Annotated in this window: 72 protein-coding genes and 1 tRNA gene (1 of these 73 cut by a window edge); 59 read left to right on the top strand and 14 right to left on the bottom strand. The window is 59.2% G+C overall.

Annotated elements, in window-relative coordinates; translation table 11 throughout:
* The 14 genes from EB231_RS34555 to EB231_RS34490 form a co-directional block, all read left to right on the top strand.
* Positions 1–733: the 3' portion of a phage portal protein gene (locus EB231_RS34555; protein WP_172352695.1), read on the top strand. The gene continues 533 nt to the left of window position 1, outside the view; 733 of the gene's 1,266 nt are visible here — the last part of the coding sequence; its start codon lies off the left edge, out of view; the stop codon is at positions 731–733.
* 9 nt (positions 734–742) lie between these two features.
* Entirely contained in the window at positions 743–1,855 is a 1,113-nt protein-coding gene (locus EB231_RS34550; RefSeq protein WP_172352694.1) for a S49 family peptidase, read from the top strand.
* A gap of 9 nt (positions 1,856–1,864) precedes the next feature.
* A complete protein-coding gene (locus EB231_RS34545; protein WP_172352693.1) occupies positions 1,865–3,085 on the top strand; it encodes a phage major capsid protein in 1,221 nt (406 codons plus the stop codon).
* 50 nt (positions 3,086–3,135) lie between these two features.
* Entirely contained in the window at positions 3,136–3,462 is a 327-nt protein-coding gene (locus tag EB231_RS34540; protein ID WP_172352692.1) for a hypothetical protein, read from the top strand.
* A 161-nt stretch (positions 3,463–3,623) separates the two neighbouring features.
* Positions 3,624–3,986 (top strand): hypothetical protein, encoded by a 363-nt coding sequence (locus EB231_RS35475; protein WP_246740846.1) that lies wholly within the window; start codon positions 3,624–3,626, stop codon positions 3,984–3,986.
* A complete protein-coding gene (locus EB231_RS34530; RefSeq protein ID WP_172352691.1) occupies positions 3,973–4,314 on the top strand; it encodes a head-tail connector protein in 342 nt (113 codons plus the stop codon). The genes EB231_RS35475 and EB231_RS34530 overlap by 14 nt, the downstream gene beginning before the upstream one ends.
* Positions 4,314–5,249 (top strand): hypothetical protein, encoded by a 936-nt coding sequence (locus EB231_RS34525; protein ID WP_172352690.1) that lies wholly within the window; start codon positions 4,314–4,316, stop codon positions 5,247–5,249. The genes EB231_RS34530 and EB231_RS34525 overlap by 1 nt, the downstream gene beginning before the upstream one ends.
* Positions 5,185–5,808 (top strand): class I SAM-dependent methyltransferase, encoded by a 624-nt coding sequence (locus EB231_RS34520; RefSeq protein ID WP_172352689.1) that lies wholly within the window; start codon positions 5,185–5,187, stop codon positions 5,806–5,808. Before EB231_RS34525 ends, EB231_RS34520 begins: the two co-directional genes overlap by 65 nt.
* Positions 5,809–5,974: 166 nt before the next feature.
* Positions 5,975–6,367, top strand: a complete 393-nt coding sequence (locus EB231_RS34515; RefSeq protein WP_172352688.1) for a head-tail adaptor protein — start codon at positions 5,975–5,977, stop codon at positions 6,365–6,367.
* Positions 6,364–6,831: an HK97-gp10 family putative phage morphogenesis protein gene (locus EB231_RS34510; protein WP_172352687.1), complete on the top strand. Its 468-nt coding sequence runs from the start codon at positions 6,364–6,366 to the stop codon at positions 6,829–6,831. The genes EB231_RS34515 and EB231_RS34510 overlap by 4 nt, the downstream gene beginning before the upstream one ends.
* Positions 6,812–7,207: a DUF3168 domain-containing protein gene (locus tag EB231_RS34505; RefSeq protein ID WP_172352686.1), complete on the top strand. Its 396-nt coding sequence runs from the start codon at positions 6,812–6,814 to the stop codon at positions 7,205–7,207. The genes EB231_RS34510 and EB231_RS34505 overlap by 20 nt, the downstream gene beginning before the upstream one ends.
* A 79-nt stretch (positions 7,208–7,286) precedes the next feature.
* Complete coding sequence (locus EB231_RS34500) at positions 7,287–7,724, top strand: phage tail protein (protein WP_172352685.1); 438 nt, start codon at positions 7,287–7,289, stop codon at positions 7,722–7,724.
* Positions 7,724–8,107 carry a gene transfer agent family protein gene (locus EB231_RS34495; protein WP_172352684.1) on the top strand — a complete coding sequence of 128 codons (384 nt, stop codon included), beginning with the start codon at positions 7,724–7,726 and terminating at the stop codon, positions 8,105–8,107. The genes EB231_RS34500 and EB231_RS34495 overlap by 1 nt, the downstream gene beginning before the upstream one ends.
* The gene (locus tag EB231_RS34490; RefSeq protein WP_172347048.1) at positions 8,104–8,286 is read left to right on the top strand and encodes a hypothetical protein; all 183 of its coding nucleotides are present in this window, start codon (positions 8,104–8,106) and stop codon (positions 8,284–8,286) included. The genes EB231_RS34495 and EB231_RS34490 overlap by 4 nt, the downstream gene beginning before the upstream one ends.
* Here EB231_RS34490 and EB231_RS34485 read toward each other — a convergent pair.
* Positions 8,276–8,539, bottom strand: coding sequence for a hypothetical protein (locus EB231_RS34485; RefSeq protein WP_172352683.1), 264 nt, complete (start codon positions 8,537–8,539; stop codon positions 8,276–8,278). The two genes, EB231_RS34490 and EB231_RS34485, sit on opposite strands and share 11 nt — an antisense overlap.
* Positions 8,540–8,588: 49 nt before the next feature.
* On the opposite strand from EB231_RS34485, the gene EB231_RS34480 reads away from it, so the two are divergent.
* The 30 genes from EB231_RS34480 (at position 8,589) to EB231_RS34335 (ending at position 29,201) form a co-directional block, all read left to right on the top strand.
* The gene (locus EB231_RS34480; protein WP_172352682.1) at positions 8,589–10,784 is read left to right on the top strand and encodes a tape measure protein; all 2,196 of its coding nucleotides are present in this window, start codon (positions 8,589–8,591) and stop codon (positions 10,782–10,784) included.
* Positions 10,784–11,389: a hypothetical protein gene (locus EB231_RS34475; RefSeq protein WP_172352681.1), complete on the top strand. Its 606-nt coding sequence runs from the start codon at positions 10,784–10,786 to the stop codon at positions 11,387–11,389. Before EB231_RS34480 ends, EB231_RS34475 begins: the two co-directional genes overlap by 1 nt.
* Before the next feature lie 28 nt (positions 11,390–11,417).
* Positions 11,418–11,984 carry a hypothetical protein gene (locus tag EB231_RS34470; RefSeq protein ID WP_172352680.1) on the top strand — a complete coding sequence of 189 codons (567 nt, stop codon included), beginning with the start codon at positions 11,418–11,420 and terminating at the stop codon, positions 11,982–11,984.
* A gap of 156 nt (positions 11,985–12,140) precedes the next feature.
* Positions 12,141–12,560 carry a DUF6950 family protein gene (locus EB231_RS34465; protein ID WP_172352679.1) on the top strand — a complete coding sequence of 140 codons (420 nt, stop codon included), beginning with the start codon at positions 12,141–12,143 and terminating at the stop codon, positions 12,558–12,560.
* A gap of 27 nt (positions 12,561–12,587) precedes the next feature.
* Positions 12,588–15,299: a phage tail protein gene (locus EB231_RS34460; RefSeq protein ID WP_172352678.1), complete on the top strand. Its 2,712-nt coding sequence runs from the start codon at positions 12,588–12,590 to the stop codon at positions 15,297–15,299.
* A 16-nt stretch (positions 15,300–15,315) separates the two neighbouring features.
* Positions 15,316–16,908, top strand: coding sequence for a hypothetical protein (locus tag EB231_RS34455; protein ID WP_172352677.1), 1,593 nt, complete (start codon positions 15,316–15,318; stop codon positions 16,906–16,908).
* A gap of 11 nt (positions 16,909–16,919) precedes the next feature.
* Positions 16,920–18,446: a hypothetical protein gene (locus tag EB231_RS34450; RefSeq protein WP_172352676.1), complete on the top strand. Its 1,527-nt coding sequence runs from the start codon at positions 16,920–16,922 to the stop codon at positions 18,444–18,446.
* A gap of 2 nt (positions 18,447–18,448) precedes the next feature.
* A complete protein-coding gene (locus EB231_RS34445; protein WP_172352675.1) occupies positions 18,449–18,802 on the top strand; it encodes a hypothetical protein in 354 nt (117 codons plus the stop codon).
* 449 nt (positions 18,803–19,251) lie between these two features.
* Positions 19,252–19,470 (top strand): DUF7940 domain-containing protein, encoded by a 219-nt coding sequence (locus EB231_RS34440; protein WP_172352674.1) that lies wholly within the window; start codon positions 19,252–19,254, stop codon positions 19,468–19,470.
* Positions 19,463–19,939 (top strand): lysozyme, encoded by a 477-nt coding sequence (locus EB231_RS34435; protein WP_172352673.1) that lies wholly within the window; start codon positions 19,463–19,465, stop codon positions 19,937–19,939. The genes EB231_RS34440 and EB231_RS34435 overlap by 8 nt, the downstream gene beginning before the upstream one ends.
* Positions 19,936–20,310 carry a hypothetical protein gene (locus tag EB231_RS34430; protein WP_172352672.1) on the top strand — a complete coding sequence of 125 codons (375 nt, stop codon included), beginning with the start codon at positions 19,936–19,938 and terminating at the stop codon, positions 20,308–20,310. The genes EB231_RS34435 and EB231_RS34430 overlap by 4 nt, the downstream gene beginning before the upstream one ends.
* Positions 20,231–20,536: a dehydrogenase gene (locus EB231_RS34425; protein WP_172352671.1), complete on the top strand. Its 306-nt coding sequence runs from the start codon at positions 20,231–20,233 to the stop codon at positions 20,534–20,536. Before EB231_RS34430 ends, EB231_RS34425 begins: the two co-directional genes overlap by 80 nt.
* A complete protein-coding gene (locus EB231_RS34420) occupies positions 20,533–20,925 on the top strand; it encodes a hypothetical protein (protein ID WP_172352670.1) in 393 nt (130 codons plus the stop codon). Before EB231_RS34425 ends, EB231_RS34420 begins: the two co-directional genes overlap by 4 nt.
* Positions 20,926–21,075: 150 nt before the next feature.
* A complete protein-coding gene (locus EB231_RS34415) occupies positions 21,076–21,459 on the top strand; it encodes a DUF7448 domain-containing protein (RefSeq protein ID WP_172352669.1) in 384 nt (127 codons plus the stop codon).
* Positions 21,460–21,503: 44 nt separating this feature from the next.
* Positions 21,504–22,181, top strand: a complete 678-nt coding sequence (locus tag EB231_RS34410; RefSeq protein ID WP_172352668.1) for a S1 family peptidase — start codon at positions 21,504–21,506, stop codon at positions 22,179–22,181.
* The gene (locus tag EB231_RS34405; protein ID WP_172352667.1) at positions 22,181–22,381 is read left to right on the top strand and encodes a hypothetical protein; all 201 of its coding nucleotides are present in this window, start codon (positions 22,181–22,183) and stop codon (positions 22,379–22,381) included. Before EB231_RS34410 ends, EB231_RS34405 begins: the two co-directional genes overlap by 1 nt.
* Complete coding sequence (locus EB231_RS34400) at positions 22,378–22,887, top strand: hypothetical protein (protein ID WP_172352666.1); 510 nt, start codon at positions 22,378–22,380, stop codon at positions 22,885–22,887. Before EB231_RS34405 ends, EB231_RS34400 begins: the two co-directional genes overlap by 4 nt.
* The gene (locus tag EB231_RS34395; RefSeq protein ID WP_172352665.1) at positions 22,884–23,459 is read left to right on the top strand and encodes a hypothetical protein; all 576 of its coding nucleotides are present in this window, start codon (positions 22,884–22,886) and stop codon (positions 23,457–23,459) included. The genes EB231_RS34400 and EB231_RS34395 overlap by 4 nt, the downstream gene beginning before the upstream one ends.
* Positions 23,456–23,695 (top strand): hypothetical protein, encoded by a 240-nt coding sequence (locus tag EB231_RS34390; RefSeq protein ID WP_172352664.1) that lies wholly within the window; start codon positions 23,456–23,458, stop codon positions 23,693–23,695. The genes EB231_RS34395 and EB231_RS34390 overlap by 4 nt, the downstream gene beginning before the upstream one ends.
* A gap of 288 nt (positions 23,696–23,983) precedes the next feature.
* Positions 23,984–24,457 (top strand): hypothetical protein, encoded by a 474-nt coding sequence (locus EB231_RS34385; RefSeq protein ID WP_172352663.1) that lies wholly within the window; start codon positions 23,984–23,986, stop codon positions 24,455–24,457.
* 2 nt (positions 24,458–24,459) lie between these two features.
* The gene (locus EB231_RS34380) at positions 24,460–24,837 is read left to right on the top strand and encodes a hypothetical protein (RefSeq protein WP_172352662.1); all 378 of its coding nucleotides are present in this window, start codon (positions 24,460–24,462) and stop codon (positions 24,835–24,837) included.
* 147 nt (positions 24,838–24,984) lie between these two features.
* On the top strand, positions 24,985–25,188 hold the full coding sequence (locus EB231_RS34375) for a hypothetical protein (protein WP_172352661.1): 204 nt from the start codon (positions 24,985–24,987) through the stop codon (positions 25,186–25,188).
* Positions 25,185–26,447 (top strand): oxidoreductase, encoded by a 1,263-nt coding sequence (locus EB231_RS34370; protein ID WP_172352660.1) that lies wholly within the window; start codon positions 25,185–25,187, stop codon positions 26,445–26,447. Before EB231_RS34375 ends, EB231_RS34370 begins: the two co-directional genes overlap by 4 nt.
* Positions 26,444–26,656: a hypothetical protein gene (locus EB231_RS34365; protein WP_172352659.1), complete on the top strand. Its 213-nt coding sequence runs from the start codon at positions 26,444–26,446 to the stop codon at positions 26,654–26,656. Before EB231_RS34370 ends, EB231_RS34365 begins: the two co-directional genes overlap by 4 nt.
* On the top strand, positions 26,656–27,453 hold the full coding sequence (locus EB231_RS34360) for a hypothetical protein (RefSeq protein ID WP_206681888.1): 798 nt from the start codon (positions 26,656–26,658) through the stop codon (positions 27,451–27,453). The genes EB231_RS34365 and EB231_RS34360 overlap by 1 nt, the downstream gene beginning before the upstream one ends.
* Positions 27,450–27,650: a hypothetical protein gene (locus EB231_RS34355; RefSeq protein WP_172352658.1), complete on the top strand. Its 201-nt coding sequence runs from the start codon at positions 27,450–27,452 to the stop codon at positions 27,648–27,650. Before EB231_RS34360 ends, EB231_RS34355 begins: the two co-directional genes overlap by 4 nt.
* Entirely contained in the window at positions 27,647–28,048 is a 402-nt protein-coding gene (locus EB231_RS34350; protein WP_206681887.1) for a CAP-Gly domain protein, read from the top strand. The genes EB231_RS34355 and EB231_RS34350 overlap by 4 nt, the downstream gene beginning before the upstream one ends.
* On the top strand, positions 28,048–28,488 hold the full coding sequence (locus tag EB231_RS34345; protein WP_172352657.1) for a GTP pyrophosphokinase: 441 nt from the start codon (positions 28,048–28,050) through the stop codon (positions 28,486–28,488). Before EB231_RS34350 ends, EB231_RS34345 begins: the two co-directional genes overlap by 1 nt.
* Positions 28,485–29,114 (top strand): deoxynucleotide monophosphate kinase family protein, encoded by a 630-nt coding sequence (locus tag EB231_RS34340; RefSeq protein ID WP_172352656.1) that lies wholly within the window; start codon positions 28,485–28,487, stop codon positions 29,112–29,114. Before EB231_RS34345 ends, EB231_RS34340 begins: the two co-directional genes overlap by 4 nt.
* Positions 29,115–29,124: 10 nt before the next feature.
* Positions 29,125–29,201, top strand: a tRNA-Arg gene (locus EB231_RS34335).
* A 41-nt stretch (positions 29,202–29,242) separates the two neighbouring features.
* Here EB231_RS34335 and EB231_RS34330 read toward each other — a convergent pair.
* The 9 genes from EB231_RS34330 to EB231_RS34290 form a co-directional block, all read right to left on the bottom strand.
* Entirely contained in the window at positions 29,243–29,650 is a 408-nt protein-coding gene (locus EB231_RS34330; protein WP_172352655.1) for a hypothetical protein, read from the bottom strand.
* Between the two features lie 776 nt (positions 29,651–30,426).
* Positions 30,427–30,666, bottom strand: a complete 240-nt coding sequence (locus EB231_RS34325) for a hypothetical protein (RefSeq protein ID WP_172352654.1) — start codon at positions 30,664–30,666, stop codon at positions 30,427–30,429.
* A gap of 72 nt (positions 30,667–30,738) precedes the next feature.
* Positions 30,739–30,918: a hypothetical protein gene (locus tag EB231_RS34320; RefSeq protein ID WP_172352653.1), complete on the bottom strand. Its 180-nt coding sequence runs from the start codon at positions 30,916–30,918 to the stop codon at positions 30,739–30,741.
* A gap of 106 nt (positions 30,919–31,024) precedes the next feature.
* Entirely contained in the window at positions 31,025–31,228 is a 204-nt protein-coding gene (locus tag EB231_RS34315) for a hypothetical protein (protein ID WP_172352652.1), read from the bottom strand.
* 54 nt (positions 31,229–31,282) lie between these two features.
* Positions 31,283–31,516: a hypothetical protein gene (locus EB231_RS34310; RefSeq protein WP_172352651.1), complete on the bottom strand. Its 234-nt coding sequence runs from the start codon at positions 31,514–31,516 to the stop codon at positions 31,283–31,285.
* A complete protein-coding gene (locus EB231_RS34305) occupies positions 31,497–31,724 on the bottom strand; it encodes a helix-turn-helix domain-containing protein (RefSeq protein WP_172352650.1) in 228 nt (75 codons plus the stop codon). The genes EB231_RS34310 and EB231_RS34305 overlap by 20 nt, the downstream gene beginning before the upstream one ends.
* Positions 31,721–32,197, bottom strand: a complete 477-nt coding sequence (locus EB231_RS34300) for a hypothetical protein (protein WP_172352649.1) — start codon at positions 32,195–32,197, stop codon at positions 31,721–31,723. Before EB231_RS34300 ends, EB231_RS34305 begins: the two co-directional genes overlap by 4 nt.
* Positions 32,198–32,237: 40 nt before the next feature.
* Positions 32,238–32,417, bottom strand: coding sequence for a hypothetical protein (locus EB231_RS34295; RefSeq protein WP_172352648.1), 180 nt, complete (start codon positions 32,415–32,417; stop codon positions 32,238–32,240).
* Positions 32,418–32,507: 90 nt separating this feature from the next.
* Positions 32,508–33,353, bottom strand: a complete 846-nt coding sequence (locus EB231_RS34290) for a DNA-methyltransferase (RefSeq protein ID WP_172352647.1) — start codon at positions 33,351–33,353, stop codon at positions 32,508–32,510.
* A gap of 340 nt (positions 33,354–33,693) precedes the next feature.
* Between EB231_RS34290 and EB231_RS34285 the strand changes: the two genes are divergently transcribed.
* The 8 genes from EB231_RS34285 (at position 33,694) to EB231_RS34250 (ending at position 43,183) form a co-directional block, all read left to right on the top strand.
* The gene (locus EB231_RS34285) at positions 33,694–34,155 is read left to right on the top strand and encodes a MerR family transcriptional regulator (protein WP_172353149.1); all 462 of its coding nucleotides are present in this window, start codon (positions 33,694–33,696) and stop codon (positions 34,153–34,155) included.
* Between the two features lie 300 nt (positions 34,156–34,455).
* Positions 34,456–36,246 carry an acyl-CoA dehydrogenase gene (locus tag EB231_RS34280; protein ID WP_172352646.1) on the top strand — a complete coding sequence of 597 codons (1,791 nt, stop codon included), beginning with the start codon at positions 34,456–34,458 and terminating at the stop codon, positions 36,244–36,246.
* A gap of 102 nt (positions 36,247–36,348) precedes the next feature.
* Positions 36,349–37,518, top strand: a complete 1,170-nt coding sequence (locus tag EB231_RS34275) for an acyl-CoA dehydrogenase family protein (RefSeq protein ID WP_172353148.1) — start codon at positions 36,349–36,351, stop codon at positions 37,516–37,518.
* A gap of 33 nt (positions 37,519–37,551) precedes the next feature.
* On the top strand, positions 37,552–38,760 hold the full coding sequence (locus EB231_RS34270) for an acetyl-CoA C-acetyltransferase (RefSeq protein ID WP_172352645.1): 1,209 nt from the start codon (positions 37,552–37,554) through the stop codon (positions 38,758–38,760).
* Positions 38,761–38,773: 13 nt separating this feature from the next.
* Positions 38,774–40,993: a 3-hydroxyacyl-CoA dehydrogenase NAD-binding domain-containing protein gene (locus EB231_RS34265; RefSeq protein WP_172352644.1), complete on the top strand. Its 2,220-nt coding sequence runs from the start codon at positions 38,774–38,776 to the stop codon at positions 40,991–40,993.
* 9 nt (positions 40,994–41,002) lie between these two features.
* Positions 41,003–41,548, top strand: coding sequence for a thioesterase family protein (locus tag EB231_RS34260; protein ID WP_172352643.1), 546 nt, complete (start codon positions 41,003–41,005; stop codon positions 41,546–41,548).
* Positions 41,549–41,673: 125 nt separating this feature from the next.
* Positions 41,674–42,312: a S24 family peptidase gene (locus EB231_RS34255; protein WP_172352642.1), complete on the top strand. Its 639-nt coding sequence runs from the start codon at positions 41,674–41,676 to the stop codon at positions 42,310–42,312.
* A 10-nt stretch (positions 42,313–42,322) separates the two neighbouring features.
* On the top strand, positions 42,323–43,183 hold the full coding sequence (locus tag EB231_RS34250; RefSeq protein WP_445299340.1) for a thermonuclease family protein: 861 nt from the start codon (positions 42,323–42,325) through the stop codon (positions 43,181–43,183).
* Here EB231_RS34250 and EB231_RS34245 read toward each other — a convergent pair.
* The gene (locus EB231_RS34245; RefSeq protein WP_172352641.1) at positions 43,149–44,795 is read right to left on the bottom strand and encodes a lysine--tRNA ligase; all 1,647 of its coding nucleotides are present in this window, start codon (positions 44,793–44,795) and stop codon (positions 43,149–43,151) included. The two genes, EB231_RS34250 and EB231_RS34245, sit on opposite strands and share 35 nt — an antisense overlap.
* Before the next feature lie 169 nt (positions 44,796–44,964).
* Between EB231_RS34245 and EB231_RS34240 the strand changes: the two genes are divergently transcribed.
* A complete protein-coding gene (locus tag EB231_RS34240; protein ID WP_172352640.1) occupies positions 44,965–45,378 on the top strand; it encodes a tellurite resistance TerB family protein in 414 nt (137 codons plus the stop codon).
* A 40-nt stretch (positions 45,379–45,418) separates the two neighbouring features.
* Here the strand turns inward: EB231_RS34240 and EB231_RS34235 are convergent, their stop codons facing one another.
* The gene (locus EB231_RS34235; protein WP_172352639.1) at positions 45,419–46,270 is read right to left on the bottom strand and encodes a transporter substrate-binding domain-containing protein; all 852 of its coding nucleotides are present in this window, start codon (positions 46,268–46,270) and stop codon (positions 45,419–45,421) included.
* A gap of 260 nt (positions 46,271–46,530) precedes the next feature.
* Between EB231_RS34235 and EB231_RS34230 the strand changes: the two genes are divergently transcribed.
* The 3 genes from EB231_RS34230 (at position 46,531) to EB231_RS34220 (ending at position 48,754) form a co-directional block, all read left to right on the top strand.
* Positions 46,531–47,262, top strand: coding sequence for a helix-turn-helix transcriptional regulator (locus tag EB231_RS34230; RefSeq protein WP_172352638.1), 732 nt, complete (start codon positions 46,531–46,533; stop codon positions 47,260–47,262).
* 98 nt (positions 47,263–47,360) lie between these two features.
* Complete coding sequence (locus EB231_RS34225; protein WP_056570040.1) at positions 47,361–47,999, top strand: acyl-homoserine-lactone synthase; 639 nt, start codon at positions 47,361–47,363, stop codon at positions 47,997–47,999.
* An 8-nt stretch (positions 48,000–48,007) separates the two neighbouring features.
* Positions 48,008–48,754 (top strand): enoyl-CoA hydratase-related protein, encoded by a 747-nt coding sequence (locus EB231_RS34220; RefSeq protein WP_172353146.1) that lies wholly within the window; start codon positions 48,008–48,010, stop codon positions 48,752–48,754.
* A 49-nt stretch (positions 48,755–48,803) separates the two neighbouring features.
* On the opposite strand, the gene ppk2 is transcribed toward EB231_RS34220, so the two are convergent.
* Positions 48,804–49,712: a polyphosphate kinase 2 gene (ppk2, locus tag EB231_RS34215; protein ID WP_172352637.1), complete on the bottom strand. Its 909-nt coding sequence runs from the start codon at positions 49,710–49,712 to the stop codon at positions 48,804–48,806.
* A 222-nt stretch (positions 49,713–49,934) separates the two neighbouring features.
* On the opposite strand from ppk2, the gene EB231_RS34210 reads away from it, so the two are divergent.
* The 3 genes from EB231_RS34210 to EB231_RS34200 all read left to right on the top strand — a co-directional run bounded on the left by EB231_RS34210 (position 49,935) and on the right by EB231_RS34200 (position 53,145).
* The gene (locus tag EB231_RS34210) at positions 49,935–51,200 is read left to right on the top strand and encodes an ATP-binding protein (protein WP_172352636.1); all 1,266 of its coding nucleotides are present in this window, start codon (positions 49,935–49,937) and stop codon (positions 51,198–51,200) included.
* A 114-nt stretch (positions 51,201–51,314) separates the two neighbouring features.
* A complete protein-coding gene (gene phoU, locus EB231_RS34205; RefSeq protein ID WP_172352635.1) occupies positions 51,315–52,040 on the top strand; it encodes a phosphate signaling complex protein PhoU in 726 nt (241 codons plus the stop codon).
* A 97-nt stretch (positions 52,041–52,137) separates the two neighbouring features.
* Positions 52,138–53,145, top strand: a complete 1,008-nt coding sequence (locus tag EB231_RS34200) for a magnesium and cobalt transport protein CorA (RefSeq protein ID WP_140775442.1) — start codon at positions 52,138–52,140, stop codon at positions 53,143–53,145.
* Between the two features lie 82 nt (positions 53,146–53,227).
* Here the strand turns inward: EB231_RS34200 and EB231_RS34195 are convergent, their stop codons facing one another.
* Positions 53,228–53,746 carry a GcrA family cell cycle regulator gene (locus EB231_RS34195; RefSeq protein ID WP_172352634.1) on the bottom strand — a complete coding sequence of 173 codons (519 nt, stop codon included), beginning with the start codon at positions 53,744–53,746 and terminating at the stop codon, positions 53,228–53,230.
* Positions 53,747–53,969: the final 223 nt, after the last annotated feature.

Genomic DNA, 53,969 nt, shown 5'->3' with positions numbered 1-53,969 from the left:
CGACCGAGGGCTTTCTCCTATCGGGATGGAGCGGAACATCATCGGCAATGCGCTTGCTGGCGAGAAGTCTGGCGCAAAAATGTACAAGGGCGGGTTGATATCGACTACGTTCTTAATGTCAGACCAAGTACTAAAGGCCGAGCAGCGCAAACAGATTGGCGATACGCTTAAGGGCGTCGTTGGTTCTGAGAATGCGGGCGGCGTTGCCGTCCTTGAGGCTGGTCTTAAACCTTATGCGATGAGCATCAACCCGAAAGACGCGCAACTTCTAGAGGCCCGCCAATATAGCGTCGAGCAGATTGCACGCATCTTCGGTGTTCCGCCTGTCATGATCGGTCACGCTGCAAACGGAACCACGACGTGGGGCAGCGGTATTGAGCAACTTATCCTGCAATTTACCAAGACGTGCCTCACGCCATTGCTTCGATCCATTGAGTCCGCCGTTTACCGCGACCTTCTGGACGCCAAGACGCGCAAGACGACCGTGGTAAAGTTTACGCTCGAGGGACTGCTTCGGGGCGATAGCGCGGCCAGGGCAGACTTTCTGTCCAAGATGGTTGGTGCTGGCATCTACACGCCAGACGAGGCCCGCGCTTACGAAAACAAGGCCAAGATGGAAGGCGGTGACAAGCTTATTGTCAACGGCACCATGACGCGACTGGATAAACTGGGCGAAGAGCCTGTTGTTCCGCCTGCCGCTAACCAAAACGCACCCACAACGCGCGCTGCTTAAGGGAAAAAGATGAAATTCAACCACCTTTTGGCGGCGTTTTGCGCCGAGCCATGGGCGATTCAGCGCGAGAAATTGGGCGTTTTGGCCGACATTCTCGTTGCTCGCGCCGAAGGCGAGAAACTGTTCTCGACGGAGATGGCAACCGCCATTTCCGACGCGAGGGCCAAGGAAATCGCGGAAATTGACGGAAAAGTTGCCGTTATCCCGGTTTATGGCGTTCTGGCGCAAAAAATGGACATGATGTCCGCCATGTCGGGCGGCACGTCGTATGCTGGGCTTAAAAAGTCGCTGCATTCCGCTTTGTCGAACGAAGACGTCAAGGCTATTGTCCTTGATATCGACAGCCCTGGCGGATCGGTGCCAGGAACCGAAGAATTGGCGACCGAAATTCGCCGTATTCGCGGCGGCGACAAGCCCATTATTGCGCAGGTCAATAGCCTTGCGGCCAGTGCCGCATACTGGATTGCGTCCAGTGCTGACGAGATCGTTGTTACGCCATCCGGGCGGGCTGGATCCATCGGCGTTTATACGGCGCATGAGGATGTTTCGGCAGCGCTCGAGAAGCGCGGCATCAAGCGCACCTACATTTCGGCCGGCTCGCACAAGGTTGAAGGCAATGAGACCGAACCGCTTGGCAAGGACACGCTGGCGTTCATTCAGGATGGCGTCAATCGCTCATACGGGCGCTTTGTGGCGGCTGTGGCGGAGGGGCGCGGTACGACTGTCGGTAAGGTCGAGGATGGCTTTGGGCAGGGCCGTGTGTTCTACGCTGAGCAGTTGATGGATCGCGGCATGGTTGATGCCGTGGCGACGATGGACGAGACGCTGGAGCGCTTTGGCGCCGATACTCAGCCCTCCTATGTGCGGCGCATTAAGGCGTCTAACCAGGCACGCGCAGTCGCCGCCGAAGCGCTGGCTGCAAAAATGGCTATTGGCGAGAAGATTACAATTCGCGAATTCGAGCATGGCATCAGGGGACTGATTGGCCTTTCGAAGTCGGAAGCAGAGCACGCTGCAAAGCTCTACTTCAAGGATAGTCAGGGGGAACCTGACGCAGATGCGGCAACTCTTGCCGCGCTAGACCGCCTGTTGGCGGCTGCGCGTTCTCCTCTGTTTAAATAGGAGCCATTCATGGCTGATAATGCACTTGCCGATAAGATCGGTGAGCTTGGTACTTCGCTTGCTTCCATCAAGGAGCAGGTTGGTAATCTCGGTGCCGACTTCACCGCTAAGCTCGCCGCAACCGGCGAAACCTCGGCGGAACTGAAGACTAAGGTCGACAAGGCTCTGACCGAGCTTGGTGAAGCCACCACGCGCGTTAGCGAGCTTGAAAAGCGCGCTGCCCGTGAGCGTGACGTTGTTGAGTCCGAAGGCATGGACCTCGGCGACCATCTGGTTGCGTCCGAGTCGTTCAAGAGCACCGACAAGTCGGGCGGCTGGCGCGGTGCCATTCGTGTCGGCGTTGACCGTGCGGACATCACCTCCGGCAACACCACCGTTGGTGCCGGTCGCTCGGCTGGCACGTCGCTGGTTCCCGGCGCTCGCGTTCCCGGCATCGTTACGCCTCCGAACCGTCAGCTTACCATCCGCGATCTGATTGCCCCCGGCCAGACCGCATCAAGCTCGGTCGAATACGTGAAGGAAACGGGCTTCACCAACAATGCCCGTCCGGTGACTGAAGGCGCGACCAAGCCCAAGTCTGACCTTACCTTCAACCTGTTCACCACTCCGGTGCGCACGATTGCCCATATCTTCAAGGCTTCGCGCCAGATCATGGACGACGCTCCGGCGCTGGCCAGCTATATCAACGCGCGCGGCACATATGGTCTGAAGTACGTCGAAGAGACGCAGCTTCTGAACGGCAATGGCACTGGCCAGAACCTCAACGGCATTCTGCCGCAGGCTACCGCGTTCGCTCCGGCGTTCAACGCCACTGGTGAAACCGCCATCGACCGCGTGCGCCTCGCACTCCTCCAGGTTATCCTGGCCGAGTACCCGGCAAGCGGCATCGTTCTCAATCCGATCGATTGGGCGCGCATCGAACTGACCAAGGACAGCGAAGGCCGTTACATCGTCGGCAACGCGCAGTCCCCGATTGGTCCGACGCTGTGGGGTCTGCCGGTTGTGCAGACGCAGGCGATGGCTGCTGGCGAGTTCCTGACTGGCGCCTTCAATCTCGGCGCACAGATCTTCGATCGCATGGGCGTCGAGGTTCTTCTGTCGACCGAGAACTCGGACGATTTCGAGAAGAACATGATGACGCTCCGCATCGAAGAGCGTCTGGCCCTTGCCGTGTATCGCCCCGAAGCCTTCGTGACTGGCGATATCGACACTATCACGACTGCGGCTTAACGGCCAAAGGGGCGGCTTTCGGGCCGCCCCACCTCTTCTCCGGAGCTATAATGAGAATCCAAGCCCTAAAGACCCTGCTTGACGGCAACGTCACCACAAAGAAGGGTACGGTTTACGAAGAGGACGACCACAAGGCTCGCGATCTCATAAACATGGGCTATGCGGTGCATTTGCCAGAGCCTGAAGATTCCGCTGCGGCTCCGATCGTCTTTCTGGCCGCAAATGACAACGCGGAGGACGGTAAGCCCAACGACCCTTTTATGGTGCCGCAAGCTGGTGGCCACGTTGGCTTGGAGAAACCTGCATCATCGTCGCAGGAGGACCAAGCGCGGCCGAAGCGGACTTACACGAAGCGCGCGGCAAGCACAAAGTCATAGTCGTAAACAACGGCTATCGGCTAGCGCCGTGGGCTGACGTTCTTTATGCCTGTGACTACGACTGGTGGGCGCACAATCAGGGCCGCACAGATTTTGCCGGCCTACGAATTGGCGGCGATGTACGAGACGGCAAATGGGGCGTTCGCCCTATCAAGATAGACATGCGCCGCGATGAAATCCTTGTGCATAAATTTGGCACAATAGGCATAGGCGGCAATTCGGGATTCCAGGCTTTAAACCTCGCTGCGCAATTTGGCTGCCGGAACATAATTCTGGTTGGGTACGACATGCACGACCGTGCCGGCATCCACTGGCACGGCAAGCATGGTGGTGGGCTTAATAATCCGTCGCGCACGAGCTTGGCGCGTTGGCGCGGCGTGATTGACGGTCAGGCGCCCTTGCTGGAGCGCATGGGCGTGCGCGTAATTAATGCGAGTCCAGACAGTGCGCTTACGGCATACCCAAAGATGACATTTAGCGCCGCGCTTGCGGCATGTACGGAGCGCGCCAGTGTCGTTGCTTGATATTGACTTGGTGAAGAAACACCTCCGCCTAGATTTCTTGGATGATGACGACACGATTGCGGCCTACCAGGCTGCCGCCGAAACCATCGTGACCGAATATGTTGACCGCGAAGTCTACGCCGAAGGGGGTGAGCCGTCTGGTGATGACGGAACGGCTATCGAAGTTACGCCAGCCATTACGGCGGCGGTTTTGCTACTCGTCGGCGACCTTTACGAAAATCGTGAGGCGGATCCAGAAAGCAAGGGTGATGCCGTGCTGCCGCGAGCCGTAAGGGCACTTCTGGCACCTTACCGTGTGTGGCGCACCATTGATGTGGAATGCGCCTAATGCTTGCCACCGAAAAGCGTCCGCTGCTAATCCGCGGAATGCACGGCCTCGGCGATAATCTCCACCAGCGGGCCGTAATTCGCCAGTTGATGCCGCGCTTCGACGTCTATCTCGAAAGCTCTTGGATTGCGCCATATCATGATTTGATTGCCGAGGGGCTGAAGGTTCTTCACAAGCGAACCGTGCTGCGGACGCAGACGAAAAACGCCGATAGGGAGCGCGGCCTGTTCTGGCGCGGCAGTGTGCCGATCGCCAGGCAAATGCAGATTTCCTACACGCCCGACTTGGTGCGCGAGTGCGGTTCTGTCTTGGCCGCGATGTGCCGCACCGCCGATGTGGGCTACGGGAAGGCCGATTTCCGCCTGCCTATCCCGGATGAATGGGCCGCACGCGCCGACAGGCTAATTGAATTCTGGCAGCCAACCAAGCCGATACTTGTTTACAGGCCTCTTAACGAGCGCACTGAGTGGGGCGGCTGCCAGGCAAGAAATCCGGATTATGACGCTTATGCGTCGCTTTTGGGGTCGATACGCGACAACTATTTCGTCGTTTCAGTGGCGGACTTGGTGCCTGGCAAGGAATGGATGGTTGGCCATCCGATCAAGGCCGATGTCGAATGCCACTCTGGCGAACTTGACTTTGAGACGTTGGCTGCGTTGGTCTCGCGTGCGGCCATGGTCTACTCCTCGCCTGGCTTTGCTGTGATCCTAGCGCAGGCTGTGGGCACCCCGGTTACATGCATATTCGGTGGCTATGAGGACTCGACGTCATTCGCCGGGGGCGCTCGCTACAGTCCTTATCTGGGTATTGATCCAATCAAGCCGTGCAAGTGCTTCAGTCACACGCATGACTGCCAAAAGGAAATAGATATTGGCGCCGCAACCGAACTTCTACAATCCTTTGTCGCTGCAAATTCCGGCCGTGACGCAGGATAGTATTGGCTGCACGCCAATCGATAAAACCGGTCTTAACACGCGGTTCATGAATCCTGGCGAGTTGGAAGCCGTTGTTGCGCTAGCGCGCTTGGCCAAGCCGAAGGTCGTTGTTGAGTTTGGCGTCAACGAAGGGCGCACAGCCAAAGCGCTGATGCTAAACATTGACACCATTGAGCGCTACGTCGGCATTGATGTGCCGCAAGGCTATGTCACAGACAAGGCTGTTCAACGGCGCGAGGTGCCTCAACAGCCAGCGCACTTCGCACTGGACGATCCGCGCTTCCGACTGCTGATTGCGCGCCGTGGTTCGCATGATTTGGCCGCCGACGATTTGCCCAAGTGCGACTTCGTGTTTATCGATGGCGATCACGGACGCGCTGGCGTTGTCAAGGATACCCTCTTGGCCACGCGCATTGTGCGCCCTGGCGGCATCATTGCCTGGCACGACTACCATCACCTCGGCACCGTCGACGTGCGCGAAGTCCTAGAAGAATATTACGACGCCGGCCGCCCAATCCAGCATGTGGAGGGGACATGGCTGGCCTTCATGAGGGTGTAAGCGTGTGGGTTAGGTTTATTGAGCCATACGACTATCGCCTGCCGTCTTCGACGGTGGCGTACAAGCCAGGCGACTACAATGTCCCACAACGATGCGCCACGCTGGCCGTACTCGCAGGCAGGGCTGTACGGCTGCGCAAAGACAACAAGAATGAGGAGCCGCAGCCGTGGCAAGAACCCGCAGTGGCCAACTCAATTGTCGCGTGAAATTTCAAGCGCGTGGCGATTCAACTGATGAGTACGGGAATCCCATTCCCGGCGGCGGCCAATGGGGCGACCAGTATGAATGCGCAGCACGCCTCCAGCCAATCTACGGCAGTAGCCAGAACGTTGAGGGCGTGTTTGCTTCCCGTTTGTCGGCCAAGCAGCCATACAACCTTATCGTTCGCAACTGCGCCGCTACGCGGGCTGTCCGAACGGACTGGCGTGTTGTTGATGCTCGGCAGGCGCAGGATGCGAATGGGGCGTCGCCGCGGGTGTTCAATATAAAAACCATTGTTGATCCTGGTGAGGATCGGGCCTGGCTCGAGTTTTTGGTGGTTGAGGGCGAGGCGTCGTGACAATTCTCGGCCTTGCCAGCCTCAATAAAAAGCTTAAGGCTTTGCCAAAGGCCGCCGAAGTTGCCATTAGCGCGGCCATGGCCAAGGGCGCGGATGAGATGGTTGCGCTCATGAAGTCGCTGGTTCCCGTGGACAGTGGCGAGTTGCGGGACAGCATCGCGTGGACTTGGGGAAATGCGCCAAAAGGGGCGCTGGCGATCGGCACGGTTACGTCGACTGACGGCAAATTAACAATTACCATTTATGCCGGTGACAGTGAGGCATTCTACGCGCGCTGGGTCGAATTTGGGACTAAAGCGCATATTGCCGGTGGCAAGTTTGCGGGCGCGCAGATACCCGCTATCCCGGCACATCCATTTTTCTTCGTGTCGTTTCGCGCGCTCCGCAAGAGAACCAAGTCACGCATTACCCGTGCAATAAATAAGTCAGCAAAGCAGGTAGCCAATGGCGGATCCGGTCCTTGATCTTCAAGGCGCTATCATCGCGCGCCTGCGTGCGGATGCGACCGTTATCTCCCTGGTGGGCGCAAAGGTCTATGATGTGCCTCCTGCGGCGGCTGTGGAGCCGTATGTCAGCATGGGGCCGTCAAGTTACCAACCCGACTACACGGACTGCATCACTGGCGGCGAGGTAATTATCCAAATCGACGCATGGTCAATAGCGGCCAGCCAAGACGAGGTGCGCAAGATCGCCGATGCTGTTCGCAGGGCGATGCGCGCTGACTTTACCCTTCTGCATACCGCGCTTGTCTCATTGGAGCATTGGCGCACTGACTATCTTGTCGACGGCACGTCAAAGCATGCTTCGATTAGGTTTACGGCGTTTATCGAAGAATCGTAAGCGCACTTAAGGCACCAAAACAAACAACCTTACGGCCTGCCATTCGGCGGGCCTTTTTCTTATCAGGAAAGGCCACTAAATGGCACAGGCTTCTACCATCAAGGGCGGCAAAATCCGCATTATGTTGAGTGACGGCGCTTCGCCCGCAGTTTACACGGCGCCTTGCGGGCTTACGCAGCGCGGACTGACGCTCACCAAGGCGCTAAACGAAGTCACAATCCCCGACTGTGACGATCCGGACGCTGTGGCGTGGCTTGGCCGCGATGCAGCCTCGCTGTCTATGTCGATTAGCGGTCAGGGCGTGCTTGCTTCCGAGTCTATCGAGGCTTGGATGGATGCAGCCGAGAGCGTCGACTCCATTGACGCCAAGGTTGAGATTGAGTTCCCCGCGACGACGTACACCTACACCGGCAAAATGCACGTTGAATCGCTCGAGATTGGCGCGAACAACGGCGAGCGGGCGACCATCACTATTAGCATGCAGTCTGACGGAGAAATGGTCAGGACGTCTGCCTAATGTCGCGTGACGCTCGCGTTGAAATGGACTGGGCGGACGGCGCGTATGCCTTCCGCCTGGCGTGGGGGCAACTGGCCGAGCTGCAAGAGAAATGTAATGCTGGCCCTTACGTTGTTCTGAACAGACTCCATAGTGGACAGTGGCTAGTTGAGGATATCAGCAACGTAATTCGGTTAGGGCTAATCGGCGGTGGCATGCCCCCCGTTGACGCTCTGAAAAAGGTTCGCGCCTACGTTGAGGATCGTCCGCCACTAGAAAGCATCATCATTGCGCAGATTGCGCTTGGCGCCGCTCTAACCGGCGCACCGGAGGAGAGCGTGGGGGAAACAGAAGCGGCAAATCCAGCGGAGAGCGAATTGACGACCTCCCCAACGGAAAGTTGAGGTTTGCCGCCATTTACGGAACCGGTGCCGCTATCGGGTTCACGCCGCAGCAGGTCAATGAAATGTCTCCCTGGCAGTATCTTGCCGCCGTGGATGGCTACATTAAAGCCAACTCGTCAGATGACGGCGAACTTACCGCCAAGGAAATAGATGAATTGTGGGACTGGCTTAAGGCTTAGCTGCAAACTCGTCTGGTATGCAAGTCACGGATCCGCCAGACAGGACGCCGGCAGCCGCCTTTAGGCTGACCTTCATGGATTCGCATTCGTACTTGGGAAGTCCCTTCGCAGCGACGTTCTCCGCATTGCCAATAGCGTGGACAAGGCTAAAGCCCTCTATTTGAGCCTTGCTTGGCGTCGGCTTCAGTCCGCCCATCGAATGGACGGCAATGGCGACGACAGCCGCAGTCACAAACAAACCTTTGATACGCATATCCAAGCCCCTTGGTGTTGCCACCTCTATATATAACAGGCGGATATAAATGGCAACTGATTTAGAGCGCCTTGTCGTTCAGCTTTCCGCAGATGTTAAGCAGTACAATAACGCGCTGAACAAAGCGTTTAGCAACACAAACTCAACTGCGCGCAAAATCGAGTTGCGTTTTGCAGCGATGAACAAGAAATTGTCATCTCAGTTTGCGTCGCTAGGTGGGTTGCTTGGCAAGGGCTTAGCAATTGCTGGCGTAGGAGGTGGCATAAGCGGTGCTCAGGCGCTTATAGATAGCGCAATCAAAATTCAGAATGCGCTCAATGTCGCCGGCCTTTCGGGCCAAGATTTGACGAAAGTTTATGACGAACTTTTTGCCAGCGCACAAAAGAACGCCGCGCCTTTCGAGTCGTTGGTTACGCTTTACAGCCGCGTGTCCTCGGCCTCAAAGGAGTTGGGCGCAAACTCGAGCCAAGTAGCGACATTTACCGATAATGTAGCCAAGGCACTTCGCCTTACGGGCGGAAGCGCAGAGGAATCGCGTGGCGCTTTGCTGCAGCTCTCGCAAGCCATGGGCGGAAGCGTTATCCAGGCGCAAGAGTACAACTCTCTTATCGACGGTCTCCGGCCGCTGTTGCAGGCTGCTGCGTCGGGACTAAAGGAAGCGGGCGGGTCTGTCGGCGAACTAACGCAGTTGGTGAAATCTGGCAAGGTCTCCAATAAGGCGTTTTTCGACGCAATCGAGGCTGGCTCGTCTATATTGGATGACAAGCTTTCCGGGTCTGTTTTCACGATATCTCAGGGATTTGAAATTCTTCAAAACTCTCTCGTTAAGGCAGCTGGCAAATTCAACGATTCCACAGAGGCAAGTAAGCACTTCGGCAGCGCATTGCTTGCCATGGCGGACTTTATTGACCAGATTGATTTCGATGGATTCCTAAGCAAGCTTGACGAAATCGTAAACCGGCTTCAGCCTGTTGCCGATGTTCTAAATTACATTAACAGTTTCTCTGAGAAGCTTCGTGAGCACCCCCTTATCGATTTGAGCGGGTCGAACGTCGACACAGATCCTATAAAGACGAAGATTGCCGATCTTCAAAAGACCGTTAAAGCATTGCAGGAAGCTATCGCGTTCAACACGCAAATGGGCATCGACACCTCTGTGGTGGAGAAGCAGCTTGCGGGCGTGCTGGCGCAGATAAATGCCATAAGGGCCTCATCGCCAGGGGCAGTTCAGGATAGCTCACCGCGCGCTTATCAGATGGGCACACCGGGAGACCCTAACGCCCTTGCGCAGATACCCACTCCGGGCCAAGCGGCTATCAAGCAGGTATCCTTGGCAGACTATCCCATTAAGCCGACGAAGACACCTAAATCGCACGCCCCAAAGAAAACGGCCGACGACCGCTTCGCCGAGGACATTCAGAACATTAAGGACCGCACGGCTGCTCTAGCCGAAGAGCAGGCTGCGTTGGGCTTATCATTCTATGCCCAGCAAAAGCGCAAGGTATCGCTCGACCTAGAGCAAACCGCGCTCAAGCAGGTCCGCGAGGAAGCTAGAAAGAAGGGCGATAAGGACTGGCAGAACGCGCAACTGTCACCGGCTCAGGTAAAGGCCATTGACGATGTTTCGGATGCCTACGCACGGCAAGCCGACGAACTGCGCAAAGCGCAGGAGATGTACGACCTACAAAAGGACGTCATAAAAAGCGCGTTCGACGGTCTTAGGTCTGCTCTTGAGGATGGTAAACTATCGTGGGAAGACTTTGGCAATATTGCCAATAGCATTCTCGACAAGATCATCGACAAGATCGAGAATGATCTAGTCGACGCCATTCTGCAGGCAAGTTCGGCAGGCGGTGGCGGTGGCGGCATACTTGGCGGAGCGCTTAGTTGGCTTACGGGCAGTAGTGGTGGCGGCAGTGATCCAGGCATTATCGGTGCTTTGGGGTTGCGGGCCAATGGCGGCCCTGTCTCTGCCGGCCAGCCTTACATCGTCGGTGAGAAACGGCCAGAGTTGTTCGTACCCAATACGAGCGGGACGATTGTGCCGCGCGTGCCGTCTATTACGGGCGGTGGCGGTAATGCATTTGCGCCGGTAGTCACCTTCGCGCCCACCATCCAAGTTCAAGGCGGTCAGGGCGATGCCGGCGAGCAGGTTACGGCCGCGCTCAAGAAGTTTGACCGCGAATTTACGCCGAAAGTCGTCAAAGCGCTGCGGGAAGCAAAACAGCGAGGAATGGTTAGCTGATGAGCACAATCGCACTTCCCGCCGTCCCCTTCCAGGCCGCCTATCCGCAAATCGTCAGATCGGACTCGGTATCTCGCTCCGGCCAAAAGGTTATGGCCGTCATTGAGTATGCTGATCCGGTCTGGCAGATAAACATGAAGACAGTGCCTCTTAGGGCCTCGGAGCGCCTCTTGGTTGAGGCGTTCCGCGACGCTGCGCGGGGCGGCCTGCAAACCGTTCTATACACGCCTAAGCACATGTGCGTGCCGCAAGCTTATTGGGGTGATGCCGGCAACACGGCTCTGTCGAACAATGGCAACCTGGTTTCGATTACCGGCAATTCGCTGGTGATTAACAGCGTCGACAACGGCTTGACACTCGGTCCCGGCGATCTGATCTCGGCGACGACTGGCGAATATAATTCGCTGTTTCGTGTTCAGACGGGTGCGGTTGCTGCCAGCAACACGATGACGATTACCGTTGAGCCTACAGTGCCGTCATACATCACGGCAGGCGCCGTTGTCCGGTTCAAGAATCCGCTTGCCAATATGCGGTGCGTCTCGTTCGACATTACGGATGATTTGATGCCTACGGCTTCGTTCACTCTGGTTGAAATACCCAAATAGGCGCCAGCGGCAAGCCCAGGGACAACTAATGACCTTCCCAACTCGTCTACAGGACGTCCTTGAAGAAGGGCGGGCCATCATCCGATCGGGCGTCAAGATCGTCTGCACCACAGGAACCTACGGCTTCTGGAACGGCAAGGGCGACATAACGATTGGCGGCCAACTTTATTGGCCGAACTCGATAATTACCGTGTCCGAACCCGTATATGGCTTGGGCACGGCTGCATCGACGTTTACAGTCGAGCTAGTGGCGCAACGCGACAGTGGTCTAACGCCTGACAAGCTTCTGCTCATAGAGGATGAGGGCTACAAGGACGCGCCAACGACGGTCTATGATTTCTATTTCGATCCTGATGACCATTCGTTTCTGCATGCCGAGCCTGGGGCCTACGGCTTCATTGATACAGTCGACCACTCGCGCGATAGCGGTGAGCAGAAACTAATCGCAAACGTGCGCTCTGGAGCCATCGCCAACCATCGCGACGGCTACCGCACGGCAAGCCACGAAGATCAACAATTGGTTTTGGCTGGCGATATGTTTTTCCAGTACGCCTCGAAAGTCCAGCACGAGAGTTTCGACATCTCGTTCGACTAGGGGCCGCAGTGAAGAGGCCAACACCACTGCTCATTAAGCGGCTTGTCGGGCTCGCGCATATTAAACTTAAGCCTTGCCATGTGCCGCCGATACCCAACCAGGCTGTTGACGTCGGCGTCTCCGGTTCAACTAGCCACCCGTCACTAAGGACAACCCATGCTTACCCTAACCCGGTTGCCCGATTGGGACCGGCGCCTTGCGCGCGTGGTCAATGAGCACAGAAAGACTCCAGGCGAATGGGGCGTGTCCGATTGCCTGCTTACCGTGATGGACGCAGTTGTCGCCGTTACCGGCTTTGATCCCGCAGAGGATATCCGTGGCGGCAAATACAGCACCCCGGCAGGCGCCACTAAGATCCTGCTAAAGCGCGGTTTTGCCGATGTCGAGGCAGCTCTTGCAAGCCTATTCCAGCCCGTAGCAACGCTTATGGCGCAGCGCGGAGATGTTGGCGTTATCGAGCGCGATGGCGTGCTGTCCTGCGGATTTATCTGTGATCGCGGCTTTGCCGTGAAGGACGAACGCGGACTGTCGTTTGTGCCGCAAACCGAAATTAAGGCCGCCTTCAAGGTCGGCTGACCGCCACCCACATTGATTGGATAACCTATGGGCTTTCTTGTCCCGCTGTTCACTACTGTGTTCAGCGCGGTCGGGCTGGGTGGCGTCGCATCCTGGCTTGGCGGCTCCACCATCCTTGCCGGCCTTGCGCGCTTCGGTCTCGGCCTTGCCGCCAAGTATCTGATTGGCGCGCTTATCCCGCAGCCAAAGCCGCAAGCGCAGACGTCGCAGCTTGACACCGCCTATGGTGAGGATCTGTCGCGCTCCGTTGCGATGGGAAAGGTTGGAACGGCTGGCCACCTTGTTTACCGTAACGCTTTCGGCTCCGGCAATCGCAACATTCAAGACGTCTATATTCTTTCCAATTTCCTTGTCACAGGCATTACGCGCGTTCGTTACAAGGGTGCATGGTGTCTGCTTGGCGGCACCGAGGATACCACTCGCGGATTCAGGATTCAGGGCATCGATTCCGAAATATGGGTCAAGCTCTACAAAGGCACAATGACGCAAACGGCCGATGCAGGTCTGATTGCGAGATCCAATCCATCAGGCCGCTGGACGTCCGCGCACAAGGGCGCGGGCATAGCTTACGCTATTGTCACGCAGTATCTCAATCGCGAGCATTTGCAGCAGCCGTGGGATGCGTTCTTTGAGGTTCAGGGAGCACCTCTTTACGACTGGCGCAAGGACACGACCGTTGGCGGTTCCGGCTCGCACCGTTGGTCCGATCAAAGCACGTGGGAGTTTTCCGAAAACCCGGTGCTAATGGCATATGCGCTCGAGCGCGGCATCTTCAACGGTACGGAGATGATGGTTGGCAAGGGCGTCAAGTCATCGCGTTTGCCGCTGGCTAATTGGACGATTGCCGCTAACATTTGCGATGAAACGGTTGGCGGTGGCGTGCGCTACTCTGCCGGCCTTATCCCTGCGGCAGGATCGGGCGTTACGCATGACCAGAACATGCAGCCATTGCTTGAGGCGTGTGCTGCAACATGGGTCGAAGACGCTTCTGGCGAATATCCTATTGTTGGCGCCGCGCAATCATTGGTGCTCACATTCACCGATGACGATATCATGGTGGATGAGCCGTTCCGGTTCTCTGTAAAGCGCACGAAGTCGGAACTCATCAATACGCTTGCTGGCACATATTTCGAGCCCAGCAATTTCTATGCGCAGACACCATTCACCGTGCGGGTCGACGGCCCGGCATTAGCAGAGGACGGTGAGCGCCTTGCGGTTTCAATTCCGTATGATGCGGTCAACAGATCCGACGTCGCTGATCGCCTGGCGGATATTGCCTTCAAGGCTAGCCGCTATCAGGCGAATGGTGAAATCTGCATTAATCCGAAGTATCTAGCCGACGCCCAAGTTGGGCGTTGGGTGGAGTGGGATTCTGCAGCCTACGGAACGCGAACTTTCCAGATTATGGAAAAGCGGCTTGGCCCGTTTGGCGACAAGGCCACGCGCAATATCTATCTGACACTGCAGGAAGTCGGCGAGGGTATTTTTGACGGCACCGCCTATGTGACGGTTCCTGTTTTGACGGATCCACCAGGCGATCCGGATTACGCTTCGTCAGCTTCTAACTTTGGCGCCATCGGCGTTCAGATTAAGACGGCCGGCTCGACCGATCGCAAGGCGGCTATTCGTTTCTCGTGGGATGCGTTCGATGACGTGACGGTAAGCGCCGTTGACGTCGAGTACCGCCCAGAAGCGGTTGGTGTCACAGTATCGATAGCGTCGCCAGGTGTCATCACCTGGCCGAACCACAGTCTGTCGGCTGGCGACTTGTTCTATCTAGCGACGACTGGCGCCTTGCCAACTGGCTTGACGCCTGACAGCCCGCTTTACGTGAAGACGGTATTGACGGCAGGCACTTTTACCGCGGCACTCACGCCCGGTGGAACTGCCATCATTACGACTGGCACGCAATCGGGCATTCACAGCGGGTACGTGAACAGCATCGTCAAGCGGGCCGAAATGCCTGTGCAGGTGCTTACCGTCTCCGAGGGCGTGTTGCCTAGCAAGACATACGAGTATCGCCACAGGATCATCACCAGCCCGCCTCGCGCCACGTTCTTTACGGCGTGGGGGCAGGTGTCGACGCCGACCGATGTGTTTGACGTGTCGGTGGACCTGGCGCAGACGCAGCAGGATATAAGGGACTTCCTGACCTCGCTGTCGCTGGGGTTGCAGGATGCCCGCGACAAGCTTGCGCAATTGGCTGCCGCGGCAACTGAGAACGCGGGTCGGCAAGTCCAAGACAACTCTGTGGCAGCCAGAACAGCGCGAGCCAACGCGGCTGCGTTTACCGAACTGACTGCCGATATCACGGAGTTGGGCGGAGAGATTACCGCTGTCGCGACTGCCGTAACTGGCGTTTCAGCCTCAGTCGACAGTCTGTCCGCTTCTGGCTTGTTTCAGCTTAGGGCGGAGGCTGGGACTGGCGATGTCGTGTCGCGCATGGTGGCCGAGGTTCGCGCCAGCGTAAGTGATGTGTGGGTGTCTGCAGGCTGGGTCATCGAGGCGGGATTTACGGGTGGCAATCCTGCCGCCCCGTTCTCCAACTTCATTATCAACGCCAGCAAGTTCGTCGTCACTGACGGAACGAACACAGGCACACCACTGACCTTCTCTGGCGGAACGCTGAAGTCTCTGGTGGCCAACATCGGCACGGTTACGGCCGGCCTTCTGCAAAGCGCCGATGGCTCCGTGAAGCTGGATCTGAACAACGGCTTCTTCTCGATCTCCGTACCTTAAAATCAATGGGTGGCGAATGCCAAATCTGGCAATTGGCGAACGGTCTGGTGTGCCGTTCGCCAAAATCATGAAGAGCAACAGCGACGATCCGCTGACAACGCCAAATACGGACACCGGGAAGTTCTACTTTAACTCCGAGTTCCAGAAGGTTGGGTATATCCGGGATATTTTCGTTATTGAACCGGATTTCACGACATATCCACCTACAGGAAGCAACATCAATCCGACCGAATATTTCTATCCTCCAGGCAGCAACAAGAATAACTGCCAGATACTCATCCAAGCTTTCACCGTCAGTGGGCGCCAATATCAACGGTGGAATTACTTCCTGGAATATTTCGCCGCGGTGTACGGCTATACGTTCATGCCGCTGGTCGAAATGCGCCAGGTGATCAACTACACGACAAATCAATTCCAAGGACCGCACGTTGACATTAGCAATTCCGGCGCGAGCAATGGCAACACGGCGTCATATTCGAGCTATGACTGCGAAACGAACAGGGTGATCGACACTGGTTCGAATGGTGGACCTTCCGGACGAAACAGGCCGGCCGTCTTCGCTTTCGTTTCAAGTTCCAATGCAGCACCCGCCATCAGGCGCGTGCTTGCGACCGTGTTCGACCTGCCGATGCATGACGAGGCGATTCCGGATAATTCCGCCGCGCCCGCTTCGGGGCAGGAAGTCGTGCGATTTGATAAGGTGTCGCCGGGCATAGCAAGAGTGGCGCTGGCTGGGCGCACCGTAACGGATTCTGACGCTGGTCACTATATCCTGCATGAGGATAGAATCCCAGCAAAGGTCATGGCGACGGGAACAGTCACGGTTGGTGCATTGGCGACTGTTGTTATAACAACGCGACTGCCGCTAACCGAACTTACTTATATGGACTACCTTGTTAAGAAGTCCACCGAAAGCACGTATTGGTCGCCTCCGTACATCGACAACATCTTCGCTAACGCCAACGATTTCTCTTACACGGTTTCCGGCTCAACAGTAACGATTGTCAGCAATTGCAGCCAGTCAATGGATATCGTCTATGTGATATACGCTGATAGCGGCGAGGCTCCGACGACCGGAGGCAAGAAGATATTTTTGAAGGGCAATGATGGCATTGGCGATTATGTCCAGGTAAAGCGTCCGGGATCTTCCGACCTCGGCCCGAACCTAAGCGACATCATGCTCGACACGCGGCTGACCTATCTGCCGATTCTGGCGGAAGGGTTTCTCACTTGGACGACTGATTTCCCGACTGTCATATCCGGAAGTGACTTGTTCAAAGGCGTTCGCAAGGCGACCATAACGGTGCCAAACCCCAATGGCCTTCTGCTCTTTCCCAAAGTTGGCGCGATCTACAATCCGCCAGGGGTTCTGTCTGCCTTCGATGAGCCGTCCGCGCTATGGGGCCAGCACCGCGTCTTTACCAACAACGGCACATGGCAGGGGCAAACGTCAGGTTACTCGACGTGGGCCAACCCAACGTCCTCAACAAGCGTAGACATATACGCATCTGGCAACAACCCTTGGACAATCCAGCCTAGCGCTTCGTTCTGGAGTTCGCAGCTTAAGGGCGCCAGGTACTACATCTTCGGCGTGCCGCAAAGCCTATAAGGAATCCAACATTGTCGACTTACAAAACCGGCACGGTTTCCGTGACGAATGGCAGCGCTACGGTTGTAGGCACCGGTACAGCATGGGCTGTAGCACTAGTGGCTGGCGGCATATTCTCGTGCGCTGGTATTGCTGTGCCGATCGCGTCCGTAACGGACAACACGCACATCGTACTTGACTACAACTGGCCGGGTACCACGGCTAGCGGTGCGACCTACAGCATTGCGTTGGAGAATGCATCCGCGGCCAGCGTGGTGGATTTGAATACCACGCTCTCGAGAGTGTTGGTTACGCTTAGTCTGGCTGGCATCACGCCGGACGCTTCTGGCACCCTGACCGACCGCGCTGCTTTGTCGCTTACAGTGGCAGACAAAGGCTTCCTATTCCTCCATGCAGAGATCGGTGTTGCGTTCGCGTTCTACCGCTGGACCGGCACGGCATGGGATGGGCCATTTGCCGTGGCGAATGCATCTGGTGGAGCAGTTAGCAGCCTAGCGGCTGGGACTGGAATCACCGTTGATGCGACCAATCCGGCTATTCCGATTGTTAAGTTGACTCACCTTGGAACGTCAACGCGCAACCACCTGATCAACGGTAACGGCGCGGTCAATCAGCGCGGCGCCACGGCTCCAACGGATGATACCTATGGATGGGACCGACACAATCTCCTGACACAAACCGCAGCGATTGCCATTTCGACCCTGACGAACGTGGCGAATGGCCTGCCTTACATGATGAGGATGACCCAGTCGCAGGCCACAGCGCAGCGTATGGGCAACTCGCAGATTATCGAGAGCCGGGATTGCATCGGGCTACGTGGCAAGACCGTAACTCTGATAGGGAAGTTGCGAAACTCGCTTGCCGCAGCGACACGTTATGCCATTCTGGAATGGACTGGCACGGCCGACACCGTCACTTCAGATATCGTCAACTCATGGACGAACGGTACCTTCACGGCTGGACAGTTCTTCAATTCGACCACGCTCAATGTGCTTGCGGTAGGGGCGATCACACCCACTGCGGCAACCGTCACGAATTTCCTGCTGACCGCCACGGTAGGTGCGTCTGCCAACAATCTCATCGTCTTCATCTGGACAGAGACCGCTCAGGCGCAGAGTTCTACGCTCGATGTCGCCTGGGAACTGCTTGACTACGATGCGACGGGCAAGACCTATCCGACTGAGTTCCGCCCGTATGCGCAGGATTTCGCGCTGTGCCAGCGATACTATGTGCGGCTTCTGGGCGGTGGCCCTGGCACCCGGTTTGTAACGGGGCAATGGCAAAATACCACAGACTTTGCATGGGCCTTTTCGCATCCGTCACCCTTCAGGACATCCCCGTCGGTTGTGTCGAACGACATGACCATCCGCCTTTCTGGCGTCGGCAACATCACTGTCACAGGGGCATCCTTGCTATGGACATCCGGGCTGTTCTCGGCAGTGGCCTTCAACGTCGCGTCTGGCGGCGTAACTGACGCAGGAAGTCAGATCCGGTACAATTCTGGCACCAGCTATATCGAATTCAGTGCGGAGCTTTGACCATGGCCACCGTTGAATCAGCCTTCTACAATGGCAACGGCTCCATTATCGCCGTGATCGATGGGCGAACGGTCGGCATCCCCGACGACATGAGCAACATGGATCGCGTTCTAGTGGCCGAATGGGAAGCCGCAGGAGGCGTGATTGCCCCCTATGCCGAGCAGCCAGAACCAATCCCCGACCGCGTATCGCCCGCCCAGGCCGAAATCGCCTTGTACAACGTCGACAACGGCACATTGCTAACAACCGTCAACGCCATGATCGACACGAGCCGGTGCGCATCTGGTGGCGGAAGGCTACCTACATCTCACGGGACCATGCATATCTGCAGGCGCTCGCAATTGAGGTTGGCCTGACCGATGAGCAGGTTGATGGGTTGTTCGTGGCGGCTGCTAAGCTTTAGGTGCGCGCCCACTTTATTGCTCGCTCAATGCGATCAATCAGCCAGAAAGGCAAGAGCAACGCGAGAAGTGCTGCGACCGCTAGCCAGTTGAGTATGTCAGCGACTATGCGGGTGGCTATTTTCATGGCTAACCGCATACCAGAAATGAAGCGCAAACGCAATGACCACTCTTGGCAACATCTCCCGCCTTATAAACCGCATCACTGGCGGCCGCAAGGGCCAAACGCTATGCGCCAGGCTAGCGGCCCGCAACCCAAACTGCCTACTTTGCCGCCTGCTCAGCCGCATTGAGCCGAACCACTGCCTGCGCGAACTAGCCCGATGGGAACGCCGCGGCATGTACTGCGCCAAGCGGTTGCGGTGGGGTTAGGCGCACACAGCAAGCCCACCAGAGGATACAAAATGAAACTCCTACCAAACTGGCGGGACGTGCTAACGCGCGCCTGGAGCGCCCGCCTTAACGCGCTTGCGCTACTGTTTACCGCGCTTGAGGTCGCACTACCGTTGTTGGACGGCTATGTCGACATTCCGCGCGGCATCTTCGCTTCACTATCGGGCATTACCGCTGCGGCCGGCTTCTATGCCCGCCTTGTTGTTCAGAGGAACCTTCCACATGGCTAGCAGACTTAAGAATGCGGCGGTAGGCCTTACCGTCGCCGGCTCGCTTGCGGTCGGCCTTATCGGCGGCTTTGAGGGCGTTCGCACGCACGCCTATCGCGATGTTGTCGGGGTGCCCACGGTATGCTTCGGCGAGACGCGCGGCGTCAAGATGGGTGACAAGTACACCATGGACGAGTGCCGTGGCATGCTTGGTCAGGCATTGGTTGAATTCGAGACCGGCATGCGCAAGTGCATGAAGATGCCGGATGCCGTTCCTGATAAGTCCTATGTGGCCTTTCTGTCGTTCTCTTATAACGTCGGTGTCGGTGCCTTCTGCAAATCGACACTTGCCAAGAAGCTTAATGCCGGCGACCTTCGCGGCGCGTGCAACGAGTTGCCGCACTGGAATACTGCTGGCGGGCGTATCATCAAGGGCCTAGTTACTCGCCGTGCCGAAGAGCGCAAGCTGTGCCTTGAGGGTGTCAAATGAAACTACTCGACACCCTTACTGGCGGCTACGCCAGTCTCATTGTCTACGGCATTGCCGCGCTCGCCGTTGCTGCCGTGCTGGCGTGGACGTACCACTCTGGTTACTCGTCCGCGTCACACACATGGCAGGTGAAATACGACCAGCGTGAGGCCGCCATCACCGAAGCCTACAATGCTGAGATCAGCCGCCAGGCGCAGGCCAACGCGATGGCTAAAGCCGCTGAACAAAAGCGGCTGGACGAACTCGAGGCGGCTAATGCTGCCCTAGAAGCACATATCAAGGAACTCTCAGATGAAGCTAACGCTGACCCTGACCGCGATCGCGTTTGCCTGTCTGATGGCAGCGGGATGCGTATCGACTCGATCCATTAACGTTGCGCCGCCGCCGCCTCAGTTGAGTGAGCCTGACCGCGCACTGGTCAAAGCTTGTCTTGGCCCAGTGCGCTTGCCGAAGGGCGAGTTGAAGCAAGGTGATGTCGAGCGGCTTTGGATTAGTGACAGGAAGGCGCTGATTGATTGCGCCCGTCGCAGCAAGGCGCTGCGGGATTTCTACGCTGAGCGTGATGCGGCTATCCGTGGCAAGGCTGCAAGCAAGTGACCTTCGATATGTCAGTCGGCATACCGACACTCATTGCATTGTTTACGCTGTTGGGAGCGGGACTTGGTGCTTGGTACACGTTGCGCGGTCAGGTTGGCGAGAACACCAAGGGGCTAGACAAGCTAGAGGACGAGAACGAGAAGCAACTAGCCGCGCTCGCATCTGCTCTGGCTCTTGCAAACGCCAACATCGCCAAGGCACTAGAGAAGGCTGAGGAGGTCCGCGCCAAGACCGCCAGAGAGCTGGACGAATACAAGCTTACCGTCGCCACCAATTACGCCACCAACAACGCCATCCGCCTCGTTGAGGAGCGGGTAGTTGCCGCTATCGACCGCCTGGGCGATCGGCTGGACAAGTGGCTGGACTCGCCGCGCAACACGCAGAGCTAAAAGCACCGCCCCTTCCGAAAGGTTGGGGCGGTTTTTTTGTGCCTGGATTCCTAGCGCATATTGTGTAAAACGCCTTTTCTCTTGACAAAAAATGTGAAAACGCCTAGTTTGACGATACAGCATTTAAGTTGATTCCATGAGGAGGCGACGATGGGTTGGCGCGATGAGGACGTTGCATTTGAAAGTCTGATTGGCCGCGTTATCGCCAATATCGAAAACAGCGGCGAAGAGATCATCTTCACGATGGAAGATGGCGAACGCTACAAGATGTATCACTCGCAGGATTGTTGCGAGAGTGTGTACGTAGAGGACGTCATAGGCGATCTCGCGGACCTGATTGGCCACCCTGTTTTGCGCGCCGAAGAGGTAACAAGCACAGACAGTTTTAACAAGGAGTTGGAATACGACTCCTTCACTTGGACATTCTATAAGCTTGCAACGATCAAGGGTTCTGTTGACATCCGCTGGTTCGGCAGTTCCAACGGCTACTATTCGGAGTCTGTCGACTTCGTGAAGGTGCCTACCACTCACTGACTTTCCTTACTGCCTAAACACAACCACAACCACAGGGGACTCTCATGCGCATTCTTGCCGCCACCCTTTTTGCTGCCTCGGCCCTGTGTGTTGTGGGGTGTGCCACTGGCATCCAGTCCAATGCACCTGCGGCGGGTTCTTCAGTTCGTATTGAGTTGCCCACGTCACTCGGGAGCGGCGTCTATATCGGCAACGGCGTCATTATCACGGCTGCTCACGTAGTGGACGATGCGCCGCGCTGCAATGGCGCAGGCTTCAGCAATTGCGATGCGTCTGTGCCACCTACGGTGCGCCTTATCAGCGACCAAGGCGACGTTCAGACCGGCGAAGTCCTCTGGCTCAACAAAGAGTACGACATCGCGGCCATCCGGCCGGCGAATGCGCGTCGCTTTACCGCTGCGCCCTTGGCTTGCCGAGATGCTGTTGTGGGTGAGCCTCTGGCGGCGGAGGGCAACCCGCTCGGTATGCAGTTCATCACCATGCACGGCTACGTGTCGGGCACCGTCCGCGAACTCCAGCCGAACTGGAAATCGGCGTTCATTACGGACATGACGACCATTTCAGGTATGAGCGGCGGGCCAGTGTACGACAATGCCGGACAGGTTATCGGCATCACGGTTGGCAGCGCTGACCCGAATGCTAAGCCGGGCGGCTCGGCTGTTGCGGCGTGGGGCTTTGCTGTTCCGTCGAGTGCGGTGTGCTCGCTGCTTGGGAGGGTGTGATGAATTGGCTGGCTGTCATCGTCGTGACCACTAATATGGGAGGAGTGCAATACATGGAGCGCTTCCCCGTTTCATCGGAGATATCGTGCGAGGAGGCCGTCAATAAATGGGCGGCAGATTATGAAGCCAAGGGCTTGGCTCCTGCAAAATATTTCTACGAGTGCGTCGACATCGGCTCGATTGTCAAAGGTGCACAATGACCCTAACAAAACTCTATATCGTCAACTTCGCCGGAGCCTGCCTTGCTGTGTGGGCTTGGCTTATGGGGTATGTGCAACGCGTCACGGAAGCGGACGCCGTGCATATGGCTTATGTCATTGCCGCCGTGTTTGTGGTGGGCCTTATGTCGACTTTGTGGCAAGCGCGAAAGGTCGACAAGAGGCTTCGCCAGCGCATGTGGAATGGCGACGAGCGCTCCCGCGCCTACACGTCAATCGTTAGAGAAAGCGCCCACCTCTACGACGTCTTCGTTGCGCTGTTCCTGCTAGGCATCATAGGAAACGCTATTGGCTTCTTGATTGCCTTCGGTGGCGTCGATATCGCCGCCATGTCCGACCCGGAAGGCATACGCAAGGCGGGTGCGCAGCTACTGACTGGCGCCGGGACCGCATTCGGATCCACGCTGGTTGGCCTCACGCTAGCACTGTGTACGTCGATCAACCTTCGCATTCTTGCAACTGCAACCGACAAGCTGGCCGCAAGATGAGCCGCCCGTCGCACGCTACACATGTATGGTTGTTCGCTTTTGTTGACGTGCTTCTTGGGCTGACATTTGTCTTTGCGTCTTACGTGTTCTTGGCTTTGCCGCAGATCAATCCGCCAACCAAGGCATCCCCCGAAGCCGTTCCGCCACCCGGCGATATGATGATTTGCATGACGTGGCAGGGCCACAACGATTTGGACCTGTGGGCAACAGCTCCAGGTCAGGAAATTGCGACCGGGTACAGCCACAAGGGCGGCAACGTTCTTGACCTCGTGCGTGACGACCTCGGCATGGATGACAGCGAACCCGTCAGGCAGGAGTGTCAGTTTGGTCGCGGCTTGCCGGATGGCAGGTACGTTGTGAACGTCCACGGGTATTCGGTGCTCGAGAAGGTGGCCAAGGTGCGTATTGAGATACGCATGGGCGACGGTCTGCCGCTTCTGTTTCCTGCTGCCAATCTGGACATCCGCCAAGCGCAAGAGCGCACCGTAGCGCAGTTCCGGTTGGCCGGTGGGCGAGTGGTGGCTGGTTCGATGAATGAAGTTTATGTGCCTTTGAGGAGTGCAGGAAAATGACAACAAAAAGTGCGTTCCCGGTACCTGGCGCCTACGGTGCATCGGATAGCGGTATGGCGTTACGCGACTGGTTCGCAGGTCAAGCGCTTGCCGGGTATCTGGCGTCTGTGTCCACACCAGAGGTGATGACACTCTGTTCTCAGGCGGCAAAAGCGCGAGGCATGGAGGAAGAACCGTTTATCGCCAAGGTTGCGTACACGTTTGCCGACGCGATGCTTTTGGAGCGCAGCAAATGACATTTCCAGTTCGTTGGTTCTTTTGGGTGCCGTTCTGCGTGTTGTCATGCATCATCGCAGCAACCAGCTACACGATGGCGGACGCAGCTCTTCATGGTGACTTTGCGAGAGCCGTTGTCCTTGCGTCGATTGTGGCTATCGGTAGCTTAGCGGCGTTCGGGTGCGGCCTTGTCGCTACAGGGGGCAGGCTTTGACAGCCCTCCTCATCTACATCGCGGTAGTCGCGGTTGCCATGACCATCTTCATCATCGTTGGCAACCGCATGCTTGGCCCGCTGGAGCCGCTTCCATGACAAACTGGCTACACACGGCGGCGTTTTCCGTATACGCCCACACAAGCCCCGCCACCGCCTGCCTGGCGCTTGCCATAGTGCTTGCCGCATTCGCCTACGACGCATTACGAAAGTGGACTACGGTGGCGCTCCTACCCGCCTCGTTGGCCGCCGTGGCCATGGTTGCGCTTAGCCTTGGGAGGCCACTTCCAGTAACGCCACCGCCTGGTGACTATCAGGTGTTGGGCGCTGACATACAGGTGGACCGCTACATAGACGCGCTGCTTAAGGACGGCGACGGCGAGGCTGTGCTTTACCGCCTGCCGTACACAACGCAACAGGCCAACGCCCTGCAGAACGCACTAGACGGCGAGGGAGGTGCTAAGGCTGCGGTCGGCGAAGATGGCGGTGTGGCCTATGACGGCGAAGCGCCGGTAACTGGATCTGAAAATAAGGTGCCGGAGGCGCCGGCTTATAGTGGGGGAGGGTGATGATGGCTAAGTTTAAGATTGGGGATATGGTTGTTCCAAAAGATGGGAGTTATATCGGAAATACAGCGGGAAGCCCCTACAACCTTCCGCGCAAGCCAATGCTGGTCATAAGCTATCTTGATGATACGTGCATGAAAGTTCTAGCGGGCGCGAACGAGTCTCCACCAGTCAATCCAAAGTGCTTCGATTTTGCAACGGCTGCCGGCCCGGTTCGCACCGTTACACGTAAGGAGATAGTATCTGGCGTTTACGGCATTGTGTCGGTAGCGCCAGATGGAACGCCCATGCTGACACCGAAGTTACGCAAGTACACCACAGCAGAGATGCGCGCAGCTGCGAACATTATCAACGAGCTTGCCGACTTCCTCGACGCCGCATGATCCAACCCAACGACTACATCCGCCTACCAGAATGGCCGTACTGCTGGCCGGTTATTGCTCGCAAGGACGGCAAGGTTTGGCTCGCCGATGCAAGGGGTGGCCTCTGGTCTTACGGCGAGACTTTGAAATGGTGCAAGGAGACTGACGATGAGCGGGACCGACGGATTGAGCGGCAAAGACGAGGGTTGGATTAGTAGAGACGTCCCAAGCCGGGAACGCGCGTGGCTCGACACATGGATTGCGGTTGCTACGGCCAGCAACTGCAATAGCGCGACAGTAGCAACGTCTTGGGCGGACATCTGCCTGAAGGAATTTGATAAGCGCTTTCCCAACAAGGAACCAGCCAATTGACTCCTCCCGTAACAGACGAGCGGGTTGCCGCCACGCTGGCCGCATACCTGGCAAACGACAAGAACCAGTCAGCAACCGCTAAGGCGGAAGGCATTTCGAGGGAATCCGTACAGCGTCATATCCGGCTTGCCGCAGAGCGCGGCATGATGGGAACGAAGCCGGTGCTTGATGGGTTTGCCATCAAGTCGGTATCGAGCAAGGTTGACGGCCATTGGGTGAAGCAGACCAAGGCGGCCGGCGAGGTACACGAGATCCCGGAGGGCTTCGCCCTTAAGCGCGATTCCGCTCTCACTGATAGCGAAGGCCGACGCATTGCAGGCTGGCGCATCAGCGAGCCGTCAAAAGAGTATCTGCTCGCCGCCATGCGGGCAGCAGTAGACGCGCTAAAGGAAGAACTGCCGCGCGCCACGCCGACACCTGCGCCAGGTTCGACCGTTGCGGAACTGCTCAACCTCTATGCCGTAACCGACGCGCATTTCGGAATGCTGAGCTGGCGTGAGGAAACCGGCGCCGACTACGACCTGCCGATCGCCGAGAAGCTTTTGCTTGATTGGTTTGCCGCAGCGATCGACTTGGCGCCACCTGCGCAGACGGCAATCTTCGCGCAGATTGGCGACCTGCTCCACTACGACGGCTTCGAATCCAAGACGCCAACGAGCGGCCACATCCTCGATGCGGACAGCCGTCTGCCGAAGGTTATTCGCGTCGTCATCAGGACGCTGCGTCGCGTCATCAAAATGCTGCTCGAGAAGCACGAATTCGTGCACATCATCATGGCCGACGCCAACCATGACCCGGCAAGCGAGGCTTGGTTGCGTGAGATGTTTGCGTCGTTCTTCGAGGATGAGCCGAGAGTCACAGTCGATAGCTCTGCGGGCACATATTACGCCTACGAGCATGGAGATGTGTCCATCTTCGTGCATCACGGTCACAAGCGTAAAATAGGAAATGTCGACTCTGTCTTCGCTGGCAAATTCCGCGAGATGTACGGCAAGACCAAGTTCTCCTACGCACATCTTGGTCACCTGCATTCCGATGAACTGAAGTCGACCAACCTGATGAAGGTCGAGCGGCACGAGACGCTTGCCGCACCGGATGCCTACGCTGCGAATGGCGGATGGCTGTCCGGGCGGTCGGCAAAGGTCATCACGTACAGCAAGAGACACGGCGAGGTGGCGCGGTTGACGCTCACACCAGGAATGGTTGGCGGCTATCGAACCTCCGTGAATGACAATCGGAAAGAGGAGATGGCGGCGTGAAACACAACCCGCATGCATACAAGATCGGATGGCAGGCATCAGCGAACGACAACGTGCATCTGTGCGGCTGCATCGGCCCACAGAATGGCCAGCCGCTTTGCCCATGTGCCATGCGCGGCGTGAAGATTGTGGATGGTCGGTACGTCAAGGTTGTCGACTATGGTCCAGCCAACGGCGGAAAGCGCCTAGAGATTGCAGGTGTTGCGTGATGGGGATGCATATTGATTTTGCACCAGTCGACCCAAGGTCTATTCGGTATTGGGACTCCGTCGCCCGCCGCTACGTCGAGCACGACACGACGGCGCAGGAGACGTTTGGGCCTTTGGAGGAACATACCATACGTCCACTCGACCTAGAGGCAGAAGTCAGATCGGGAAGGATGACAGTTAACCGTGCTAGGCGTCTGATCGGCCTAGACCCGTTTCCCTCCAATGACAACTTGCGCACGGTTGCTGACGCAACAAAGCGCAAGGGCGACACTTTGCAGACCTTTTCCGCTAGGCTGTTCTGGCCCTTAGATGCCCGTCAGGACGAGGTTCACATCGAGGACGTCGCCCACAGCCTTAGCCTGCAATGTAGATTTGCCGGCCACTGCAAGCAGTTCTACAGCGTGGCTGAGCATTCGGTCCTGATTGCCAACTGGATATGGTGGCACGGCCCCGCAGCAGACGCTCTTTGCGGCCTGCTGCACGACGCGACAGAGGCCTATTTGGTGGACATGCCGCGCCCGGTCAAGCGCAGCCTGCCTGAGTATCAACGGCACGAGGCGGCACTATGGAAAGTGATCGCGGCACGGTTCGGCTTGCCGGAAGTCATGCCGGACGTAGTTCACGAGGCAGACAACCGGATAATTGGCGACGAGTTGGTCAACATGCGTCCGATGGCCTGGCACGCAAAGCACAATGATCCGCTGGGAGTCGAGTTGCAGTTCTGGTCGCCGGAGCAGGCTGAGGACGCTTTCCTGAAGACGTATGTGATGCTTCAAAAGATGGGGGTGGCGGGGTGAAAATCTCTGAGACGGTGCGCGAGCTTGAAAAGATCAAAGCCATTTATGGCGACATCCGCATCACTGGCGGACAACTGATGGACGACAGTCCTTTATCGAACATCTGTGTTACCGACGTTGAAGGCATGGAGGTGTACCCGCGCGACCCGAATGGCGTTCGCGGCAAGAACAAGATTGATGGGGTGTTTCTCACATGACCGAATCCCGAAGCGACCTATACCCCGGCCAAGAAGTCATCTGCATTGACGATCAAGTGCCGCTCGCCGACGGCACGTCAGTCAAGGACGCCAACATCACGGAAGGCACTATATATCGTCTACGGTGGGTAGGCATGGCTACGCACTACGTCTTTGGCGATTATCTTGGCGTGAAGCTTGAGGGCGTCAACTCAGGATTTGGTGAGGCATGGGGTCAGCCAGACGCACCATACAACGCCAAGCGGTTTCGTCCGCTGGTCAAGGATACGATTGCGGTGTTTCGGTCGATCGCCGCAGATCCAACAAGAACCATCGACGCACCAGAAGGTCCGCGCCGTGGCAAGAAACTGCCGGTTCGTGCGCCGTCGAGAGAGAAGACGAAAGTGGAGATTGAGTGATGGGTCTATCTACGGCAATCCAGGTGGCGGCGAGCGCACACGAAGGCCAAGTCGATAAGAGCGGGGAGCCGTATATCCTTCATCCTTTGCGCGTCATGCTTGCGCAGACCGATGACGTGTCGCGCATCGTTGGCGTTCTGCATGACGTAGCAGAAGATGACGCATTCGGATGGTACAACATCCACGATGGAGGCTTCAGCATCGAGGTGATAGAGGCGGTCGACTCTGTTACTCGCCGCGAAGGCGAAGATTATTTCGACTACGTCGCGCGCGCCAAGGCCAACCCTATCGGCAAGATGGTGAAGATTGCCGACCTGAACGACAACATGGATCCAAGCCGACGGCCAGCCAACGATCCAGACTACGCCACGCGCATGGCGAAATACAATCGCGCGCTCTGCTATCTTCTCGACAAGACGATTGTGAAGGAGGCGGCATGACCGGCTTTGCAGAATTTTACACGCCTTGGGGGTTCATTCCAGCTAACGATAACGTCAAGCCGCCCCCCGCCTCGCACTATCACCACAACGTCGACAAACTCCCGCTCATCGTCGCCCTTAGCGGCGTAGCAGGCAGCGGCAAGAGCACCGTCGCTGAGTATCTACAAGACATCCACGGCTACACGCGCGTCCGCTTTGCTGGGCCGCTGAAGGCCGCCATGGCCGCGCTAGGGCTATCCGCCAAGCAGATTGAAGGCGACCTGAAGGAGGTGCCGTGCGACTTGCTCTGCGGGCATACACCGCGTTACGCCATGCAGACGATCGGCACCGAGTGGGGCCGCAACATCATCGGCGAGGAGTTCTGGACTGGCCTGTGGCGTGCAGCAGCTAATGCGGTCATCGAGGACGGAGGCCGCGTGGTAGTTGACGACTGTCGCTTCCCGAATGAGGCGGCAACAGTGCGCAAGATGGGCGGCGACATCTACCGCATCATTGGTCGCGGGGGGCTTGCCGGAGCGCACGAGTCGGAGCGCATGGACTTCATTCCGGACATTGTGATTTCGAATGAGAGCGACATACTTGCGCTTTACAGCAAGGTTGACGAAGCGCTGGTGAGGTGGGGATAATAACCAAGATGAAACGTGGAGCTTGGCGGGTACAGCGTGGGACGCTTCGGCGGCCTTAGATAGCAGGTTCGAATCCTGCCCGTTTCATCATGCGCCGCCACTTCCGAAAGGTTGTGGCGGCTTTTTCGTTAAGCCACGCCAGCCTTCTTGGCAGCCTTGCTAGCCACATACTCGCCCGTCTTCGGATCTTTCCGCCGACGGAACTTCTTTTCGCGTGCCGGCTTGGCGGCTCGCGGGACCAACGACTCCGCAGTCGGCGCCCGCAGGATCATGCCAGGCACGAACATGCCATCGCCGCGGCTAAAGCCTTGCGCCACCCGGTCAGGCAGCAATCCATTGTCATGAAGCCATTTGATGTCAGCCACCACGCGCTCAACGCGCGTAGCCGCCTCTGCGGCTAGCTCTTCCTTGGCTGCGATATCAGCCAGTCGCTTCTTCTCAGCTTGCGCCATAGCAATCTCTGCGGCCAGCCGCTCGAGTTCGGCGTCCGACTTTGTCAAAAGGTCTGGTCGTAGTTTGTCGATAGTGGCGGCCATGCGCATGTCCCTCGATTAACACGCATGGCCTATAGCTTGCTACAGCAAGCTCCGCAAGCGGCTGGCGGGCCGCAATGCTAGTCCTTCCTATCGCCAGGACACATACCAGTTTGATGCAGCAAGCACTGCAGGCACGGTGTGCTGCCTGGTGTGACGTCAATCAGGCTGTCGCCGGAAATCATGCGATCTCTGCACGGATCCACGGTTGCGAAGGAGCGAACACCGTAGACCTCTACGCCGCGACTTGTGCGTACCCTCGTCATCACAAGCGACGGCATGTTTTGGCTAATATGCGATACGCACTGCCCTAGCTTGAATCGCCAATCAGTATCTTCGTCTTGCTTCCATCCGACGTCACCGCCCTCGGTTGCCGTTTCTGGCATTACCATTGCGTTCATAATCCCAAACCTTTTATTGTTGCCTTTGGGTGCGCACGCACACACAGCGCACCAGTCCGCATCTCAATGCTTTGTCGACTTGCCTCGTGGCGGGCAAGCCGGGAGTTGATAACCCGTTGAGAACGAGCCGGAGGCTTTTGGCCGCTGGCCGGAACCAGACGAGCTTGGACATAGCGCACCGCTCCCGGCCAAAGCCAGGTGATGCGCCGCTGCCAAGCAGGCGCACAATTCGGCGCCTGTCTCGCGCCTATCTCAAGCCGGGTTATCAAGCCCGGTTACACACTGTTATATTTGCTTAACGTGCGCAAGGGCTAACTGGTCAGACCAGTATTGCTTCAAGGGTTGTGCCCCAAACGACACAATGATAGTTAACGGCAACTATACTTTAGCAAAGACGAATATCCGATTGTGGTACAGGTTGCGGCATTTCGTGCACCTGACGTAGCGGGCGGCAAAGCGCAGATAGGCTTCTTGGGATCTGGTTTTCAGCCTGGCGTAATCAACCGGAGCTTCGTGGCCGCAGCACCCACAGCGGGCGCCGAGTTGCGTTGTTGGCGGGATGTCCTCGAATCGGATTTCCCAATAGGATTTGTCGGTGACGAGTTCGGTGAGTTCCATGCGTGGGAAGCTAACACACATGTGAATAAATTCCTAGCGGTGGATAAAAAGAAACCCGCCAAAACGGGTAGGTTATGGAGCGGCAGTCTCTAAAATTTCATCCAGCCAGACGTAGGCGCTGGACATCTCCTTCTCTGCCGCATCTGCCAGAGCCCTCACCGCAGCCTCTGCGGCCGGCATGAACTGTATCCAGAATTCGTCCGTGCCGTGCCTGGCTTTGGCGATCGTGCGGGCTAGGGATTCTAGGGTCATTGGTCTTCGTCCTCCAGCCATGATGGATGCAGCAGCCAATACACAAGCGACATGCCGCCGACCATGAAACAAATCAGCAGAAGCTTCCCGATTAATGCCCAGTCCATCACTTCCCTCCGCGCGCAAGCGCAAGTGCGGCGTCGATGCGACGAACGACGTCGGCGCTGTCGCTGCCTTCTCTCGCGCCAGTGCTGCCAATGATGTGGTCGCGAGCGTCCTCAAGCGCAGCCACGAGCGCGTCGATGGTTTCCCGCGTCTCATTTTGATCACCAAGAGCAAAAATCAAATCGTCAATCTTGTCGTCTTCCATTATTCCTCCTTGGCCTCTGCGGCCATCATCTCTTTCGCCAACCCAACCCCGTAGCTAGGCGAACCAGTGCGTAGGCTCCGGTACGCGATGCTCGCTGTCGACGCGCATCCAGCCCGTAGCGTGCTCAGCTTCGGCGTACTGCTGCCCTGTGAGAGGGTCGGTCAATGAATCGAAGCGCACGGTTCGCCATGCAGCAGGTCCGTCGTATACGACGCTACCTTCGTATATGCGCTTAACTCGAATGATGCTGCCGTCCTTTGGTGCGCTATCAATCTTTTTCCAGCCCATCGTCTTTCTCCCTTTCCACAAATTCCCTGGCAAGTTCCACACCGTATTTCTCGATGTAGGCGAGCAGGCGGGCTAGGGGTGGGGGTATGGCACGTTCGCCGCTAGACCACCGCTTGCTGGTTCTAAGGTCGACACCCAACAGCGGTGCCGCGCGATTATGCGATAGACCGAGCCGCTTGAGCGTGGCCCGGTATTCGGTGGGTGTCATGCTACTTGTGCGTTGGGTTGGTTCGCATGACTAGCGATAGATTTCAACGCCTCCTGCATATCATCGCTTGGCCACATGTCGTCTGTCCACGTTGACAGATCGTGTCCATTGCAAAGAAGCAGAATGCGAGCTGCGTTGGCAGCATCTTCGAGTGTCGGAAGCGAGGCGCACGGCGTGCCGCCATCACTAGGAATCATGTCTAGTGCGGCGTGCATCTTGTCCAAAACGGCGCGCGTCTCTGGAGGCATCATTCGCGGCGTGTCGAAGTGGGATATCGCTTCGCTCAACGCAGTCACCAGCGCCTCATGCATATTGACAGCAACGGTCACTCTGTCGCCGAACTCAGCCATTCCAGAAGACCGCGCCAGAACGGCGCGAGCGCAATTGATCAGGTGCTTGCCGTTGGCGTCATTGATATAGCCGACTGCCTTGTCGTGTGTCCAAGGTAGCGGGGCGTTCTGAATGTCAGTCATCTTATTCCCTTTCCAAATACCCGAGAGCGGCACGATTGTGTCATTCCTTCGGCTGCCACTTGGCCATGAACTTTTCAGCCGACATTTCGCCTCGCTGAAACTTGCCCATGTCCTGAACCATTTCGTCCTTGGACATGCGCTCCGCAACGGCGGCAACGGCCTTGGGGTCGCGACCGACACGCCTGCGATGTTCTGCTGCCGCTCTGTTGGGGTTTGCCATGTCCGTATCTCCCGTTTCGATACGTCACATATAGTGGCCATTGGCCACCACGTCAAGCCCACAAGCGCCACCGGTAACGCGCCGTAACGCTTAGGCTGTGAGGGCGAATAGGTCCGGCAAGTGATTGTCATTATCTGCGGCTGGCTGTTGCGGAGCAACAACGGGGCCGCAAATGCGCTGGCGAGCGATGGCTAGATACTCGTCGCTTATCTCGATACCCACAAACTTGCGGCCAGCCGCGACTGCCATCTTGCCAGTTGTGCCGCTGCCTAGAAATGGATCCAGCACGACGTCGCCAGGATTCGACCAACTCAGGATATGGTCGCGAGCGAGCGATTCTGGAAACGGTGCAGGGTGCTTACTCTCGCCACGCTGCCTCTGCGGCGGCATGTCCCATATGTTGTACCGCTGCCCAAAAGCACCAAGAACATACCCCTTGCTTGGTGTGGTCGTCCCATCGGCTTGGCGGTTCATGACGTGTTTGCGTACGTCTCCCGCCCACTTGTTAGGCTTGTCTTTGATCGGGTTGAAGGTCTTTGGCGCTCCTTTGCTCAGCACGAACATGTATTCGAATACCGGAGCGTAGCGAACAGCGAGCGCCCCAACGGCGGAGAAGCATCCCTTATTCCAGATCATTGTGTCGTGCAGATTGAAGCCGCATACGTCTTTAAAAAACAGCGCCTGCCGGAATGACGTTCCGGTCTCGCTTCCGCCGACCGTTGCATCCCCTACATTCCAGACAACCACTCCTCCGCTTTTTGTCACACGGTAGAGGTTTCGCGCGATGGTTTCGAAGTCGAATGTGTATCCCTTGTATGTGCGCAGATTGTCGTAAGGTGGCGACGTCACGGTTAGGTCAATGCTCGCCGCAGGCAGGCTTGCCAGTACCTTTGCAGAGTCGCCTTGGTGCAGTTCAATCACGTCAAAATTCTCCATCCTAACGCGCTCCGTAACGCGGGGTAACGCGCATCCCGTAACGCTTTGTTCCTGCTATCTAACTTTTTCAGCAACGCTAACAACGCGTTAACCAAGCTTAAGAAGTTGCAGGAAGTTGGCTGTCGCTGCCAGCGGTGCGGCATAAAGCACCTTCATAGAACGCCCCTTGCGTCATGAGGCGGCTATCGGTATAGAATTGACGTAAACGTAAAAGGCGCATTTGAGTGTGCTGTTTGCGATTTTGTTTGTCGAAACCACGGCCGGAAGCACGCCACCGCTTCCAGTCAGGCGACGCATGGTCCAGGACCGCGACGCCACCAGACGGGGAAAGCCAGTGACCATGAAGCTTATCTCGGCCGGCGAGACCGCCGCCAATACCAATAATGTATCTGTCGAAGCCGGTGAGGATCTCGTTCGCATCGGCGAAATGGCCAAGAAATACGGCGTGACGCTGCGTACGCTGCGTTTCTATGAAGACAAGGGCCTGCTCAACCCGCAGCGCGACGGTTCGACCCGTCTCTACACACGCCGCGACAAGGCTCGGCTGAAGCTGATCCTGCTTGGCCGCAAGGTCGGGTTCTCGCTGCGCGACGTCAAGCAGATGATGGATCTCTACGATCCGACCGGTTCCAACACCAAGCAGCTGCGGCTGGCGCTGGACAAGTCGGAGAAGCAGCTTGCCCGCTTGCAGAAGCAGCGGGCGCTGATCGATGACGCCATCAACGAGCTCTCAGGCTCGATGTCGGCGGTTCGCCAGATGCTGGCCGAGCGCACAGCGCCGCAGGCGAGCGTCGCAGGCTAAGCAAACCGCCGGTTCTGGCACGATCAAGCCGCGTGGCTCTGCCACGCGGCTTTTTCGCTTTGTGCACCTGCCTCTTCTCTCTCTCTCTCTCTCTCTCTCTGATCCCTCGGCGCTGGCTCGCACGACGTTGCGCGGCTAGGCTCACCAGGCTTGGGTAGGGCGGAAATCTTGTCGCATCGAAAAAATTGACGTTTACGCAAACGTCAATTTTTGCTATCCCGACTCCAACACGGGTCCGCATGCTGCCCTGACATGAATTCGGGGGCTTTTCGGACCAGGTCCGCAGGGTGGAGAAAGAGCATGCCGACATACAGGGCTCCGGTTCAGGATACGCTGTTCGTACTCAACGAGGTGCTGGGCTATCAGCGCTATTCCAACCTTCCCGGATTTGCCGACGCCACGCCCGACGTTCTGGAAGCGATCCTCGCCGAGGGCGCCAAGCTCGCCGAAAACGTCATGCATCCGCTCAACCGTGTCGGCGACATGGAAGGCTGTGTCCGTCACGACGACGGTTCGGTGACGACGCCGAAAGGCTTCAAGGAGGCCTTCGACCAGTATCGCGAGGGCGGCTGGATGGGGCTGGCCGCACCGGTCGAGTTCGGCGGCCAGGGGCTGCCCTACATGGTGCACCAGGCGGTCTCCGAGTACATGGTCTCGGCCAACATGGCCCTGATGATGTATCCGGGCCTGACGCAAGGCGCGATCGCGGCGATCATCACCCACGGTACCGACGAGCAGAAGGCGACCTGGCTGCCCAGGATGGTCGAGGGCTCCTGGACCGGCACCATGAACCTGACCGAGCCGCATTGCGGCACCGATCTCGGCCTGCTGCGCACCAAGGCGGTGCCGAACGGCAACGGCACCTACAGGATTTCGGGCCAGAAGATCTTCATTTCGGCCGGCGAGCACGATATGTCGGACAACATTGTCCATCTGGTGCTGGCTCGCATCGAGGGGGCGCCGGAAGGTGTGAAGGGCATTTCGTTGTTCATCGTGCCGAAGCTCAAGCTCGATGCTTCGGGCAATCCGGGCGAGAAGAACACGCTCTCCTGCGGCTCGATCGAGGAGAAGATGGGCATCCACGGCAATTCGACCTGCGTCATGAACTATGATGAGGCCGAAGGCACGCTGCTGGGCGAGGCCAATGGCGGCCTCAAGGCGATGTTCACGATGATGAACGAAGCCCGCCTCGGCGTCGGCCTGCAAGGGCTGTCGCTGTCGGAGATTGCCTACCAGAACGCTGTCGCCTACGCCAAGGACCGCTTGCAGGGTCGTTCGCTGTCGGGTGCCAAGGCGCCGGACAAGAAGGCCGACCCGATCATCGTCCATCCCGACATCCGCCGTTCGCTGATGACCATGAAGGCCTTCAACGAAGCCGGCCGCGCGCTGGCGCTGTGGACCGCCATCAAGTCCGACATCGCGCATCGCTCCGCCGACGACAAGGACCGCCAGGCCGCCGACGACTACACCGGGCTGATGACGCCTGTGGTCAAGGGCGTGCTCACCGACAAGGGTTTCGACCATGCGGTGATGGCCCAGCAGGTTTTCGGCGGTCACGGCTATATCGAAGAGCACGGCATGAGCCAGTTCGTGCGCGATGCCCGCATCGCCATGATCTATGAAGGCGCCAACGGCATCCAGGCGCTCGACCTCGTCGGCCGCAAGCTCGGGCTGAATGGCGGTCGCGCCATCCAGGCCTTCTTCAAGGAGGTCGGCGAATTCTGCGAGGAAAACCGCGCCGACGAGAAGATGGCGCCGTTCACCAAGGCTCTGAAGAAGGGCCTCAACGACCTGCAGACGGCGACCATGTGGCTGGTGCAGAATGGCATGGCCAAGCCCGACAATGCCGGTGCGGCCTCGACCGACTACATGCATCTCTTCGGCCTTGTCGCGCTGGGCTACATGTGGGCGCAGATGGCCAAGGTGGCACAGGGCAAGACCGGCGCCAACGGTACCCAGTCCTTCTACGACAACAAGGTGGTGACGGCGCGCTTCTTCATGGAGCGGATCATGCCGGAGACGTCGGCCCATCTCGCCCGTATTTCGAGTGGCGCGGACACGCTGATGGCCCTGCCCGCCGAAGCGTTCTAAAGATGGTTGCCTTCTCCCTCGAGGGGAGGGGCGGTTGAGGCCCGCGTGACGTGCGCCGACCTCAACTCCGACGATGCGCTCTGGGAGGAGTACCATATCCACATGACCAACCCCGCCGAAATACTTGGCCTTCCCAAGCCCGCCTGGGCGGCGGACGAGGTCGGCATGCTCTACGACATGGCGACCCGCTTCATGGCGGAGGAGATCGCGCCGCGCTACGACGAGTTCGAGAAGAACGAGATGGTCGACCGCGAAAGTTGGCTGAAGGCGGGTGCCGCCGGCCTGCTTTGTGCCTCGATGCCGGAGCAGTATGGTGGGTCCGGCGGCACCTTCGCGCATGAGAGCGCCATCATCGAGGCGATCGGCCATGTCGGCGTCGACGGTTTCGGCATCGGCCTGCACAATTCGATCGTCGCCCCTTATATCCTGCACTACGGCTCCGAGGAGCAGAAGAGGAAATGGCTGCCGAAGCTCGCGACCGGCGAGCTGATCGGCGCCATCGCCATGACCGAGCCTGGTGCCGGCTCCGATCTGCAGGGCGTCAAGACGCGGGCTGAGAAAGACGGCAACCAGTACAGGATCAACGGCTCCAAGACCTTCATCACCAACGGCCAGCTCGCCAACTTCATCATCGTCGTCACCAAGACCGATCCGGAAAAGGGCGCCAAGGGCACCTCGCTGATCGTCGTCGAGACCGATGAGGTCGACGGTTTCGAGCGCGGTCGCAACCTCGACAAGATCGGCCTGAAGGCCAACGACACGTCGGAACTGTTCTTCAACGACGTGCGCGTGCCGACCGCCAATCTGCTTGGCCACGAGGAAGGCCAGGGCTTCATCCAGCTGATGCAGCAGTTGCCGCAGGAGCGGTTGCAGATCGGCACCGGCGCCATCGCCATGATCGAGCGGGCGCTGGCGCTGACCATCGACTACGTCAAGGAGCGCAAGGCCTTCGGCAAGGCGATCATCGATTTCCAGAACACCCAGTTCAAGCTGGCCGAGCTCAAGACCGAGGCCACCATCGGCCGCGTCTTCTACAATGATTGCGTCACCCGCCACATCAATGGCGGCCTCGATCCGGTGACGGCGTCGATGGCGAAATACTGGTTGAGCGACCTGCAGGGCAAAGTCGTCGACGAATGCCTTCAATTGCATGGCGGCTATGGCTACATGAATGAATATCCGATCGCCCGCATGTTCCGCGACGCTCGCGTCCAGCGCATCTACGGCGGCACCAACGAGATCATGAAATTGCTGATCGGACGCTCTCTCTGAGAGTGGCGACCGGCAAACCCAAGGAGCAAGAAAATGGCTGAGGCTTATGTCTACGACGCCGTGCGCACGCCGCGCGGCAAGGGCAAGAAGGACGGATCGCTGCACGAGGTGCCGGCGGTGCGGCTTGCCGCCAAGACGCTCGAGGCATTGCGCGACCGCAACGGGCTCGACACCGGTACAGTCGACGACATCATCTTCGGCTGCGTCGATCCTGTCGGCGAGGCGGGTTCGGTCATTCCGCGCGCCGCCGCCTTCGAGGCCGGCTACGACACCAAGGCGCCGGGCATGCAGATCTCGCGCTTCTGCGCCTCGGGTCTCGATGCCATCAATTTCGGCGCCGCCAAGATCGCGCAGGGCGCCGACGAGATCGTCATCGCCGGCGGTGTCGAATCCATGTCGCGCGTCGGCATGGGCGCCTCCGGCGGCGCCTGGTTCATGGACCCGTCGGTCGGCCTGCCCGGCTGGTTCGTGCCGCAAGGCATCTCGGCCGACCTGATCGCCACCAAATACGGTTTCTCGCGCGACGACGTCGACGCTTATGCGGTCGAGAGCCAGAAACGTGCCGCCAAATCCTGGGCCGACGGCCGCTTCAAGAATTCGGTTATTCCGATCAAGGACCAGAACGGGCTCACCATTCTCGACCATGACGAGCACATGCGGCCTTCGACCGACATGCAGTCGCTCGCATCGCTCAACCCGTCCTTCGTCATGCCCGGCGAAATGGGCGGTTTCGACGCGGTCGCGGTGCAGAAGCACCCCGAGGTGGAAGAGGTCAACCACGTCCACCACGCTGGCAACTCGTCCGGCATCGTCGATGGCGCGGCGGCCGTGCTGCTCGGCTCGAAGAAGGCCGGGAAATCCATGGGCCTCAAACCCCGCGCGCGTATCCGCACCTTTGCCAATATCGGTTCCGAGCCGGTGCTGATGCTGACCGGTCCGGTCGACGTCACAGAGAAGCTCCTGAAGCGCGCCAAGATGAAGCTGTCGGACATCGACTTGTTCGAGCTCAACGAGGCCTTCGCCTCGGTGGTGCTGCGCTACATGCAGGCCTTCGACATCCCGCACGACAGGATCAACGTCAATGGCGGCGCCATTGCCATGGGCCATCCGCTCGGCGCCACCGGCGCGATGATCTTGGGCACGGTGCTGGACGAACTCGAACGCCGCGATCTCAACACCGCGCTGGTGACGCTGTGTATCGGTGCCGGCATGGGCACCGCAACGATCATCGAACGCGTCTGACGGGGAGAGAACAATGAGCTACATCAATTTCACCCTCGATACCGACGCTGACGGCATTGCGCTCGTTACCTGGAACATGCCGGACCGCTCGATGAACGTGTTCACCGAGGAGGTGATGGGCGAGCTGGACAAGATCATCGACCATGTGGTGGCCGATGCCGGCATCAAGGGTGCGGTGATCACCTCGGGCAAGGACAGCTTCTCCGGCGGCGCCGATCTCACCATGCTCCAGAAGATGCTGGCGGTCTTTGCCAGGGAGAAAGACAAGGATCCGGAGAAGGCGGCAAAGCTGCTGTTCGACAATGCCGGCCGCATGGGCGGCCTGTGGCGCAAGCTCGAAACATCAGGCAAGCCCTGGGTATCGGCGATCAACGGCACCTGCATGGGCGGCGCTTTCGAATTGTCGCTGGCCTGCCACGGTCGCGTCGCCGCTGATTCAGACAAGGTCAAGATGGCCTTGCCGGAAGTCAAGGTCGGCATCTTCCCCGGCGCCGGCGGCACCCAGCGTGTGCCGCGGCTGACCGATCAACAGCAGGCTTTGCAGATGCTGACGTCGGGCCAGAATCTGTCGCCGCAGAAGGCGAAGGCCATGGGCCTGATCCACGAGATCGCCGAGCCGGCCAAGCTGATCGAGACCGCCAAGGCCATGATCAGGAACGGATTGAAAGCGGTCCAGCCCTGGGACGAGAAGGGCTTCAAGCTGCCCGGCGGCCAGATCTATTCGCCGGCCGGCTTCAATCTCTGGCCGCCGGCCATCGCCATCCTGCGTCGCGAGACCTATGGCAACTACCCGGCCGCCGCCGCCATCCTGAAATGCGTCTATGAAGGCCTGCTGGTGCCGTTCGACACCGCGCTCAGGATCGAGCAGCGCTATTTCACCGAGATCATGCGGACCAGGGAAGCGGCGGCGATGATCCGCTCGCTGTTCGTGTCGCTGCAGGAACTGAACAAGGGCGCGCGCCGCCCGGCCGGCGTGCCGGAGACCAAATTCAAGAAGATCGGCATTCTCGGCGCCGGTTTCATGGGCGCCGGCATCGCCTACGTCACGGCCAAGGCCGGTATCCCGGTGGTGCTGCTCGACCGCGATATCGAGTCCGCTCAGAAGGGCAAGGCGCATTCCGACAGCCTGGTCTCGGATCAGGTCAAGAAGGGCCGCGCCAAGCCGGAGGAGAAGGACAAGCTCCTGTCGCTGATCACGCCCACGGCCGACTATGCCGACCTTGCCGGTTGCGACCTCGTCGTCGAGGCGGTGTTCGAGGATTCCGCCGTCAAGAAGGCCGCCACCGAACAGGCGGAGGCCGTGCTGAAGTCCTCGGCGATCTTCGCGTCCAACACCTCGACCATCCCGATCACCTCGCTGGCGAAGAATTCGGCGCGGCCGAAGAATTTTGTCGGCATCCACTTCTTCTCGCCGGTCGACAAGATGATGCTGGTCGAGATCATTTTGGGCAAGAAGACCGGCGACAAGGCGCTGGCGACCGCGATCGATTTCGTCCGTGCCATCAAGAAGACGCCGATCGTCGTCAACGACACGCGCGGCTTCTACGTCAATCGCTGCGTGCTGCGCTACATGTCTGAAGCCTACAAGATGCTGATCGAAGGCGTTCCCGCGCCGATGATCGAGAATGCGGCAAAGGCCGCCGGCATGCCGGTCGGTCCCTTGGCGCTGACCGACGAGACGGCGATCGACCTTGCCCAGAAGATCATGAAGCAGACCATCAGGGATCTCGGCGATAAGGCCGTCGACCCCAAACAGATGGCACTGATCAACACCATGGTCGACGACCATGGCCGTTTCGGCCGCAAGAATGGCAAGGGCTTTTATGACTATCCGGCCAAGCCCGCCAAGAAGAAGCTGTGGCCGGGGTTGAAGGACCTCTATCCGCAGCTCGAGCCCGAGAAAGTCGACTACGAGGAACTGCAGCAGCGGCTGCTCGTCACCATCGCGCTGGAGGCGGCACGGGTGATGGAAGAGGGCATCGTCACCGACCCGCGCGAGGCCGATGTTGGGTCGATCCTGGCCTTCGGCTTCGCGCCCTATACCGGCGGTGCGCTGTCCTACATCGACGGCATCGGCGCCAAGCGCTTCGTCAAGATCGCCAAGGGGCTGCAGAAGAAATATGGCGCCGAATTCAAGGCGCCCAGGCTTCTCATCGACATGGCCGAGAAGGGCGAGACCTTCTACGAACGCTTCGACCCCTACGCAAAGGGCGACGTGAAGCAAGCCGCCTGACGCGGGATTATGTACGTCTGGGCGCGCATGGCGCGCATGCTGGCCACGGCTCGAAGCCGTGGCCCCTATGTGATGGGCGGTGAAGGCCGGCTGGCCTTTCGCTGCCTGCCGACCGACATCGATTTCAACATCCATCTCAACAATGCGCGCTACATGATGCTGGCCGACCTCGGCCGCATTGACCTCTTTGTCCGCGCGGGGCTGATCACGCTGGCGCGGAAGAACGGCTGGGCGCCGATGATGGGCGGGCTGCAGGCGGTCTACGCACGCGAGATCAGGCTGTGGCGCCGCTTCGAAGTGGTGTCGTCGATCGAAACCTGGGAAGGCAGCCAGGTCATCGGCAAGCACCGTTTCGTCCTCGACAATGGCGAGACGGCTGCTTTGATCCTGACGACCGCCGGCGTCTACGACCGCAAGGCTCGCCGCTTCCTCGACATTGCCGAGGTTGTTGCAGCCCTTGGTCGCACAGTCGATCCACGACAGCCAACGGAAGCGGAACGGATTTTCATGGCGTCGCACCAGGGTTTGCGTACCCTCGCCAAGGCGGCCAATTGATCCCGGGAATCCCAATGTCCAGGGTCGACACGAATGTGTGTCGTGTGAGTGGTGCCGGTGGACAAAGCGGCCTTCGCGGACTAGAACGAACAGGCATTTTTTCCTGTTTCGAAGGAGAGCACGACATGCTCTCGCACGACCGCGTCTGGGCCGCCATCGATGCTCTCGCCGAGCGCTATTCGCTTTCGGCTTCAGGTTTGGCAAGGCGCGCGGGGCTCGATTCGACTGCTTTCAACAAATCGAAACGCCTGTCGTCCGACGGCCGGCCACGCTGGCCTTCGACCGAATCGCTGGCCAAGATCATCGAGGCGACGGGTGCTTCACTCGACGAATTCACCGGGCTTATCGAAGGCCGCATGAGCGCCGCGCCCGCCTACCGGCGATCCGTGCCCTTGCTTGGTTTTGCCCAGGCCGGCGCCGGCGGCTTTTTCGACGATGCCGGTTTTCCGGCAGGGCAGGGCTGGGATCTGGTCGAACTGCCGGCGCAGTCGACCGAAAGCTCCTATGCGCTGCAGGTGCAAGGCGACTCCATGTTGCCGCTCTACCGCAATGGTGACGTCCTCATCGTCGAGCCGGGCGCGGCCACCCGCAAGGGCGATCGCGTCGTCGTCAAGACCACGTCAGGCGAGGTGATGGCCAAGGTGCTCGAGCGCCAGACCATCAAGTCGATCGCGCTGGTGTCCCTCAATCCCGATCATCCCGACCGCGACATTCCCATGCGCGATGTCGAATGGGTGGCGCGGATTGTCTGGGCAAGTCAGTAGGTCCGAACTGGTGCGGCTTCCTCATCTTGCCTTGGCGGTTGTGATGGTTCCGGTGATGGCGGCCCTGGTCGTCGCCGGCGGCCGCACGCTGAAAGGAAGCGAAGGCACCGTCACGGTGGACCAGATCGATCCTGGCGTTGATACGATCTCTCAGGCAGGCACCGATGCCGGGCCGGAAGAGCCGGCTACGTCAGCCATTCCAGCGCCGGCCGCTGCGCCACCGGCAAAGCCGGCGGTGCATTCGCGGGCGATCGATCCGGAGGTCGTCGCGCCGCCGGAACTGCCCGCCGGGGAAATCGAGCGGGTCGAGCCGCGCGAACCGCTGAGCAAGCTGGCGCTGGCCATGCCGCCAAAGCCGAAGATGCCCGACGACTGGAACGGCACGAAGCTGTTCCAGCCGGTCGCGCCGGCCGCCGGCCTGATCGAGGCGAAAGGCTATTCCGTCGCGGTTTCCGGCATCGATGTCGTCGCGCAGGACGAGGCCTGCACCACAGACGGCAAATCCTGGCCGTGCGGCATTCGCGCGCGCAGCGCGTTCAGGGCCTTTCTGCGCGGCCGCGCGGTGGTTTGCACGGTGCCGCCCGAAGGTGGGCGCGACCGGATCGCAGCGGAATGCCGGATCGGCAAGCAGGACGTCGGCCAGTGGCTGGTCGAAAACGGCTGGGCGCGTGCCGCCAAGGGCGGGCCCTATGTCGAGGCCGGCGAAAAGGCGCAAAGCGCGAAGAAGGGCATTTTCGGGCCGGCGCCGGATCTTGCCGGCATCTCGGCGATGCCCGCCGCGCCCGCCCCGGCGCCCCAGGCGCCGGGCTCGATCCTGGAAGAGGTCGACGGCGCCCTCAAGCCAGCTGATCAGCCAGCGCCTGCTGAATGAGCGCACGGGTCTCGGCGACGCCGTAGAGCGCGGCGAACGAGCCGAAGCGCGGGCCGCGCTCCTGCCCGATGAGCACCTGGTAGATCATCTGGAAAAAGGCGCCAGAAACGCCTGGGCCGCCTTCCGGGCTCTGCTTGGAATGATCCTGATAGCGTTCGATCTTGCGCGCCACGTTGAGCGAGGCGTTCTGGATCGCTTCGCCGCTGGCGTCCGCTGGCAGCGTGCCAAGCGCCGCGTCCAGTGCCTGCAGTGCCTCGCGCTCGACATCGTCGGCGGCGCGGAATGTTTTCGTCGGCTTTACGAAGTCGTCGAAATAGCGGATCGCATAGCCCGTCAGCCTGTCGAGTTCGGGATGGGTGGTCGGCGTCACGCCGGCGGCGTGGCGCGAGATGAAGCCCCACAGCACATCCTTGTTCTGCGCATTGGAAGCACTGACCAGGTTGAGCAGCAGCGAGAACGGCACCGGCATGTCGATGGCGGGCGGGTTGCCGTCATGCATATGCCAGACCGGGTTGCCCAGCCGCTCCTTCCAGTCCTGCCGTGGGTAGGCGGCGAGGAAGGTGTAATATTCGTCCACCGCCCGCGGGATGACGTCGAAATAGAGCTTCTTGGCCTGCCGCGGCCGTTGGTACATGTAAAGCCCGAGGCTCTCGGTCGGGGCGTAGGTCAGCCATTCGTCGATGGTCAGCCCGTTGCCCTTCGACTTCGAGATCTTCTGGCCGTTCTCGTCCAGGAACAGTTCGTAGACGAAATGCTCCGGCGCGCGCCCACCCAGGATGTCACAGATGCGGTCGTAGACCACGGCATTGGTCTGGTGGTCCTTGCCGAACATCTCGAAATCGACGCCAAGGGCTGCCCAGCGCATGCCGAAATCCGGCTTCCACTGCAGCTTCACCCTGCCGCCCGTGATCGAAAGCGTGGTCTCGGTGCCTTCGTCATCGAAGGTGATGGTGCCGGCCTTGGCATCGACATGCTTCATTGGCACGTAAAGCACGCGGCCGCTCTTCGGAGAAATCGGCAGGAACGGGCTGTACGTCGCCTGCCGCTCGGGTCCGAGCGTCGGCAGCATCACCGCCATGATCTTGTCGTAGCGCTCGGCGGCGCGAAGCAGCATCGCGTCGAAACGGCCCGACTTGTAGTACTGCGTCGCACTGGCGAATTCGTAGTCGAAGCCGAACGTGTCCAGGAAGCGGCAGAGCATCGCGTTGTTGTGGTCGGCGAAGCTCGCATAGTCACCGCCGAACGGATTGGGAACCGAAGAGAGCGGCTTGTGCAGATGCGGCTCAAGCGCGGCGCGATCCGGCACGCTGTCGGGGATCTTGCGCATGCCGTCCATGTCGTCGGAAAAGCACAAGAGCTTGGTCGCGACCTTGTCCTGCGTCAGCACGCGGAACGCGTGGCGTACCATCGATGTGCGCGCCACTTCGCCGAACGTGCCGATATGCGGCAGGCCGGACGGACCATAGCCGGTCTCGAAAAGGATCGTTTCGGGAAAGTCGGCGCCCTTGTAGCGCTCGATGATCTTTTTGGCTTCCTCGAACGGCCACGCCTTGCTCTCGGCGGCAGCCGCCAGCAGCTCGGGGTTGAGATCGATGATGTTTGATCCCGCCATGGTCCTGTTTTCCAATTATTCGCCGGCCAAATTCGCCTGATATGACCGCGGTGTCGATTTTCAACCGGTCTCTAGGCGTGCGTGGCCGGAGCGTCAACGCGCGCAGCGCTTTTTCCTTGCGGCGCAGATGGCGCCTACCTACCTTCGAGGCCCGTTCAAGGAGTAAAGAATGCCGTCGCCGACCCCGCATGAAGCCCTGATCTATCTGATGGTCATCACCTCGGCCTCCGATCGGGACATGACCGATGTCGAACTGGCCCGGATCGGCGATGTTGTCCGCTCATGGCCGGTCTTCGAGGATTTCAAGCAGGACCAGCTGGTTCCCGTCGCCCAGGCTTGCCAGAAGCTGCTGCATGAGAAGGACGGCCTGGAGGGTGTCCTGGCACAAGTCGCCGAAGCTCTGCCGGAGCGCCTGCGCGATACCGCTTATGCCGCCGCCTTCGAAGTGGCCGCCATCGATCTCGAAATGCGCCTGGAAGAAGTCCGGGTGCTGCAGCTGATCCGCCGTGAGCTCGATCTCGACACACTGACCGTCGCCGCCATCGGCCGCGCGGCCAAGGCCCGGCTGCGCACGCTTACCTGACGGCGTTACGGGCGGATCGGAAACACCGACCGGGACCGGATCAGAAAAAACTGACCGGGAAGTAGCGCAGGTAGAATTCGGCGAAGGTACCTTTCATCGAAATCTCCTGCAGCGCGTAATCGATCGCGGCGGCCAGGGCCGGATTGTCCGCCCGTGTGGCGATGGCCATGCCCGTCCCCAGATATTCGGGCGCCAGATAGGGGCCGCCGGCAAAGCGGCAGCAGCCGGCCGCATCCGAGCCGCCCAGCCAGAAGGCGAAGCGCATGCCGTCACCGAAGGCGGCGTCGATCTTGCCCGCCTTGAGATCGCCGTAGAGGGCTTCCGGTCCGTCGAAGGAGACGATCTGAACCGTGTTGAAATAGTCGCGCAGCATGCGCTCATGCGCCGAGCCGGCGAGCACGCCGACACGCTTGCCGTGCAATTTGTCGAAGACCGGCTCCGTCAACGCCTTGCCCTTCGGCATGATGAAGCGCGCCGGAAACTGCAGGTAGGAGCGTGAGAAGGCATATGTCTGGCGTGCCTGTGGCGTTGCGGCGATGCCGGCGATGATGGCTTCGCCCTCGCCTTTCTCAAGCGCCCCCTCGAGCTCGGCCCACGGCAATGCCTGGATCTGGCATTTGTCGATAATGCCGAGTTCGGCACAGATGGCGCGTGCCAGGTCGATGTGGAAACCGGACAGCTTTCCCGCGCCGTCGAGGAAATTGAAGGGTGGAAAATCCGTGGTCGTCAGGAACCGCAGCCGTGGCAGGGCCGAAAGATCCGGCTTGGGCAACCGTTCCTTGGCGTCCCACAACACCGGCACCTGCGGTTCCGTCGCGCGCGCCCCAGAAGCCAGAGGCAGTGCCGCGATCAGCAGCGACGCCAGGATCAGGAACCGCCATTGGAACGCCACGATAGAACTCCGCCGCACTCGTTTTCGCGTTGGTTTTGGTACGAAAATGATACAGGCACAATGGTTTTTGATTTCAAGGCGCCGATTTCAGGATATGATTAAACGCGTTTGCAAACAGCGGTGGCTGCCTTGGTTGGGGGGACCAGGGTCGAGAACCACAACCGGAAAAGTGCGATTGCAATCCGTGGTCGGTGGCAAAGTGCAGACAAGGCATGGACCATCGGTCTCAATGCATGAGGCAACATGGGGTTGATGTTGCGATGGGTCAATTCGATCGTACGCTGGAATACATAGACCAACTGCAGCACGCCGGAACGGCGGCGGCGGTTTGCGAGAAGCTGTTGGGCATAACGTCGGATTTCGGTCTGACCGCGCTTATGGCCGGAACCGTTCCGCAGCCGGGCACGCCGACCGGGCAGCAAAAGCAGCATGTGCTGCTGTGCGACTGGCCTGTCGAATGGCTCGAGCGCTACGTGTCGCGCAATTATGTCGATCACGATCCCGTGGTCAGCCACATGAAGCAGCTGCAGGCGCCGTTCCAGTGGCGGGAAGCCGCCGAGGGCATTCGCATCGACAAGAGCAGCGGCGAAGTGATGGGCGATGCCGGGGCCTTCAAGCTGCGCGATGGCTTGGCTTTCCCGCTGATCACACTCGACGGCCAGATCGTCATGGTGTCGCTGGGTGGCGAGGCCGTGCAGCTGTCGGCGGACGAGTTCGGCCTGGTGTCGCTGGTCTCCACCTATGCCGTTGGCCGCGCCATGCAACTCCACACCGTGGCGGCCAAGACCATCGACCATATCGAGCTGACCCCGCGCGAGCGTGAATGCCTGCAATGGGCGGCTGTCGGCAAGTCCGAATGGGAGATTTCGCAGATCCTCGGCATCTCGGAGCACACCTCGGAGAAACATCTTCTTAACGCCAAAAGCAAACTCGGTGCCGTCAACCGGGTTCAGGCTGTCGCCGAAGCGATAAGGCGCGGCTACATTAGTTAGGTCGGCCGTGCCGACCTAGAAATTCTTGCCTACGTGATCACGCAATTTTCTCACTGAAGCACGGCCGTATCTTCCTCTTAAACCCAGGAGACGACGGCATGCTTTTTTGTCTTACAACTCAGGAATTGATGGAACGTCCCGACCTTTGGGAGGCCGTCCATCGGCTGCGCTACCAGATATTTGTCGAAGAAATGGGGTGGGAGGACCTGCGGCGCCCGGACGGATTCGAGGTCGACCAGTTCGACCATGATGAGGCGGTACATCAGATCGTCATCAGGGGCAACGAAATCGCAGGCTATCAAAGGATGTTGCCGACCACGCGGCCCCATCTGCTGACCGAAGTCCTGACCGACCTTTCCGAGGGAACGCCGCCATCGGGCCCGAACATCTGGGAATTGACCCGCTATGCGGTGGCTCCCGGTTTTCGCGATGGCCGTCGCGGCGTCTCGACCGTCGGCACCGAATTGATCGCCGGCTTCGTCGAGTGGGGGCTGAAGCGCGGCGTCGACAAGGTGATCATCGAGTTCGAGCCGATGTGGGTATTGCGCGCCTTGCAGCTGCATTTCCTGGCGACGCCGCTGGGCTATCAGCGCACCTACGGAAATCAGCAGGTCGTGGCGACACTGCTTTCCTTTACCGAGCACACGCTGGACGTGGTGCGTTCGCGCCGCAATCATCATGCTCCCGTTCTGGCCAGGGGATATCCCGACATGTTCGGCCAAAGGAGGGCGTCATGAGATCGGAGATGGCCATGCACCCGCAACCAGAACTGCGCAACCACACGCTCATCGTCACCGTGTCGTCGAATGACGGCCGGCCGGTGCTCGACAGAAGGGCCTATGAAAGCCTTGCCAGGACGTTCCACGAAGCCGCCGACAATGATGAGGTTCGTGTCGTCGTGCTACGTGGCCTGGCAGGCTGTTTCTGCCTCGGTGGCGACTTCTCCGAATTCCTCGACGCCACCAAGCATCAGAAGCTCATCGCCGCCGTCACCGACATGTTCCGCACCCTGGCGACGTTTCCGAAGCCTATCCTCGCCTGCGTCGACGGCGATGCCGTCGGCGTCGGCTGCACGATCCTGTTCCACTGCGACATGGTGATCGCGTCCAATGAAAGCACGTTCCGGGTGCCGTTCGTCGATTTCGGCCTTGTGCCCGACGCGGCGACCAGCATCCTGGCGCCGCAGAAGCTCGGCTATGCCGGCGCTTTCCGCTTCTTCTGCCTCGGCGACACGCTCCACGCCGAGGATGCCAGGGCGCTCGGCCTCGTCGCCGAGATAGTGCATGACGGCGTGGAGGAGGCGACGCTCGGCCGGGCCAGGCAGTTGGCCAAGAAGCCGGTCGCTGCCCTGCTGCAGACCCGTGGCCTGCTCAAGGGGAACACCGCCGCGCTGTGCGACCGCATCGACCAGGAGATATCGCTGTTCCAGCAGGCATTGCAGGACGACACCACGCTGCGGCGCCTGCAGCGCATTGCAAGGCTGGCGGCCTGAGGATCGCGAAGAATGCCGTGCCGCGTGGAGGCCACGCGGCACGGCGAACTCAGCCTTCCTTGCCGAGGAATGACGGCCCTTCGCCGATGATCTTCTTGTCTTCCTTGCCGATGATATCGAGATCGCGCCCCTCATAGGGCAGCGACAACAGGATGCGCCGCATCACCGCCAGCCGCGCGCGACGCTTGTCGTTGGCCCGCACGATGATCCATGGCGCGAACGCCTTGTGGGTGCGCTCGAACATGGTGTCGCGCACCTTGGTGTAATCATCCCATTTGGTGATGCCGGCAACATCGATCGGCGAGAACTTCCAGCTCTTCAGCGGACTGTAGCGACGGTCATGAAAACGCTCGAGCTGCGTTTCCCGGCCGATGTTCAGCCAGAATTTGAAGAAATGGATATCGTCATTGACGATCATCCGTTCGAAATGGGGCGTCTCGTCGAGAAACTTCTCGTGCTGTTCGGGCGTGCAGAAGCCCATCACCGGCTCTACGCCGGCGCGGTTGTACCAGGAGCGGTCGAAAGTGACGAACTCGCCCGATGTCGGGAAGTGGTCGACATAACGCTGATAGTACCATTGTCCCAGCTCGGTCGGGGTCGGCTTGGTCAGCGCCACGTTGCGCGCCGTGCGTGGGTTGAGGTACTGGTGCACCACGAAGATCGTGCCGCCCTTGCCGGCGGCGTCACGGCCCTCGAACAGCGCCATCACCCGCTTGCCGGTCGCCTGCAGCCATGCCTGCGCCTTGACGAGCTCGATCTGCAACTTTTCGAGCGTCTCGTCATACTCGTCGCTTTTCATCTTCTTGTCGTAGGGGTAGCCACCCGCGGTCAGCTTTTTGTCCTCGACCCAGTCCGGAAGCTCGGGATTCTCGATGTCGAACTCCCGTTCCTTGCCGTCGATCCTGATCTTCAGCGGACCCGAAGCCGGCGCGGCGGAACTTTCCCTGGCATTTTTCATGCTGACGAACCCTTTCCAGCTTTCGGACTCATGCTATTGGGAGCCACTACAGACCGCGCGTCCGTCTGGACGCGCAAACGACGCTGCAGGACTTTTGATTTTGCGCATGATCCTTTCCGAGAATCGATTCCCGATTTACGGGATCGTGCGCGGAGCGGTCCAGCGGAAGTTTCCGCTGCCGCACGACCGGTGGAACGGCATGGGGCGCTGGCGCGCGAGCGAATGACTGAACTGGACGCAGGGCAGAAAGGCATGCTGCAAATCCTGGCCGCCCGGCTGTGGAACAGCCGCTGGCTGCTCGCTGCCGGTGTCGCCGCGGTTCTGATCGCCTTTGCCTTCGCGGGCATTTCCGCCTACGTGCTGGTGCCGGCGCTGCTCCTGTTGGTTGCGGCGGCTATGCTGCCGGCCGCGGGCCTGCGCCAGTCCGCCGACGGGACCGCCGCGATCGAGGCGATCGGCCTGCAGCGCCTGTCGGGCGAATATCTGGCGGCGGCCGTCGCTGACCCGCTCATCATCTTCGATCATGCCGCCACCATCGTCCATGCCAACGCCGCCGCGTTTGCCGCCTTTGGCGGGATTGCACCGGGCATATCGCTGCCGCTGAAATTCCGGGCGCCGGAAATGCAGACCCTGCTCGACAGCGTGTTGTCGGGTACGCTCGCCTCGGATGTCGTCGACTATACCGAGAAGCTGCCGGTCGAGCGGGCCTACCGGGTCAGCGCGTCCTCGGTCGGGCACGGCACCGATCTCTATGTGCTGGTGTTCAAGGATCAGAGCGAGGCGCGGCGGATCGACCGCATGCGCGCCGACTTCATCGCCAATGCCAGCCACGAATTGCGCACTCCGCTGGCCTCGATCGCCGGTTTCATCGAGACGCTGCGCGGACCGGCCCGCAACGATCCGGCGGCGCGCGAGCAATTTCTGCAGATCATGCAGAACCAGACCGGCCGCATGGCGCGGCTGATCGACGACCTCCTGTCATTGTCTCGGCTTGAGATGAAGCCCTATCTGAAGCCCGGGATGGAGGTCGACCTGCGCCAGACCGTCGACAGCGTCATCGATTCGCTGGCCCCTCTTGCCCGCGAAAACAGCGTTGCCATCGAGCGCGACTTCGCCAAAGGGCCGCTCAATGTGCCGGGCGATCGCGACGAGCTGTTCCAGGTTTTCGAGAATCTCCTGGAAAACGCCTGCAAATACGGGCAGTCGGGCGGCCGCGTCCTGGTGTCGATCGCGCGCGGCGACCTCGATTCCGAACCCGGCATCGACGTGACGATCCGGGATTTCGGCCCCGGCATTCCCGAGGAACACATTCCTCGCATCACCGAGCGCTTCTATCGCATCGACGTCGAGACCAGCCGGACCCAGAAAGGCACCGGCCTCGGCCTGTCGATCGTCAAGCATATTCTGACGCGCCACAATGCCAGGCTGACGATCAAATCCGAGGTCGGCAAGGGCGCCGCCTTCTCGGTTCATTTGCCGACGCACTGATCTCGCCCTAGTTTTCCCCTGGACCGTTTCTTTTTTCTGTCATCCCGCTAGCGTATCAGCAGGGATTCGAGGAAACGACTCAAAGCAAAGAACCCGTGGGAAGGCATTTCATTCATGCAGTCCGTGCACATCATGAGCGCCTATGACGAGGAGTTGAAATATCTGTCGAAGCGCATCGCCGCTATGGGCGGCCATGCCGAGCGCATGGTCGAGCAGGCGGTCGCCGCTCTGGTCAATGCCGATCCGGGACTGGCCCAGAAAGTCATTCGCGATGACGCCGTGCTCGATGAAGGGCAGCGCGAGATCGACGACAAGGCGATCATCATCATAGCCAAGCGCCAGCCGATGGCGACGGATCTGCGCGAGATCGTCGGCGCCATCCGCATTTCCGCCGATCTCGAACGGGTCGGCGACCTCGGCAAGAATGTCGCCAAGCGGGTGGTCGCCGTCACCGACGGCCGCCAGCCAACCAGCCTGTTTCGCGGCTTGGAGGCCCTGGCCAACCTTGCGCTGACGCAGCTCAAGGAAGTGCTCGACGTCTATGCCTCGCGCTCGGTCGACAAGATCGGCTTCGTGCGCGACCGCGACGACCAGATCGATGCCATGTACACGTCGCTGTTTCGCGAATTGCTGACCTACATGATGGAGGATCCGCGCAACATCACGCCCTGCACGCATCTCCTGTTCTGCGCCAAGAACATCGAGCGCATAGGCGATCATGCCACCAACATCGCAGAAACCATCTATTACATCGTCACGGGCGACCAGATGCCGGCCGAGCGGCCGAAAGGCGACAAGACCGACAAGATAAGTCTTTCCGCGACGCTGACGGCGGAATGAACGCTCTTCCTCTCGAACGCCAGATCACATTGCGCTAAACTATCCTGGCGTTAAGCTTCTCAGGCCTTGATAAAGGTCCTGCCTTCAGGAGGCTGCGATGGAATATGTCCGAGAGTTCAAGCCCGCGGCGCCAACGTCAGGCATCATCGCCTCCAGTGTCTACACCGCCGGGCGGCGTATTGCCGATATCCCGATCGAGGAAGCCGGCGACTGGGCCAAGAAATCAGGACACGTCGTCTGGATCGGGCTGCTCGAACCGGACCGTGACCTTCTGCTACGCGTCCAGGCCCAGTTCCATCTGCACGAACTGGCGATCGAGGATGCGGAGCATCCTCACCAGCGGCCCAAGCTCGAGCAATATGGTGACGCGCTGTTCATCGTCGCCCGCACCGCGCAGCTGATCGAAGGACGGGTGACCTTCGGCGAGACGCATCTGTTCGTTGGCTCGGGCTATATCGTCAGCGTCAGGCATGGCCCGTCGACCTCCTACGCCGCCGTTCGCCAGCATTGGGAAAGCTGCCCGCATTCACTGGCCAAGGGCGAGGATTTCGTCCTCTATGCCATTCTCGATTTCATCGTCGACAACTACATGCCCGTGCTCGAGCAGATCGAGGACGAGGTCGAGGCGATCGAGGACAAGGTCCTGCTGAAGCCGATGACCGGTCCCGACATCGAGCGGCTCTATATGCTGCGCCGCGATCTCCTGCGCCTGCGCAATGCAGCGCTGCCGCTGGTTGAAGTCTGCCGCCGGCTGACCAGCGCCGACCTGCCGCAAATCCACTCAGCCATGCACCCGCTGTTTCGCGACGTGACCGACCACATCCGCACGGTCCAGGAAAAGATCGACAGTTTGCGCGAAGTGCTGGCCTTCGCGTTCGAGGCAAGCCTGCTGGTCGGCCAGAGCCAGGAAACGGCGATCTCGAAGAAACTCGCCTCCTGGGCCGCCATTCTGGCCGTGCCGACGGCATTCGCCGGCATCTACGGCATGAACTTCACCGACATGCCGGAACTGAAGATGGAATATGGCTACCCGATGGTGCTGGCCACCATCGCGGCGATCTGCGCGTTTCTCTACTGGCGGTTTCGCAAGAATGGATGGCTCTGAAGACACGGCAGTAGGGCAGGAGTTTAAGATAAGGCGCTCTTCAGCGCAGTTCGAAACATATTGCCCTACTGCCCTATTCCTCTCAGCGATTGCGTCTGCGCTCCGCCGCCGGTTGGAAGGCCACGCGGGCGTGGTATTTGCAATATGGACCGGTTTCGGCGGCTTCGTTGCCGCAGAAGTTGAAGTCCTCCGACAACGGATCGCCATTCGGCCATTTGCAGGTGCGCTCGGTCAGCTCGACGAGCTGCAGATGCCGTGAGATCGGTACCACCACATTCTCGACCGGGCGGATATAGTGTCGCGTCACCGGCTCGGCGTCGAATTGCGTCTGAAGTGCGGTCGCGCCGATCGATGTCGTGACATGGCGAGCCGTGGTTGCGGCGCGCGCCACCGATTTCTGGACGGTCGAGCCCTGTGTCGCCTTCTTCTGGCGTGCCGGAGTCGCCGTTGCGCGGCCGCGGCCCGACAGCTTCAGCCGGTGCACCTTGCCGATGACGGCATTGCGGCTCACCCCTCCAAGCTGGGCGGCAATCTGGCTTGCGCTCAGACCCTCCGACCACAGTTTTCTGAGAAGTTCGACCCGCTCGTCAGTCCAGTTCATGAGACCGCGCTCCTGCTAAGCGTGCGGCAATCGGAATCCACTCCCGACCCAGCACCACTGCTGGGGCAGACACCACATATATCTGGTGATTAGGTCCGCCGCACGAAATCTAGTTATTTCTCGACTACAATTACCTTATGCGCTGACTCGGTGACAAGAGTCCCAAGTGCAACACGAATCGGTTTTTTCGGTTTTCCCCAACTTGCCCGGTCGCTTATGAGCC

Origin of the sequence: Mesorhizobium sp. NZP2298 (assembly GCF_013170825.1) — a bacterium.
GTDB lineage: Bacteria > Pseudomonadota > Alphaproteobacteria > Rhizobiales > Rhizobiaceae > Mesorhizobium.
Note: the sequence above shows the minus strand (reverse complement) of the source record. Positions and strands in the feature narration are given on the sequence as shown.

Bases quoted from the DNA above. Each gene is read 5' to 3' on its own strand.
- EB231_RS34550 (WP_172352694.1), top strand. From the start codon at position 743: ATGAAATTCAACCACCTTTTGGCGGCGTTTTGCGCCGAGCCATGGGCG.
- EB231_RS34545 (WP_172352693.1), top strand. From the start codon at position 1,865: ATGGCTGATAATGCACTTGCCGATAAGATCGGTGAGCTTGGTACTTCG.
- EB231_RS34540 (WP_172352692.1), top strand. From the start codon at position 3,136: ATGAGAATCCAAGCCCTAAAGACCCTGCTTGACGGCAACGTCACCACA.
- EB231_RS35475 (WP_246740846.1), top strand. From the start codon at position 3,624: ATGCGCCGCGATGAAATCCTTGTGCATAAATTTGGCACAATAGGCATA.
- EB231_RS34525 (WP_172352690.1), top strand. From the start codon at position 4,314: ATGCTTGCCACCGAAAAGCGTCCGCTGCTAATCCGCGGAATGCACGGC.
- EB231_RS34505 (WP_172352686.1), top strand. From the start codon at position 6,812: ATGGCGGATCCGGTCCTTGATCTTCAAGGCGCTATCATCGCGCGCCTG.
- EB231_RS34500 (WP_172352685.1), top strand. From the start codon at position 7,287: ATGGCACAGGCTTCTACCATCAAGGGCGGCAAAATCCGCATTATGTTG.
- EB231_RS34495 (WP_172352684.1), top strand. From the start codon at position 7,724: ATGTCGCGTGACGCTCGCGTTGAAATGGACTGGGCGGACGGCGCGTAT.
- EB231_RS34485 (WP_172352683.1), bottom strand. From the start codon at position 8,539: ATGCGTATCAAAGGTTTGTTTGTGACTGCGGCTGTCGTCGCCATTGCC.
- EB231_RS34480 (WP_172352682.1), top strand. From the start codon at position 8,589: ATGGCAACTGATTTAGAGCGCCTTGTCGTTCAGCTTTCCGCAGATGTT.
- EB231_RS34475 (WP_172352681.1), top strand. From the start codon at position 10,784: ATGAGCACAATCGCACTTCCCGCCGTCCCCTTCCAGGCCGCCTATCCG.
- EB231_RS34470 (WP_172352680.1), top strand. From the start codon at position 11,418: ATGACCTTCCCAACTCGTCTACAGGACGTCCTTGAAGAAGGGCGGGCC.
- EB231_RS34465 (WP_172352679.1), top strand. From the start codon at position 12,141: ATGCTTACCCTAACCCGGTTGCCCGATTGGGACCGGCGCCTTGCGCGC.
- EB231_RS34460 (WP_172352678.1), top strand. From the start codon at position 12,588: ATGGGCTTTCTTGTCCCGCTGTTCACTACTGTGTTCAGCGCGGTCGGG.
- EB231_RS34455 (WP_172352677.1), top strand. From the start codon at position 15,316: ATGCCAAATCTGGCAATTGGCGAACGGTCTGGTGTGCCGTTCGCCAAA.
- EB231_RS34445 (WP_172352675.1), top strand. From the start codon at position 18,449: ATGGCCACCGTTGAATCAGCCTTCTACAATGGCAACGGCTCCATTATC.
- EB231_RS34440 (WP_172352674.1), top strand. From the start codon at position 19,252: ATGAAACTCCTACCAAACTGGCGGGACGTGCTAACGCGCGCCTGGAGC.
- EB231_RS34435 (WP_172352673.1), top strand. From the start codon at position 19,463: ATGGCTAGCAGACTTAAGAATGCGGCGGTAGGCCTTACCGTCGCCGGC.
- EB231_RS34430 (WP_172352672.1), top strand. From the start codon at position 19,936: ATGAAACTACTCGACACCCTTACTGGCGGCTACGCCAGTCTCATTGTC.
- EB231_RS34425 (WP_172352671.1), top strand. From the start codon at position 20,231: ATGAAGCTAACGCTGACCCTGACCGCGATCGCGTTTGCCTGTCTGATG.
- EB231_RS34415 (WP_172352669.1), top strand. From the start codon at position 21,076: ATGGGTTGGCGCGATGAGGACGTTGCATTTGAAAGTCTGATTGGCCGC.
- EB231_RS34410 (WP_172352668.1), top strand. From the start codon at position 21,504: ATGCGCATTCTTGCCGCCACCCTTTTTGCTGCCTCGGCCCTGTGTGTT.
- EB231_RS34405 (WP_172352667.1), top strand. From the start codon at position 22,181: ATGAATTGGCTGGCTGTCATCGTCGTGACCACTAATATGGGAGGAGTG.
- EB231_RS34400 (WP_172352666.1), top strand. From the start codon at position 22,378: ATGACCCTAACAAAACTCTATATCGTCAACTTCGCCGGAGCCTGCCTT.
- EB231_RS34395 (WP_172352665.1), top strand. From the start codon at position 22,884: ATGAGCCGCCCGTCGCACGCTACACATGTATGGTTGTTCGCTTTTGTT.
- EB231_RS34390 (WP_172352664.1), top strand. From the start codon at position 23,456: ATGACAACAAAAAGTGCGTTCCCGGTACCTGGCGCCTACGGTGCATCG.
- EB231_RS34385 (WP_172352663.1), top strand. From the start codon at position 23,984: ATGACAAACTGGCTACACACGGCGGCGTTTTCCGTATACGCCCACACA.
- EB231_RS34380 (WP_172352662.1), top strand. From the start codon at position 24,460: ATGGCTAAGTTTAAGATTGGGGATATGGTTGTTCCAAAAGATGGGAGT.
- EB231_RS34375 (WP_172352661.1), top strand. From the start codon at position 24,985: ATGAGCGGGACCGACGGATTGAGCGGCAAAGACGAGGGTTGGATTAGT.
- EB231_RS34360 (WP_206681888.1), top strand. From the start codon at position 26,656: ATGGGGATGCATATTGATTTTGCACCAGTCGACCCAAGGTCTATTCGG.
- EB231_RS34350 (WP_206681887.1), top strand. From the start codon at position 27,647: ATGACCGAATCCCGAAGCGACCTATACCCCGGCCAAGAAGTCATCTGC.
- EB231_RS34345 (WP_172352657.1), top strand. From the start codon at position 28,048: ATGGGTCTATCTACGGCAATCCAGGTGGCGGCGAGCGCACACGAAGGC.
- EB231_RS34340 (WP_172352656.1), top strand. From the start codon at position 28,485: ATGACCGGCTTTGCAGAATTTTACACGCCTTGGGGGTTCATTCCAGCT.
- EB231_RS34330 (WP_172352655.1), bottom strand. From the start codon at position 29,650: ATGGCCGCCACTATCGACAAACTACGACCAGACCTTTTGACAAAGTCG.
- EB231_RS34325 (WP_172352654.1), bottom strand. From the start codon at position 30,666: ATGGAACTCACCGAACTCGTCACCGACAAATCCTATTGGGAAATCCGA.
- EB231_RS34320 (WP_172352653.1), bottom strand. From the start codon at position 30,918: ATGACCCTAGAATCCCTAGCCCGCACGATCGCCAAAGCCAGGCACGGC.
- EB231_RS34315 (WP_172352652.1), bottom strand. From the start codon at position 31,228: ATGGAAGACGACAAGATTGACGATTTGATTTTTGCTCTTGGTGATCAA.
- EB231_RS34310 (WP_172352651.1), bottom strand. From the start codon at position 31,516: ATGGGCTGGAAAAAGATTGATAGCGCACCAAAGGACGGCAGCATCATT.
- EB231_RS34305 (WP_172352650.1), bottom strand. From the start codon at position 31,724: ATGACACCCACCGAATACCGGGCCACGCTCAAGCGGCTCGGTCTATCG.
- EB231_RS34300 (WP_172352649.1), bottom strand. From the start codon at position 32,197: ATGACTGACATTCAGAACGCCCCGCTACCTTGGACACACGACAAGGCA.
- EB231_RS34295 (WP_172352648.1), bottom strand. From the start codon at position 32,417: ATGGCAAACCCCAACAGAGCGGCAGCAGAACATCGCAGGCGTGTCGGT.
- EB231_RS34290 (WP_172352647.1), bottom strand. From the start codon at position 33,353: ATGGAGAATTTTGACGTGATTGAACTGCACCAAGGCGACTCTGCAAAG.
- EB231_RS34285 (WP_172353149.1), top strand. From the start codon at position 33,694: ATGAAGCTTATCTCGGCCGGCGAGACCGCCGCCAATACCAATAATGTA.
- EB231_RS34280 (WP_172352646.1), top strand. From the start codon at position 34,456: ATGCCGACATACAGGGCTCCGGTTCAGGATACGCTGTTCGTACTCAAC.
- EB231_RS34275 (WP_172353148.1), top strand. From the start codon at position 36,349: ATGACCAACCCCGCCGAAATACTTGGCCTTCCCAAGCCCGCCTGGGCG.
- EB231_RS34270 (WP_172352645.1), top strand. From the start codon at position 37,552: ATGGCTGAGGCTTATGTCTACGACGCCGTGCGCACGCCGCGCGGCAAG.
- EB231_RS34265 (WP_172352644.1), top strand. From the start codon at position 38,774: ATGAGCTACATCAATTTCACCCTCGATACCGACGCTGACGGCATTGCG.
- EB231_RS34260 (WP_172352643.1), top strand. From the start codon at position 41,003: ATGTACGTCTGGGCGCGCATGGCGCGCATGCTGGCCACGGCTCGAAGC.
- EB231_RS34255 (WP_172352642.1), top strand. From the start codon at position 41,674: ATGCTCTCGCACGACCGCGTCTGGGCCGCCATCGATGCTCTCGCCGAG.
- EB231_RS34245 (WP_172352641.1), bottom strand. From the start codon at position 44,795: ATGGCGGGATCAAACATCATCGATCTCAACCCCGAGCTGCTGGCGGCT.
- EB231_RS34240 (WP_172352640.1), top strand. From the start codon at position 44,965: ATGCCGTCGCCGACCCCGCATGAAGCCCTGATCTATCTGATGGTCATC.
- EB231_RS34230 (WP_172352638.1), top strand. From the start codon at position 46,531: ATGGGTCAATTCGATCGTACGCTGGAATACATAGACCAACTGCAGCAC.
- EB231_RS34225 (WP_056570040.1), top strand. From the start codon at position 47,361: ATGCTTTTTTGTCTTACAACTCAGGAATTGATGGAACGTCCCGACCTT.
- EB231_RS34220 (WP_172353146.1), top strand. From the start codon at position 48,008: ATGGCCATGCACCCGCAACCAGAACTGCGCAACCACACGCTCATCGTC.
- ppk2 (WP_172352637.1), bottom strand. From the start codon at position 49,712: ATGAAAAATGCCAGGGAAAGTTCCGCCGCGCCGGCTTCGGGTCCGCTG.
- EB231_RS34210 (WP_172352636.1), top strand. From the start codon at position 49,935: ATGACTGAACTGGACGCAGGGCAGAAAGGCATGCTGCAAATCCTGGCC.
- phoU (WP_172352635.1), top strand. From the start codon at position 51,315: ATGCAGTCCGTGCACATCATGAGCGCCTATGACGAGGAGTTGAAATAT.
- EB231_RS34200 (WP_140775442.1), top strand. From the start codon at position 52,138: ATGGAATATGTCCGAGAGTTCAAGCCCGCGGCGCCAACGTCAGGCATC.
- EB231_RS34195 (WP_172352634.1), bottom strand. From the start codon at position 53,746: ATGAACTGGACTGACGAGCGGGTCGAACTTCTCAGAAAACTGTGGTCG.